Raw genomic sequence first — 55506 nt, forward strand, 5'->3', positions numbered from 1 at the left:
CACCCCCACCGGAACCACCCCCACGCACGACCGCGTCCGAGAGGACCGCATCGACAAGTCCGGCACCGTCACACTGCGCCTGCCCGGCCGACTCCGGCACATCGGCATCGGCCGAACCCACGCCGGAACCCACGTCAAACTCCTGATCCGAGACCTCAGCGTAACCATCATCAACGCCGCCACCGGCGAACTGCTCCGTGAGCTGACCATCGACACCACCCGCGACTACCAACCCCGCGGAAAAACACAATAGCCCGAACCCACAATCCGTGGGTTCGGGCTATTCCGATGTCCTGAGACATCACAGTGCGGAGACGGTGGGATTTGAACCCACGGAACCCTGTAAAGGGTTCTCCACCTTAGCAGGGTGGTGCACTAGGCCGAACTATGCGACGTCTCCTTGAACGCTCGCCGAAGCAAACGCACGACAGCAATCATAACCGAGCCGCGGCATCCGTTCGACCAGCCTGGGCCCGGGCCGAACGGATGCCGCCGGGTTGTTACTGGTTGTCGAGGGTGCGACCGACGGTACAGGTGCGCTCGTTGGCGGTCTGGCCGGTCGTGGAGTCGGAGAGCACTGCGACCGAGCCGTCGGTGACCGCGGGACCAGGCGTGGCCGCGGGATCGGTCACGACCGGCGCTGGAGCGCTCGGGTCGACGGGAGCGTTCGGGTCGATCGTGGCGCCCTTGCCGGTCGAACCGGTGAGCTGGATCGGCTTGTCCGCGGCGACCGCGGTGAACAGGTCGTCGAAGTCGGGCTGGATCGGCTTGACCCCGCCCTGCGTGCTGCCGGTCGGCACCTGCACGAAGACCACCTTCTCGAGCGGGATGTCCTTCAACGCCAACGCGATCGACACCATGGTGTCCGGGCTGTTCAGGCTGGTCGACAGCGTCATGTTGGAGGTGGCTGCCTTCGCCAGCGAGTACAGCTTGAGCGGGTCGGAGAGCGTGTCTGCACTTTTGACCGTGCGCACCAGCGAGGAGAGGAAGAGCTGCTGGTTGCTGATCCGGGTGAGGTCGCTGCCATCGCCGACGCCGTGTCGGGTGCGCAGGAACTGCAGCGCGTCGACGCCCTGGAGGGTGTGCATGCCGGCCTTCAGGAACGTTCCGGTGTACTCGTCTTCGATCGGTTGCGCGACGCACACCTCGACGCCGCCGACGGCGGTCGACATGGCCATCACGCCGCTGAACTGGACTTCGGCGGCAAACGGGATCGCGAGGCCGGTGAGCTTCTCCACCGTCAGCACGGTGCACGCCATCCCGCCGTAAGTGAGCGTGGTGTTGATCTTCTGGCTGCTCATCGCGTCGAAGGTGCCGCCCTTCGGGTCCGGGCACTCCGGGATCGACACGAACATGTCGCGCGGGAAACTGATCACCGACGCGTTGCTGTGGTCCTGCGAGATGTGCAGCAGCATCGTCACGTCGTTGAGGTCGCCGGTCTCGTCCTCGCCGCCGAACGCCGGGTCCTGGCCCTTGCGGCTGTCGCTTCCGACCAGGAGCAAGTTGACCCCGCCGTCGATGGCGCCGATCTTCGGGACCGGGCCAGCGGTTTCGTTTTCGAGGTGCACGCTGGGCTGCACGCTCGCTGCCACGTCGAACGTGGCGATCGCGGCGACCGACACGCTGCTGACCAGCACGACGGCAAGCATAGCGGCGACGACCTTGGCTACCAGGGCGAACGGATTGGATCGCTTGAGCCGGCCGTGCCGGGCAATTGTGCTGATCTTCTTCGATCTGGTTCGCAGTCGTAGCTGGTCGCTCACTCAGGTCCCTTCGTGTCGTGGTGCCGTGCACTCCAGTGCGGAGGGCGTGGGATTCGAACCCACGAGACATTTCTGCCCACCAGTTTTCAAGACTGGCTCCATCGGCCGCTCGGACAGCCCTCCCGGTTCGCGAACGAACAACGCCCGATTCTAACCGATGGCAGGGCTTCTAGGCTGACAGGTCATCCTGAAGAGCGGCTGGACGCCCGTCCGTCGGCTCGAACAACGCCGCTCACGCGTTCTCTCTGCGTGACTCCCTGAACTGGCACACGAGGTCTCGTGCGTAGTCGTTTCCATTCGGAGTGCGCATGACGGTATGGATGTGGAACCGCGCCGGGGTGGTGTTGCTGAGGAAGACGCCCGTGTGGTGGTCAAGCTCGAGCACCACGACCGGGCTCTGAAGCCGGTAGTAGAAGACGTCACCCGGTCCCCACCCCCCGATCCAGGAGAACCAGGTGTCGTCGTAATGGTCGGAGATCTCACGCCGCCGCGCGGCGGCAGGTCCGCTGGGCAGGTAGCCGGTGAAGTCGGCCACGATGGCGTCGACCAACGGCCGGGACTCCGGACCGAGTTCCGACACCCGGACTCCCTCATACGGGATCACCCGATTGTCCTGAAACGCTCCGGCCAGGTGTCGCTCGTCGCCGGGGTGGAATCGCCCTTCCGGCATGTCGGGGTCGACCATCTCCGCGTAGATGAGTGCACGCTCCTGCATTGGGCGGGAGAGGGAATTCATCAGTTGCCGGCCGTGCTCGATGCGATCATCGAATGCCGTGGTTCCGACGAAAGGTCCTTCATCGATGCAATTCGGCTCCGCGCCGAAGAAGACCGGGGTCATCACCAGCTGCGTTCCGACGACGACGCAGTTGATGGCCGCATGATGGCCGAAAATCTGCCACCCCCACGGACTCACTTCTGACGGCTCGCCGTAGATCGCGAAGTTGTAGCTGAACTCATTCATGATGCCGGAAAGGCCGATTACGTCGCCGAGGAACCCGTTGATGCGCATGAGGTCCCGGATCAGCGTGAATCCGTCGTCGCTCAGACTCGCTTCAATAACCGAGAAGATGCGGTCGCGAGTCTCCTGGTCAAGGGCTTCAAGCCTCAGGCCGGTGTCGTACTGCATGAACTCAGGATTGGCCCACGACTGCCATTCGACGGCATCGATCGCATAGCGGATGCGCTCGGCCTGCTCGGGCGTCAAGTTCGCCAACAGGGTGTCGGCTGCATCCACCATGGCGGCCGTCGGGGCCTCCTCTCCCGGGCGCGCGTCACCAAGCGCGAAGAGTCCAGGGATCCTGGTGCCGTCACTGGTCACCCCGGAGAACGGCTGGGGGTGCAACTTCTTCCAGCCGTCGATGAGGCCGCCGGTGAAGGGATCCTTCGTGGCCGCTTCCCGGTACTGGTAGGCGTCGAGGCCCTTCACCGAGTTGATGCGCTCATCGTCGGCAGGAAAGAGGTACTGACGGAATTCCTGTACTGACATCGTTGTCGCTCCTTGGCATACAAGCGGGCCGGTCACCCGCTGGTCAATTTCCGTTGTCGTGTTCTCGCACAGCTCGTGCCACTGCATCGCTGTCACCGTCGATGATCCCCTGCACGAGTGCTTCGTGAACGAGGTAACGGTGCTTCAAGTAATCGATCCGGTTCTCTTCGGTCGAGTCGAACTCCGCTGAAGAGGGCGTGATGTAGCCCAGGGTGCCCGTGTACACGGCCTTCGCCATCGCGTTCGGTGAGATCTCGGCGATTCGCTCATGAAGCGCCCAGTTGGAGTGCATGAAGGCGTCGTGATCCTTTGCGCGCCGGAGCTTCGTCAGCGCTTTCCTGAGCGCGGAGACGTCTGCGGCGTTCCGGTGCAGAGCTGCATCATTGCTGATCAGGCCCTCGAGCGCTTCCCTCACGGCAATGGCGTCAAGGACCAGCGACGGCGAGTCGCGCACGGTCAGGAGGGTGTGGCGCAAGCGGATCACCGGGTTGGACTCGGCGATGAAGATGCCGCCCCCGCGTCCGGGACGAATCTCGACCGCCCCCCGTTCCCGGAGCAAGCGCACTGCCTCGCTCACTGTGGCGCGTGCGAATCCCGTCGACTCCCTCAGCTCGTCCAGGGTGCCGATATAACTGCCGGGGTCGAGATCGTTCGCGTTGATCGCAGCCTCCAGATTGACCGCGAGGGCCTCAGCCCGGGTCCGGGTTGCCCCGGCCAGGGGCTGGACGGCGCGTCCGACAAGACTCTCCATGATTTGTGACACGAGATCATTAGAGCACAAAACATGCGAATGTTTACGATCTAATCCACCCCGAGGGGTTGACAGCCGGCTGCCCCGCCCTGCAGCATGTGAAACATGCGAACCTTTCGATGGTTTGTACATCACCGAGAGGACACCAAGCGTGAAGATAGTGGGAATTCGCCTGCCGGGCCAGGCTCGCATCCGCGTCGCCAGGCTGGAGGGAACCCGGGTCACCGTGCTCACGGATGTCGCCGGGTTCTGGCGTGATCCCCGCGGATGGACCGCGAGCGGTTCGGATGCCGGTGGCGAGAGCTTCGACCTGGCCGAGGTGGAACTCGCCCCGGCCGTCTTGCCGTCGGCCCGCGTCATCTGCGTAGGCCTCAACTACCAGGCCCATGCGGCAGAGGGATCGTTCCGTGACGATGACCTGCCGCCGTATCCGACGCTGTTCGCGCGATGGACCGCGTCACTGTCTGCCAGCGGCGATCCGGCGCCAGTCCCGAGCAATGAAGACGGCCTGGACTGGGAGGGAGAAGTTGCCGCCTTCATCGGCACCACGCTCACGGACGCTGACAGCGACACGGCCCGAGAAGCAGTCATCGGCTATGCGGCATTCAACGACCTGACTGCACGGAGAGCCCAAAAGCTGACGTCACAGTGGATCCTCGGCAAGAACGGCGACAACACGGGACCACTCGGCCCCCTCGTCACGGTCGACGAGGCCGGCGACCTGAGGGACGGGCTGCGTGTTCAGACCCGGGTCAACGGAACGCTCGTGCAAGACGGAAACACGCGAGACATGATCTACGAGCTGGGCGACGTACTCTCCTTCATCTCCCGCACCTTCACCCTCAACGCCGGCGACGTGATTTGCACCGGCACGCCAGCAGGAGTGGGGTACGCACGCACACCCCCGTGGCTCTTGCACCCGGGTGACACCGTTGAAGTCGAGGTGGAGCGCGTCGGGATCGTCACGACCCCGATCGTGGACAACGACTATCGCCACGGATCGTACACAGCGGCTGTACTGGCAAGCGAAGCGGCCCCGGCGAGCCGAGTGGCGCGATGAGCGGCCCCCTGGCGGGCATCGCCGTCCTGGACCTGAGCCGGGCTTTGGCCGGCCCGTTCTGCACCGCGCTCCTGGCCGACATGGGTGCGACGATCATCAAAGTCGAGTCCGCGAAGGGAGGCGACGTCACTCGTGCCTGGCCGCCATTCGAGGGCAGTCACAGTCTCTACTTCGACTCCATCAACCGGGGCAAGTCATCGATCGCGATCGACTTCTACACCGAACAAGGCCGGGCGCTCCTGCACAAGCTCGCCCTGTCAGCGGATGTCGTCGTGGAGAACTTTCGAACCGGCGTGATGGCCACGCTGGGCCTGGACCCGGCGGAACTCCGGGCCCGGAAGCCGTCACTGGTGATCGCCTCGGTGAGCGGTTTCGGGGCGACCGGCCCGCTGTCGCAGTCCGCCGGCCTTGACCAGGTCGCCCAGGGGATGTCCGGCCTCATCTCCATCACCGGTGCGGATCCCGAGAACACGTACCGATTCGGGATACCCATCATCGACTCCATGTCCGGGGCGTTCTGCGCGTTCGGTATTGCCAGCGCTCTCGCACAGCGGGAGCGAACCGGGGAGGGTGCCGAGATCTCCACCTCGCTTCTCGAGTCGGCGCTGGCCATCACGTCGTTCCAGGGCCAGCGGTACCTCAGCACGGGCGAGGTTCCCGGACCGCACGGAAACGATCATCCATCGCTCACCCCCTACGGAGCCTTTGAGGCGGCCGACCACCCCATCACCATCGCGGTGGGAAGCGACAAGCAGTGGAAGGAGTTGTGTGCGCTACTGGGAGCGCCGAGCCTCGCCGCCGACCCAGAATTCACCACGGGGCGACAGCGCAGCGCTCACCGCGAACGGGTCAAGGCCGCGATCGAAGACCGACTCCGGTTGCGTCCTGGAGCGGAATGGATCGAAGCGCTGCGGGACGCCGGCATTCCCTGCGGACCGATCTATACCTTCGACCAGGTCTTCGAAGACGCCCAGGTGAAGGCCCTCAACATGGTGCAGCACCTGAACCGCGCCGACGGCTCGAAGCTCCCGCTCATCCGCGGTCCGTTGTCGGTGAACAAAGTCCCCACTCCGATCTCTGCCCCGCCGCCCGCGCTCGGCGCCCAGAGCAGAGCGGTGCTGAGCGGGCTGGATTTCAGTGACGACGAGATCAACGACCTGTTGGACCACGGGATCGTGGTCGAGCCTCAAGCCGTCGCGGTCGGTGCGGTGTCATGAGCAACGCCGCACCGGGGATGACCAGAGCGGTCACCACGCCTGCGCCCATCCGGCAGCTGAGCGTCGACGTCGATGATTCAGTCGCCACAATTCGAATAGACAACGAATCCCAGCGAAACTGCCTCACCGCTGAGATGTGGGCGCAGTTTCCGCAGATTGTTGAGCGCCTGGAGTCGGACCCGCGTGTCTTGGTCGTCGTCGTGCGGGGTGCGGGTGAGAACTTCTCGGCGGGCGCCGACATCGCCAATCTCATGGAGATCCTGGCTGATCCCGCGACCGGTCTCCACGATGGCGGGCTGACCACCAGGGCCGAACAGGCCCTTGCCGGACTATCCAAGCCACTGGTCGCCGTCATCGACGGGTACTGCGTCGGGGCGGCCTGGCAGGTCGCCGCCGCGTGCGACATCCGGATCGCCTCTGACCGCGCCGTATTCGGTATCACGCCGGCCAGGATCGGCATCGTGTACCCGCTCTCGGCCATCAGCCGTCTTGTGGCGCTGGTCGGCCCTGCAGTCGCCAAGGACCTCCTGTTGACCGGAGACTTCGTGTCCGGTCAGGAGGCGCAGTCCCTCGGGTTGGTCACTCGACTCGCACCCGTTGAACGCCTGGACGCAGACGTGCGACGGCTCACGAAGACGCTGCGCTCGCGCTCCCAACTGTCGATCCACGCAATGAAGAACATCGTCGATGTCATCTCGACCGGCGGTGCCGGACTGGCCGAGCGCAATCGCGTCTGGCAGGCCGCCATGGCAGCCAGCGAAGACCCGCTCATTGGAATCCAGGCGTTCCTGCGGAAAGATACTCCGCAGTTCACCTGGTCCCCCGATCCGCGCGAACCACTCGTCAACGTCGGGGCGCACCCACCCTCTGGCTTGTAACCGCCGACCCGTCCCTGGCTGGTGCAACCGCCCCCGTCCGCCTTACTGGTCGGCGAGGGTGCGGCCCACGGTGCAGGTGCGCTCCGCCGCGGTCTGACCGGAGATGCTCGCGGGGAGTTGAACGGATGCCGACGGCGTGGTCCCGGCCGGCGGAGTGGCGGCATCCGTCTGGCCCGCAGTGGGGGCCGCGGGAGGAGCCGCAGTGTCCGTGGGCGCCGGCGGCGCGTTCGGGTCGGCGGCGCTCCCCTGGCCGAGCTGGCCGCCCAGGGTCACCGGGGTGTCGGCGGCGAGCGCCGCGAACAGGGTGTCGGCGTCATCGGTGATCGGTTCGACGCCGTCGTCCGCTTCGACGACCGGGTATTGCAGGAACACCACCTTGTCGAGGTCGATGTTCCGCAGCGTGGCCGCGATCGACACCATGGTGTCGAGGCTCTGCAACCGGGTGGAGAGCACCATGTTGCTCGCCGCGGCCTTGGCGAGGCTGTAGAGCTTGAGCGGGTCGGTCAGGGTGCCGTCGCTCTTGACCACACGCACCAGCGACGACAGGAACACCTGCTGGTTGCTGATGCGGGCCAGGTCGCTGCCGGTTCGGAGGCCGTGCCGAGTGCGCAGGAACTTGAGCGCGTCGGCGCCCTGCAGCACGTGTTCACCGGCGGTGAGGGTGAGGCCGGTGTATTCGTCTTCGATCGGTTCGGCGACGCACACCGGTACGCCGCCGACGGCGTTCGACATTTCCACCACGCCGTTGAACTCGATCTCCGCGGCGAACGGGATGGTCAGCCCGGTCAGCTGCTCGACCGTCGCGACCGCGCAGCCCAACCCGCCGTAGGCCAGCGCGGCGTTCAGCTTGTCGGTGAAGCCGCCACCGGTGCCCGGCGAGCTACCGTCTGCCGCGGCCGGGCACTCGGGAATGTCAACGAAGAGGTCGCGGGGGAAGCTCACCACCGTGGCCGAACTGTGGTCCTGGGCGATGTGCATCAGGATCGTCACGTCACCGAGGTGCTCCCCGCGATCGCCGTATTGCGGGTCGCCCTCGCCGCTGTCGCTGCCGACCAGGAGCAGGTTCACACCGCCGTCGATGGCGCCGATGTTCGGTGCGATGGGTGGCGCCCCAGAGGCGTCGGCCGGGAGGGACACCCCGGGCTTCAGTGTCGAGGCGACATCCCAGATCGCGATCCCGACCACGGCCAGGGCGCTGACCAGCACGACGCTGAGCACCACGCCGAGCACCCCGAGGACGCGCCGGGCCGCGCTGTAGACACGCAACCGGCCGTGCCGCGCGAGCGGCGCCGACGGCCCGGGACGGCGCGGCATCCGCTGATCAGGTGGAGGTGTGGCCATGGGCCGACACTACAGCGTGGCTAATACCTGTGCGAGGCCGTCTTCGTGTACGGTTCCGGTGAGTTCGCTGGCAACGTCGATCACGTCGGAGGGGGATTGGCCCATCGCGACGCCGCGCCCGCGCTCTGCGGCCCAGCCCAGCAGGTCGATGTCGTTCCGGCCGTCCCCAACAGCCATCACCCGGTCCCGCGGGATGCCGAGTTCGATGCGAACCCGTTCCATCGCTGTGGCCTTGTTCACGCCGTCGGGAGCGATGTCCAGCCAGGCGGTCCAGCCGATCGCGTAGCTGACGCGGTGCAGCCCCATCTTCTCGACGACGGCGAGGAAGTCCTCCATGTCGTGGTCGGGCGAGATCACCACGACGCGGGTGGCCGGGTGGTTCAGCAACTCGTCGAATTCGACGTGTTCGCTGTCGAGGCCGATCGTGGCGTCCGGGAACGCCTCGGTGTAGCGGTAGAAGCCGTGCTCGTCTTCGACGGCGAAGCGGGCATTGCCGAGGTGCGCATGGATGGAGCGGAGCACCTCCGTCGGGTCGAATGACTCCACCCACTCGCGCCGGTAGCCGCTCGGAGCCTCCGGGTCACGGTGCATGGTGATCGCACCGTTGGAGCAGACCAGGAAGCGCGGCGTGATGCCGAGGTGGTCGAGCACGGGGATGGTCGCCGAAGCGGAGCGGCCGGTGGCGAGCATCACCAGGTGACCGGCTGCGTCGAGGCGACGCACCTGCTCGATCACGGCGTCGCTGATGGTCCCGTCGTCGTGGAGCGTGGTGCCGTCGATGTCCAGGGCGACGAGCCACGGGGCCCCGGTGACCGAGCTTGTCGAGATCCCGGGTGCGGTCTCGACAAGCTCGACCACCGAGACAGGGTCGACCACGGGTTCTGATTCACTCATGCGATCGGCTCGAGCAACTCGAGGCCGCCGAGCCAGGGCCTCAGGGCTTCAGGAACCACGACTGATCCGTCGGCCTGCTGGTGCGTCTCCAGCATGGCGACGATCCAGCGGGTGGTCGCGAGCGTGCCGTTGAGGGTGGCCACCGGCGCGGTCTTGCCGGTTTCGGTGCGATAGCGGATGTCGAGCCGCCGCGCCTGGTAGGTGGTGCAGTTGCTGGTGCTCGTGAGCTCGCGGTACGCGCCCTGGGTGGGCACCCAGGCCTCGATGTCGAACTTGCGGGCGGCACTCGAGCCGAGGTCTCCGGCCGCCACGTCGATCACCCGGTAACTGAGGCCGAGGGCCTGCAGCATGTCCTCCTGCAGGGCGACCAGGCGGGCGTGCTCGGCCTCCGCGTTCTCCGGAAGCACGTAGGTGAACATCTCCAGTTTGTTGAACTGGTGCACCCGGATGATGCCGCGGGTGTCCTTCCCGCCCGAGCCGGCTTCCCGGCGGTAACAGGTGGACCAGCCGGCGTAGCGGAGCGGGGCATCCGTCAGGTCGAGGATCTCGTCCTTGTGGTAGCCGGCGAGGGCGACCTCGCTGGTGCCGGTGAGGTAGAGGTCGTCGGCGGGCACGTAGTAGATCTCGTCGGCGTGCTCGCCGAGGAAGCCGGTGCCGTCCATGATCTCGGGCCGCACCAGGGTGGGGGTGATCATCGGGGTGAAGCCCGCAGCCAATGCCCGGTCGAGCGCCATGTTCATCAGCGCGATCTCGAGCCGGGCACCGATTCCCTTGAGGAAGTAGAACCGGGCGCCGGAGACCTTGGCCCCGCGTGCCATGTCGATGGCGCCGAGCAGCTCGCCGAGTTCGAGGTGGTCGCGGGGCTCGAAGTCGAACCGCGGGACGTCGCCGTGGGTGCGGAGGGTGGTGAAGTTGTCCTCACCGCCGGCCGGGACTCCGTCGATGATCGGGTTGGCGATGGTGCGCACCACGCTGGTGAAGCGTTCCTCGGCGGCGGCGGAGGCGGCGCTGGCCTCCTTCACGCGCGCAGCCAGGCTCTGGGCCTCTGCGACCAGGGCCTTCTTCTCCTCCTTGGGGGCGGCAGCAACAGTCTTGCCGAACAGGTTCTGCTCTGCCCGGAGCGCCTCGAACGCATTGATCGTCGCGCGGCGCTCCCGATCCGCGCTCAACGCGTCGTCGACGGCTTCCACGGAGGCGCCACGCGCCTCCTGGGATCGCTTGATGAGGCCAGGATTCTCGCGCAGTAGTACCGGATCAATCACTGCGCCAGTCTACAAGCGCGGCGTGCCTTGCTAGCCTTGGCCACGTGACAGCCCCCGGCCTTCCAGACCACGCCCGGCACGCGGCCGTCGTCTACAACCCGATCAAGGTCGACCTCGCAAGGCTCCGCCGGAGTGTGGACGCCGCCGCCCGTTCCGCCGGCTGGGGCGAGACGCTCTGGTTTCCGACCACCACGACGGATGCCGGCCAGCACGTGACCCAGCGGGCGCTCCGGCAGGGCGCATCCGTTGTCATCGCGGCCGGCGGCGACGGTACGGTGCGCGCCGTCGCCGAGTCGCTGCGGGACTCCGAAGTGGCCCTGGCGATCGTGCCGAGGGGCACCGGCAACCTGCTGGCGCGCAACATGCAGCTGCCGCTCGGCAACATCGACGAGTCGGCGCGGATCGCGTTCGCCGGCGTCGACCGCGCGATCGACGTGGGGGTGATCTCGGTCACCACGCTCGACGGCGCCACCGACGACCACGTGTTCCTGGTGATGGCCGGGGTGGGACTCGACGCCGAGATGATCGCCAACACCCAGCCGGACCTGAAGAAACAGGTGGGCTGGCTCGCCTACGTCGACGCCGGGGTGCGGCTGATCCCTAAGGCGGCGCCGTTCCGGATCCGGTACAGCCTGGGCGGGAGCCCGGAGCGGAACGCCCACGTGAACACCGTGCTGATCGCCAACTGCGGGCTCCTGCCCGGCAACATGCAGTTCCTGCCCGACGCGGAGATCGACGACGGCATCCTCGACATCGCCGTGCTGCAGCCCAAGGGCATGGTGGGCTGGCTGAAGATCTGGCGACGGGTGAGCTGGGAGAACGGCGTGCTTCGCCGATCGGCCGTCGGCCGGCGGATGATCCGGTTCACCGAGTCAGACAACGAACGCCAGATGACCACCCTGCGGAGCCCGGACATCCGGATCGCCCTCGAGGGGTCGCAGGAGTTCGAACTCGACGGCGATGAGATGGGCAAGGTGAAGTCGGTCTTCGTGCGCGCTGACGCGCGGTCGCTCATCGTGCGGGTGCCCGCCGGCTCGTCGGTGTAGCAGCCTGCTTCTCGGTGTGCGGATCTGCCGCGCGCCAGTGCGCGGCCTCCCAGAAGACCAGCGCGACGATTGTCGCAATCCCGACGGTGACCATCGGTGGGATGAGAACCCAGAGCAGTTGTCGCAACAACATCTCAAGGGGCATCTCGCCGCCGGAGTAGCTGTAGTCCGTACTGCTGGCAGTCGCCTGCCAGGCCAAGCCGAGCCCGCCGAGGATCAAGCCGACGCCGACGACCCAGAGTGCGCGGAGGTACGGGTTCCGACGCGGCCAGGCTGCCACGGTCTGATCGGGTGCGGCCGGGCTGCCGGTGTTGCTCGCCGGAGTGGCCGCGATTGGGACGGATGCTGGTGGGGCCCCTGCGTTCTCGACATGCCTCGGCTGGACCGCTGGATCGAATCCACGCTGGAAGAGCGGGTCATGGCGCGGGTCGAATCGCGGCCCGGTCGCATCCGTCATGACTTCTCCCCGTCTACTCTCCGTCTACTCTCCGTCACTCGTGCCGGGCCTGTCGCGTGTGCCCAGGATCCCGCGCAGCCAGTCGCGCGCCTCGATGAAGATACCGTCGTCGTACCGGCGGGTGAACTGGATCGGCCGCTTGTCGGCCCGGGGGTACGACCCGAGGAACATGACGTTCGGGCTGAACCGGCGGAGGCCGAGCAGGGCGTCGGCGACCCGTTCGTCGAAGATGTGGCCGTCGGCGTCGATCACGAACCGGTACCGGCCGAGTTCATCGCCGATCGGCCGCGACTGGATCAGGCTGAGGTTCACCCCACGGGTGGCGAACTGCTCGAGCAGGTCGAGGAGGGCACCGGAGCGGTCCTCGGGCAATTCGACGATGAGGCTGGTCTTGTCAGCGCCGGTCTGGGCCGGGAGCGTGGTCGTCTTGCTGACCAGCACGAACCGGGTCACGGCGTTCGGATTGTCGCCGATGTCCTCCGCGAGCACCACCAGGTCGTGGTGCTTCTCGATGCCCGGCGGGGCCACCGCGGCGTCAGCCTGGCCGTTCTCGAGCAGCGACGCCGCGGCGGTGACGTTGCTCGACGACGGGATGTAGCCGTGGTGGGGAATGGCCGTATCGAGCCAGGCCCTGGACTGCGCGTAGGCGACCGGATGCGCGTTCACGACGGTGACGTCCGCCAGTGTCGTGCCGGGCCGCGCGACCAGGACGAACCTGACCGGCACCAGGTACTCACCGATGATGCGGAGGTCCGGCACGCTGGCCAACGCGTCCTGGGTGGCGGAGACTCCGCCGTCGACGGAGTTCTCGATGGCGATCATGGCGGCGACACTGCGGCCGCTGACCACATCGGCCAGCGCCTCGCCGACGTTGTTGACGGCGCGCCACGGCTTACCCGCGGCCTCCGGCACCTGGGCGAGGGCTGCTTCGGTGAAGGTGCCGGCCGGCCCCAGGAAGCTGTAGGTGTCGTGGTGGCTCGAGGGGGCAGGCATGGTTCACAGCTTAAGCCCAGCATGCGCCGGGGCATCCGTTCGCGCTGACCTTTTTGCCACGCGCGGATGGCAGGCCATGCGCGCGTGGCGGAAACCTCAGCGCGAACGAGAAGCGTGACCGAAAATGGTTGCAGTGCCAGACTGGGCACATGAATGAGCGAGCGGGCACACCAGCCCAGGAATCCGACCTGATCGACGTCGATGCGCTGGTTGCCGCGTACTACGACCTGAAACCGGATGCCGCGGTGCCGGAACAGCGCGTCGTGTTCGGCACGTCCGGCCACCGCGGCAGTTCGCTGAACACCGCGTTCAACCAGGACCACATCAGCGCCACCACCCAGGCGATCGTGGAGTACCGGGCAGCGCAGGGCATCACCGGGCCGCTCTTCATCGGCGCAGACACCCATGCGCTCAGCGCACCGGCCTACACCACGGCGTTGGAAGTCCTGGTCGCCAACGGGGTGCGCGTGCTCGTCGACGAGTTCGACGACTATGTGCCCACACCCGCGCTCTCCCACGCGATCATCGCCTACAACCGCGCCGGCAACGACGACCAGGCCGACGGGATCGTGGTCACTCCGAGCCACAACCCGCCGATGGACGGCGGTTTCAAGTACAACCCGCCGCACGGCGGCCCGGCCGACAGCGACGCCACCGGCTGGATCGCGAACCGGGCGAACGAGATCATCGCCGACGGCATGCGCGACGTGCGGATGAGCGAGCCGAGCGCGGTGGAGACCTACGACTTCCGCGGCAATTATGTGAACGACCTCGAGAACATCATCGACATGCCCGCGATCAAGGCGAGCGGCATCCGCATCGGCGCCGACCCGCTCGGTGGGGCCAGCGTCGGCTACTGGGGCGCGATCGCCGAACGCTACGGGCTGAACCTCACCGTGACCAACCCGCACGTCGACCCGACCTGGCGGTTCATGACCGTGGACTGGGACGGCAAGATCCGGATGGATCCGTCGAGTCCGTCAGCGATGGCATCCGTCGTGGCCCGTAAGGACGACTTCGACATCCTCACCGGCAACGATGCGGATGCGGACCGTCACGGCATCGTCACCCCCGACAACGGGTTGATGAACCCGAACCACTTCCTCGCGGTCGCGATCGAGTACCTGTACAGCCACCGCGAGGGCTGGCGAGCGGATGCCGCCGTCGGCAAGACCCTGGTGTCGTCGACGATGGTCGACCGGGTCGCCGGGTTCCTCGGCCGGGAACTGTGGGAGGTGCCGGTCGGCTTCAAGTGGTTCGTGCCCGGGCTGATCGACGGCTCGGTTGCCTTCGGCGGCGAAGAGAGCGCCGGGGCAAGCTTCGTACGCTTCGACGGAACCGTGTGGACCACCGACAAGGACGGGATCCTGCTGGCGCTGCTGGCGTCCGAGATCCTCGCGGTCACCGGGAAGACGCCGAGCCAGCGGTACGCGGAGCTCACCGAACACTTCGGCGCCCCGGCGTACGCCCGGGTCGACGCTGCGGCGACGCCGGCGCAGAAGGCGGCGCTCGGCAAGCTCGATGGTGAGGCCATCACCGCCTCCGAGCTGGGCGGGGACAAGATCATCGCGAAGCTCAGCCACGCGCCCGGCAACGGGGCAGCCATCGGCGGGGTGAAGGTGGTCACCGATTTCGCCTGGTTCGCGGCGCGGCCGAGTGGCACCGAAGACGTCTACAAGATTTACGCCGAATCGTTCAAGGGCGCCGAGCACCTCGCCCAGGTGCAGGCCGAGGCGAAGGCGATCGTCGACGCAGCCATCGCCTAGCCCCCTCCCCCGCGAGCCTGCACTTGTTGGGGTTATGCGAGCGTTTTAGACCCAACAAGTGCGGGTTCGCGGAGCCGCGGCGGGGGAGCTAGGGGATGCTCCAGTAGTAGGCGGTAGCGCCGGGGTGGTTGACGGTGATCGCCCAGTCGACGGAACGGTAGTCGGTGTCGTCGGTGTGGCCGCCGTAGTAGATCTGGATGCCACCGTCGACATGATCGATGCGGGTGACGACGGCGGTGTGATCGCGGTCGCCGGAATTGTCCCAGTCGAACTGCGCGATGTCGCCGAGCTTCACCTGGTCACGCTGCTGGTCGGTGAGCGCGCTCGCCCGCCCGGAATCCTCGAGGTAGTCGCGGAACGCGGTCGAACTCACCCACGGCTTGGAGAACGTGAAGCTGGACCCGGTGCCGTCGCTCCACCAGTCGTCGTCCATCTTCCAACCGCGCTCGATCAGCGACTGGCTGGCGAAGTTCACACAGTCGTTGTCCCCCACCTGGCCGTACTCGTCGAGGTTGTAGTCAGACCAGTGCGCCAGCACGTACGCCAGCTGCTTCTGCACTTTGGGGTCGACCGCGATTGGAGCATTGGTGTCAGCCGGGGTCGGGCGCGGTTGCTGGGCGGAGGCCGGCGCAGGGGCTGCGGCCGCGTCACTGGACGGCGTCTCGGCGACTGCCTCCTCCGACGCGCTCGACTGCCGCCCGCTGACGATGCCGGCGACCGTCACCCCGACGATCAGGGCAAGAACAACGATGAGCGCGCCGAGCCGCGTGCGTCGGGTGAAAGCCACTACTTCCTCAATTCATACGTCGTGCCGGTGTGCGGCCGGGAACCGGCACCTCGTCCAGTGCACCATGGAGTTGAGTCCGGCAACACTTGGAAGTGACTGTGAATGCCTAGTGGATGCTCCAATACGAGACCGTCCCGCCGGTGTTGGCGAGCGATTCGTCGACGGACTTGTAATCGGTGTTCGCGGTGTGTCCGGCGTAGTAGACCGTCACGCCGCTCGCCGTCTTGTCGACGCGGCTCACGATCCCGGTGTGGTCGCGGTCGCCGGAGCCGTCCCAGTCGAACTGCACGACATCGCCGACCTTGACCAGGCTGCGCTGGTCGTCGGTGAGCGCCGTGGCCCGCTCCGGGTGCGCCGCCAAGTATGCGGCGAAGGCGGTGGAGCTGTTCCAGGCCGGAGTCGACTGCCGGGTCGCCGTGTCGAAGGACCACTCGCCGTCCATCGCCCAGCCGCGGGCGATGAGCGATTGGCTGGTGAAGTTGACGCAGTCGTTGCCGCTGATCACTCCATACACATCGGAGTTGTAGTCGCTCCAGTGCGCGAGGGCATAGTCCAGCTGCGCGGTGACTCGCGGGTCCCGCACATAGTTGAATTTCAAAACAGCGGATGCCGCGGCCGCCGTGTTCTGGCCTGCTTTCGGCTTAACAGGCTTGCCGGTCTCAGCGGGAGCCGGGTCGCCGACTCCTGCCGGGTCGGTGGCGGCGGGAAGGCTGGTGGTGGTGCCGACTTCCGCGGTCGACGCTCCGGCCGGCGCAGGATCGACGCCTGCCTCGGCGGTTTCGGCGACGGGGACCGGTTCGCCGCTCAGGTCGAACAGCTGCACGTCAACGGAGCCCTCGACGAAGTCGGTGGCCGGCGGCGTGGTGATCGTGACCGTGTCGGGCGACACGGCGACCACGGTGCCCGGGTTGCCGCCGAACGTGACGGATGCGACGGTGCCGAGATCCGCGCCGGTGACGGTCACGGTGGTGCCCCCGGTGACCGGCCCTGCTGAGGCGCCGTCGGCGGCGATGATGCTGCTGCGCACGACGGGCTCCGGCTGCGCGGTCGCGGTGGCGGCGGGGCGGGACGAGGAGGTGGGGGTGGGGGTGGGAGCCGTCGCTCCGACGGCTCCTCCACCGGTGGCCAGCCCGACCGAGAGCGCAACGACGGTGCATGCTGCTGCGGCGGTTCCGGCGAACAGGAAGTGGCGGTTGTTCTGGGGTTTCTCTACGCGGTGACGGGGCTGGCTTCGGGTTTCTCGGGTGATGGCTGGGCGCACAAAATCGTTTCTCACTAGGCGAAGGGGACCCCACAGCCAAACACGCCGGCATGGCAAAGGGCTGTGCGGGGCCTCCACGTTCTATGCAAAGGCATGCTATCGAGCGGCCGGTCCCACCCCGATCGACGCTGACATGCCTCGGCGCGCCCGGACGCCGGTGACCAGGATCGGGATGAGCACCAGCGCCGCCAGGGCGTTGACCGCTGCGAATCCACCCCAGCCGAGCACCACGCCCGAGAGGGCAGCCGAAGCCGCGGCCCCCAGGTTCATCGCCGCGTCGGTCGCGCCCTGCAGCGGCACTCGCACTCTCTGCTCCACTGACCTGGTGAGCAGGGCCGAGCCGCCGATCATCCCGGCCGACCATCCGAGCCCGAGGAGCCCCAGGGCCAGGGGAATGCCGATCATGTCGTCAGGGGCGAGGGAGGCCCCGAGCCCGACCGCGGCGCCGAGCACGACCACCCCGAGCAGGATCACCCGTCCAGGACCGAGACGGTCTGCAAGCCAGCCCATCACCGGGCTGGCTCCATACATCCCGAAGATGTGCACGCTCAGGACGACTCCAATCAGTGCGAGCGACAGCCCATGATCGTGCATGTGCACGGGGGTGATCACCATGACGCCGACCATGACGGTCTGGGAACACACGATCGCCACGATCGCGAAAACTGCGATGGGCGAACGGATGGCCAGTCGGAGCGCGGGGAGCACGCCGATGGACTCGACGTGGGCAGCCTCGCCGGCGAGCTGTCCGGCCGGCGGGGTGCGAAGGAGGACCGCCGCGGAGAGGCTCGACAGCGCGAATGCGACACCGGAGAACAGGAAGGGACCGGCGAGGGGCTCCATGCCGAAATCGGCGCCCAGGTCGCTGCCGGCCTGGGCCAGGTTGGGACCCGCGACCGAACCGAGCGTGGTCGCCCAGAGCACGATCGACATCGAGCGAGCCTCGAACCCCTTCGCCGCCACCTCGGTGGCGGCGAATCGCGACTGCAATCCGGCCGCGGTGGCGGCGCCGAAGGCTCCCAACCCGAGGAACAGGACCACGATGGAACCGGTCGCCGCCGCAGCCAGTATGAGCAGCGTGCCGACCAACGCCAGGCAGTACCCCGCGGCGAGCGCCCAATGCCGTCCGGCGCGGGTCGCCAGCCGGGCCAGCGGGATGGCGACCAGGCCGGCGCCCAGCACACTGCATGTCTGGGCGAGCCCGGCGAGCGCCACGGTGCCGGTGAGTTTTTCGGCAAGCAGGCCCCCGACCGCGATGCCGGAGGCGACCCCTACTCCCGCGAGCAGTTGGTTGACGATCAGCAGGGCAAGCGGCGCCCACCCGGCGCGCCGGATTCCCAACCGGCCGTCACCGCCGGCATCCGTCGCCCTCACTGGTCGCGCCACGTCAGTCGCCGACGAGGATCAGTCGTAACCGGGAGCGGCTGGAAGCCCGAAGAATTCCTCCAGCGTGGTCACCCCGGTGTTGTGCATCTGGGTGGCCAGGTCGACCCCGATGTAGCGGAAGTGCCACGGCTCATATTCGTAGCCGGTCACGGCGACCTTGTCGGCCGGGTAGCGGAGCAGGAAGCCGAAGCGCCAGGCATTCGCGGCCAGCCATTGGCCTTGGGCAGTCGTGCCGAAACACGCGGCGAGTGAGCAATTCGACGGCAGCGCGCTGATGTCCATGGCCAGGCCGGTCTGGTGTTCGCTGGTGCCTGGCCGGGCGGTGCTGCTGTCGGCGAACGCCTGCCCGTTCGACGCGACGTCCTGGTTGTAGACGTCGACCTGGGTGTCGTAGCTTCGGTACGCGCTCTGGGACTGCATCCGAAGAGCCGTCTCCGATTCGAAGGCGGCAAACATGGCGACCACGGCCTCGGCGGCCTCCCGACGCATGAACGGCTCCCAGACGTGGGCCACCGGAACGGCCACCAGGTCGCCCGGAACGTAGTCGACGGGATGCAGCGGGCGCTTCTTGTCGACGACCACCCAGATGCTGGAGGGGTCGTCAATGGACCGGGCCGACTTGTTGAACACCGGAACGGTGACCGGATCGGGCGTTTCGGTCGGAGTCGGGCGGGCACCGGAACCCGACGTGATCACCGGCTGCAGCGCGGACGGGTCGCCGGTCGCCGGCGCGGGCCGCGAGCGGGCAGAAGCGTGGCCGGTACCGACACCGACGGCCAGCGCCCCGACCGCGAGGGCAAGGAGCGCACCGACGATGAGGAGGGCTCGTCCGCGCCGGACCGGCTGCGAATTCCCGCCGGACGGAGGAAGAGGGGACACGATTCCGAGCTTAGACCGGCGAGCTGAATTTTTGCGGGAGCCCCGCTCCCGATCCCGCCCGCGCTGTACGTCGAGGAGCGCCGGTTAACCGAGCTCCGCCACGACTTCCCGGGCGATGAATTCGAGGTGGTCGAGGTCGGCGAGGTCTAAGACCTGCAGGTAGACGCACTCGACGCCATCCGCTTCCAGTGCGCCGAGCCGGTCGATGATCTCGGATGCCGTTCCGGCCAGTCCGTGCTCTCGCAGTTCCGCGGGTTCACGTCCGACCGCTGCCGACCTGCGGGCGAACTCGGCCTGGTCGGCCCCGGCCACGACAATCAGCGCCGTGGAGTAGGCCAGCTCACGGGGGTCGCGCCCGATCGCCTCGCAGGCGTCGCGCACTCCGGCGAACTTCCGCGCCACATCCGCGAGTTCGGGGAACGGCAGGTTGAACTCGGTGGCGAACCGCGCGGCCAGGGCGGGAGTGCGCGTGGCGCCGCCACCGCCGACGATCACCGGCACCCGGGCTTGCAGCGGCTTGGGCAGGGCCGGCGAGTCGACGAGGGTGTAGTGCCGGCCACTGAAGCTGTAGGGAACACCGATGGGTGAGTTCCAGAGGCCGGTGATCACCTCCAGTTGTTCCTCGAGCAGGCCGAACCGGTGCCGGGGGAACGGGATGCCGTAGGCCGAGTGTTCCTCCTCGAACCAGCCCGTGCCGAGGCCCAGTTCCACGCGGCCGCCCGACATCTGGTCGACCTGGGCGACCTGGATCGCGAGTATTCCCGGCGGGCGATAGGTGACCGACGAGACCAAGGTGCCCAGGCGGATGCGCTCGGTCTCGCGAGCGAGGCCGGCCAGCGTCGTCCAGGCGTCGGTCGGCCCGGGAAGGCCGGAGCCGCCGCCCATGGCGAGATAGTGGTCGGAGCGGAAGAACCCGTCGAAGCCGAGCCGCTCGGCGGCGTGGGCGACCGCCAGGATGTCGTCGTAGCTGGCGCCCTGCTGCGGCTCGGTGAAGATCCGGAATCTCATGCGAACTCCACGTCGGGTAGGGCCGAGAAGCGCTCGCGCATCACGGCGAGGGCCTCAGGGTTCTGGTCGACCAGCACGAACCGGCGGCCGAGCGAAGCGGCGACGGCACCCGTGGTCCCGCTGCCGGCAAAGAAATCGAGCACCCAGTCACCCTCGCGGGACGATGCCTGGATGATCCGGCGCAGAATGCCGACCGGCTTCTGGGTGGGGTACCCGGTCTTCTCCTTACCCGTCGGGGAGACGATGGTGTGCCACCAGACATCCGTCGGCAGCTTGCCGCGTGCCACCTTCTCGGCCGTGACCAGTCCGGGCGCCATGTAGGGTTCCCGGTCGACCGTGGTCGAGTCGAAATAGTACGCGGCCGGATTCTTCACGTAGACCAGGATGGTGTCGTGCTTGGTCGGCCAGCGATTCTTCGACTTCGCGCCGTAGTCGTATGCCCAGATCAGTTCGTTGAGGAAACACTCCCGGCCGAACAGGGCGTCGAGCAGCACCTTGGCATAGTGCGCCTCGCGGTAGTCGAGGTGAAGGTAGAGCGTCCCATCGTCGCCGAGCAGCCGCCAGGCCTCGATCAGCCTCGGTTCGAGGAAGGACCAGTAGTCCTCGAACCGGTCGTCGTAGCCGAGGAGGTCGCCCTTGATCCGTTCGTAGCGCTGGCCCTTGAAGCCGGTGATGGTGCCGGCCGCATGCGACCCGTCGGCGCTGGCCGATCGCACCGCGGTGGTGGTGTGCCGCTGCTGGGAACGACCGGTGTTGAACGGCGGGTCGAGGTAGATCAGCGTGAACGAGCCGTCGGGCAGCAGGGGGAGCACGTCGAGGTTGTCGGCGTGGACCACGCGGCTGGGAGAGGTCTGTGACCACGCGGTTGGCATACCCTCATTCTGTCAGTCGGCATAGTCTGGCCGCATGACACCTGAACCGACGACGATTGATTCCACGCGCACCCAGGTCAGGCACGAACCGGCCCTCGCCCGCTACACGCTCTGGCTGGACGGCGAGAATGTCGGGCTCGCGGACTACGTGGCGACCGGCCGGCAGGTGCGTTTCAACCACACCGAGGTCGACCCTGCGCACCGCCACGAGGGCCTGGCGAGTGTCCTGATCGAACAGGCGCTCGACGACGTGCGCACCCGCACCGACCTTCCGGTCGTCGCGGAGTGCCCGTATGTCGCTGCCTGGATCGATGACCACGCCGAGTATCAGGACCTTTTGACCCGCGGGGTGTAGCGATCAGTCGGGGTCGTGACCGGCGTCGCGAGCGTTGAGCCGGATGGTCACGTGCCCGTCATAGATTCCGTTGTCGCCCTCCCCGGCCACCGGCGCGGGGGCCGGCACGACGGTCTGGCGTTCCTGCTCCAGGATGGCCTCGTGCCGACAGCGTTCAGGGAACGCGGGCGGTCCACTCCGGCCGGCTGAACTTGCCTTCCACCAGCTCGGCCGCCGCCGCATATTCCGTTTCGGTGATATCTCCGGGGGTCGCGCCGTAGAGCGACGTGAAGGTCTCCTTCATCCGCTCGATGATCTCGGCACGACTGAGCCCGGTCTGCGTGCGAAGCGGGTCGACCCGCTTGGCGGCACTGGCGATGCCCTTGTCGCTCAGTTTCTCCCGGCCGATGCGCAGCACCTGGGTCATCACGTCACCATCCATGTCGTAACTCATCGTGACATGGTGCAGCACCCCGCCATTGCCGAATCGTTTCTGGGCGGCGCCGCCGATCTTGCCGGTGGGGCTGGTGATGTCGTTCAATGGCTTGTACGACGCGTCAATGCCGAGTGAACGGAGGGCCTCGATCACCCATTCGTCCAGGAAGGCGTAGGAGTCGGCGAAACTCATCCCCTGCACCAGTTCGGCAGGAACGTAGAGCGAGTAGGTGATGACGGCGCCCTTCTCCATCATCATCGCGCCGCCGCCGGAGATCCGTCGAACAACGTCGTACCCGAAGCGGGCGGCTCCCTCGGGGTCCACTTCGTTCCTCAGCGACTGGAAACTGCCGATCACAACGGCCGATTCGTCCCATTCCCAGATCCGCAGCGTCGGTTGCCGGAGGCCTTCGCCGACCTCGGCGGCGAGCACCTCGTCGAGGGCGAGGTGCATGGCCGGCGTGACGGCCTTGGCGTGCACCAGCGACCACTCGTAGTCCCGCCATCCGCTGGCCTTGGCCAGGGAGCGGCGGATCGCGATGGCGACCGAGTCGGGCGTGAAGCCGAGCAGGGTCGCGCCGGCCGGCAGCGCGCCGGCCACTGCCGCGGAATAGGCGGCCGCATCACAGTCGGCGGGCAGGCCGTTGACGGCGGCGTTGATGGCTTCGAGCGCATCGTCCGGCTCCAGGAAGAAATCACCGGCGAGCCGGAAATCCGTGATCCTGTTGTCGACGACGCCCAGGTCGACCACGACCAGCTTGCCGCCTGGAACCTTGTATTCACCGTGCATGGGTCAACCCTAACCGGCGGCGGGCAGGTGCTGGTCAAGCCAGCCGACGAGGTCGTCCATCACCTCCACCCGATTGGTTTCGTTGAAGACCTCGTGCCGGGCGTCCGGGTAGACGATCAAGCGGATGTCGCGAAGACCGGACCTGTGGACGTATGCCGTTGCGAGCATGAGCGCGCTGCGCTCACCGCCGACGGTGTCGTCGCTGCCCACCTGGATCAGGAGCGGCAGATCACCGGGCAGGTTCCGGGCCGGCCGGCCGAACAACCGGGCCGCCTCGCGGACGCCGAACAATTTCGCCAGCGGTGTGGTGGTGCAGAGCGGGTCGGCGATGAAGGCCGCGGCAACCGCCGGATCCCGGCTGAGCCACTCCGCCCCAGTGGTTCCGAGATGCTTGTGCTTGCGGTTGAGGTCACCGCTGTCAAGGTATCCCGGCCACAGGTAGGCGGTACCGGTGAGCACGACGCCGTCGTAGTCCGCTGCATGACGGTTGATCAGCATCTGCGCCATGAATGAGCCCCAGCTGTGTCCCACCAACGCCAAGGGCAGCCCGGGGTGTTCCCGGCGGATGATCCCGGTCAGCTGGTAGACGCCGGCCACCGCCGCCCGCAGGCCGCCCGGCCCGAGCCGGCCGATCTGGCTGAGGTCGTTATGGTACTGGTCCAGCCCGGTCTGGCCGTGGCCGCGATGATCATCCGCGTAGACCATGTAACCGGCCGCGTTCAGGGCCGAGGCCAGTTCGCCGTATCGGCGGGCATGCTCCCCGACGCCGTGCACGAGTTGGACGACGCCACGCGCATCGTCCACCGGCCAGACGTAGTAGGTGATGGTGACGCCGTAGTCATCCGTGTAGGTGGGCACGGCCCCATTCTCCACCGTTCCTGCCCCGAACAGCGGGATCCCGCAACCGCTGGAATACCCGGCAACCGATATTTAGCAAAGCTAATTTGCTATGCTAAGTACTTATGGCATCCGTCTCCCTGTCCCCACAGCCATCCGCACCGGCGCAGGCACCGCCGTCGAACGCACACCGGACCATCGCAGAGACCAGCCACGAGTTCCGGCTGGCCAATGGCCGCCTGTCCCGGCGGCTGCGCCAGGAGGGGTCCGGCAGCGAGGTGACCGGCGGCCAGTTCTCCGCGCTCGGGTCGCTCGACAGCCATGGAACCCTCACCCTCGGCGAGCTGAGCGAACTCGAACGCGTCACTCCCCCTTCGATGAACCGCACCGTCAATGCCCTGGTACGGGCCGGGCTGGTCAGCCGGCAGGCGGCCTCCGACGACCGCCGAAAGATCGGCCTGGCCCTCACCGAGGCCGGAAGCGCGCTGGTCAGGGAGACCCGGAAACGCCGGGACGCCTGGATCGCCCAGCGTTTTCTCACGCTCAGCCCCGGCCAGCGCCAGACGCTGGTCGATGCCACCGCGATCATGAAGGAGCTTGCCGACAGTTGAGTGCCATGTTCCGGGCGCTCTCCAGCGTCAATTACCGCATCTGGTTCGCCGGTGCCCTGGTGTCCAACATCGGCACCTGGATGCAGCGCACCGCGCAGGACTGGATCGTGCTCACCGAACTGACCGACCACAATGCCACCGCGGTCGGCGTGGTGATGGCCCTCCAGTTCGGCCCGCAGCTGCTGCTCATGCCGTGGTCGGGCCTGATCGCCGACCGGTTCGACCGTCGTAAACTGCTCATCCTCACCCAATCACTGATGGGCGTGCTCGCCCTTGGCCTGGGCATCATCACGGTGACCGGCGTCGTCGAACTCTGGCACGTCTACCTGTTCGCGCTGGGCCTCGGCGTCGTCGGCGCGATCGACGCACCGGCGCGGCAGACCTTCGTGTCAGACCTGGTCGGCGAGGAGAAACTGTCGAACGCCGTCGCGTTGAACTCCGCCTCCTTCAATGGCGCACGCATGATCGGACCCGCGGTCGCCGGCGTGCTGACCGTGCTCGTCGGGGCCGGCTGGGTGTTCATGATCAACACGGGCACCTTCGCCGTGACGGTCTTCGCGATGACCCTGCTTCGGGTCAGCCAACTGAAGAAACAGCCCAGGGCCTCCCGCGAGCGCGGACAACTGGTCGCCGGCTTCCGCTACGTGCGCCGCCGGCCCGACATCATCGTGGTGCTGATCGTCGTGTTCCTGGTCGGTACCTTCGGCTTCAATTTCCCCATCTTCACCTCGACCATGGCGACCATCGAGTTCCACAAGGGCGCCGGCGAATTCGGTCTGCTCAGTTCCATCATGGCCATCGGCTCAGTGGTGGGAGCCCTGCTGTCGGCCAGGCGCAGCCAGCCGAGGCTGCGGTTGATCATCGTCGGAGCCGCGGCCTTCGGGATCACCTGCGCCGCAGCCGCGCTGATGCCCAGCTACGTGAGCTTCGCCGTCACGCTCACCTTCGTCGGGCTCTCCTCGCTCACCCTGATGACCACCGCCAACGCCTATGTGCAGACCACCACGGAGCCGGCCATGCGCGGCCGGGTGATGGCGCTCTACATGGCGATCTTCGCCGGAGGAACCCCGCTCGGCGCACCGTTCGTCGGCTGGGTGGCCGACCAGTTCGGTCCCCGCTGGGCCGTCGGGGTCGCCGCACTGTCCGGGCTGCTCGCCGCCGCGGTGCTGCTGTTCTGGCTGGTCAAGTACCGGGGCCTCCGGGTACGGTACCGGCTCCGGAGTTCACCACGGATGCTGGTGCGTCACGCCGGCGACGGACGCGAGGCATCCGCTCGGCCTGACCGCGAGACCGCGACCCGGGAGATAGCGGTCGTCGAGGCGACCACGCCACGCTGATCCCACCTCGCCAGGCGCACGGGATGGGCGGGGTGGCGTTACCGCACTCCGCTCATCAGGCGCAGCACGGGCCGGGCGAACACGGCCAGCAACACCCCGATCAGGATGGCGATGCCGCCCAGAACCCCGAAGTACAGGCTCTCCGGCGCTGTCTCGTACCACTTCGCCAGTTGCCCGGAGACGGCCGTGCCGAGGGCGACGGAGAGGAAGAAGAGTGCCACCATCTGCGTCTTGAACAGCTCGGGCGCGAGCTTGGTCGACACCGACAAGCCAACCGGGGACAGCAGCAGTTCGGCGATCGTGAACACCAGCAGGATGCCGATCATGCCCAGGAGCGGCGTGGAGTTCTTCCCGCCGCCGACGAAGGGCAGGAACAAGAGGAACGCGACCCCCATCACCGCGGTGCCGACGGCGAACTTGACCGGCGTGGACGGCTGCTTCGCGCCCCATTTCGTCCAGATCGCCGCGAACACGCCGGAGAGCAGGATGATGAAGACCGGGTTGATCGATTGCACCCACGACACCGGCATCTCCCAGCCGAACAGGTTGCGGTCGAGGCGCTCGTCAGAGTAGATCGTCACCACCGTGAACTGCTGCTGGTAGAGCGACCAGAAGGCGGCGCTGGCGATGAACAGCGGGATGAACGCGTACACGCGGTTGCGCTCATCACCGGTGATGTGCCGGTTGCTGAGGATGACGAAGAAATACGCGATGGCCGCCACAATGGTCGCCCCGATCACGATGACGGCCAGGTTTGACGCGGTGATCACGCGAAGCAGCACCAGCACGATCACCACCACGACGGCGGCAACGGCGATCACGATGTATAACGTCCAACGCGAGCGCGGGAGCGGATCCGGCACGTGCCGCGCGATGTCCGGCAGCCGCTTACGGCCGAACGAGTACTGCACGAGCCCGATCGCCATGCCGACGGCGGCCAGGCCGAAACCGAAATGGAAACCGATGGTGGACTGCAGCAGACCGGTCAGGATCGGGCCGAAGAACGCGCCCAGGTTGATGCCCAGGTAGAACAGGGAGAACCCGGCGTCGCGGCGAGGGTCTTCCGGCCGGTACAGCGTGCCGACAACGGATGTCGCGTTGGCCTTCAGCCCGCCGCTTCCGAACGCGACCAGGATCAGGCCGGTCGCCACCCCGGCGACCCCCGGGATGAGTGCCAGTGCGATGTGGCCGAGCATGATCACGGTGGCGCTGTAGAACAGCACCCGCTCCGATCCGAGCAGCCGGTCGGCCACCCAGGCGCCGAGGATGGTGGAGAGGTAGACGCCGCCACCGTAGGCGCCGACGACGCCGGCGGCGGTGGCCTGCGGAATGCCGAGACCCCCGCGCTCCGCCGAGTAGTAGAGGTAGATGAGCAGGATGCCCTGCATCCCGTAAAACGAGAACCGCTCCCACATCTCCACGCCGAAGATGTTGGCGAGTGATCGAGGTTGTCCGAAGAAACTGTGGTCTTCGCGCGGCGCAGTGGCTTCAGCAACCTTGCTCATGGTTCGACGATACTCTCGTGGCCCGCCCCCGAGGTAGGTGCTGGCGCGCCCGGCTGATCGGCCTCGAGCGCGAGGTGCTCCCGGAGCCCGCCTGGCGCTCCCGCGCCTCGGCGCCGCTGCGGATCCGGTTCCCGACGTGGATAGGCTCGAGCCATGACTTCATCGCAACTGACCGTGAGTGTGCCTGGCAAGACCCTGCTGCGGGCACTCGGTGCCGTACCGGACCGGGTCGACCTGATCGAGTGGGACCTCACCTCGCCGGCGCCGCGCGATAACATCGACATCGTCGTGCCGCCGTACATGGGCGCTGCTGACACCCTCCACATGCTCGCCGGTGTGAGCACCAGGCTGGTGCAGAGCCAGTCGATCGGCTACGACGGCGTCGACCGGCTGCTGCCACCCGGGCACGTCTACGCCAACGCGGCATCCGTCCACGAGGCGTCGACAGCCGAACTCACCCTGGGGCTGATCCTCGCCTCCCAGCGCGGCATCCCGGACTTCGTACGGGCGGCCATCGACGGGCGTTGGGCTCCCGCCCGCCATGCCAGCCTCGCCGACCGCACTGTGCTGCTGATCGGCCACGGTGGTGTCGGAAAGGCCATCGAAGCCCGGCTGCGTCCGTTCGAGACGACCGTCGTGCGCGTCGCCCAGACCGCCCGATCCGACCAGGACGGCCAGGTCCACGCCATCAGCGAGCTGCACGAGCTCCTCCCGACGGCCGACATCGTCGTCATCGCCGTGCCCCTGACCGATGAGACCACCCTGCTGGTCGACGACGCGTTCCTGTCCCGCATGGCGGACGGCGCCCTGCTGGTCAACATCGCCCGCGGCCAGGTCGCCGACACCGACGCGCTCCTGGCCCACGCGTCTTCCGGTCGGCTCCGCCTCGCCCTCGACGTGACCGACCCCGAACCGCTGCCGGCCGGGCATCCGATGTTCGCACTGCCGAATGTGCTGGTCAGCCCACACGTCGGCGGCGCAACGAGCGCCATGGTACCCCGGATGGCCCTGCTCCTGCGCGAGCAGATCGAACGGATGCTGAGGGGAGACGAACCGCTGAACGTCGTCATCACCAGCTGAACCGCGACTGGTCCGCCACTTCGGTCAGACCGCACAGGTCGGCGCGCCGGTGCCGGACTCAGGCCAGGTGCTCTGCGAACGCGCGCAGCGACAGGGCGTCGTCTTCCCAGGCGCCCCCTTCGTGGCCGTTGTACGGCCAGACCGTGATCGCCTTCTCCCCGGCGTAGTTGTTGTACGCCGCGAACACCGTCGATGGCGGACACGTCGGGTCCATCAGCGCGGCCGTGATCGTCAGGGGCGCCGTGGCTCGCTTGGCGAAGTTGACACCGTCGAAGTACGACAGGGTTTCGTGCACCCGGGCAACCGAGTGCCGGTTGGTCGCCAGGTAGATGCCGATCTCGCGATACGGCATGTTGTCGGTGATGACGGATGCCCGGGGAAAGTCGCAGAGGAACGGCACCCGGGCCACCACGGCTGCCAGGTCGTCCACCAGGCCGGCGACGGCCAGCGCGATCCCCCCGCCCTGGCTGGTACCGACGATGCCGATGCGGGCAGAGTCGACGATCGCGAGGCTCCGCGCGGCTTCGACCGCACGCACGGCATCCGTGAACACCCGGCGGTAGTAGTAGGTCTCCCGCGCGCCAATCCCCCTGGTCATGAAGCCGGGCGCCTGCGGGCCGCTGCCGGCGTCGTCGGGCGTGTCGGCGGTGTTTCCGCCCCAGCCCTGGCCGCGGGTGTCCATCTCGAGGTGCGCGTATCCCGCGGATGCCCAGAGCAGGTTCCCGAAGGCCTGGCCCCGACCGCCTCCGTAGCCGTGGTACTGCACGATCGTCGGAAGCGGCCCGGACGCGCCCGCCGGGGTGCGGAGCCAGGCCTTGACGGGCTGGCCGTCGAATCCCGCGAACGTGACGTCGTAGACGTCGAGCGTGGTCACGGGCGTGTCGACGAGTGTTGCCGTCACGGCCGGGTCGTGCCGCTTCGATGCGGCGAGGGTGCCGGCCCAAAAGCTGTCGAAGTCGTCCGGGTCGGCCTGCAGGCTGCGATAGGCGCGGAGGTCTGCCTCCGGGAGATCGGTGAACATGAATCACAGCCTAGGGCGCGAACGTCCCAGGCTGTGATGCGGGTGCGACGAGGGTGGCGACTAGGCGCGGCTTCGAACCGACCGGCGGAAATGGTGCACGACGGTCACCGCACCCTCGTCAGGGGGCGCAGTCGCCCGAGCCGGTGCGGAGACGTCCATGCCGTGAGCAGTGAAGGCGATGCAGTCGTCGATCGCGGCCGAGAGCAGCAGGTACAACCGGTTGTCCTGGTCGTTCACGCACGCCGAGGCGATTCCGTCCACCGCTGCCGCGATGATGGAGTGGCTGTGGCGCGGCGGGATGACCGCCGGCTCCCGGCGCAGGTGCGCCGAGATGAAGGTGCGCGCCCAGCGAGCGGCAGCCGGTGCCGCGTCGAAGGCGGCCCTCATCTGCGCGTCGACGTCGATGCCGGCAGAGCCGCCCATCCGCTCGAGTGCGTTGAGGCACACCAAGGCACCGACCGCGAGGGACCGTTGCCGGTCTTCTGCGGCGATCGGCAGTGCCGCCGCGGTCGCCCGGAGCGCGAGGATCACGTCGAGACGGGGGTCGTCGCTGGTGAGGCCGATCACCGACGGGATCAGGGGAGCGAGCCTGCCCCGTGCTTCGTCGCTCGTGCAGTCATTGACCATCCGCGCCAGGTGAGCGAGGCCCGCATGCGTGCAGGCGGGGTGATCACTCCAGGCTTCGCCGGCGAGATACGAGGCGAATTCCATGAAGCACGCGCCCTTGCGCGGGGAACGGTGTTTGCCCTGCGAGAGAATCGGAAGTATGTCTGTTTGACCCGGCGACCCGCGCATGAGGGCCTCCCCTCAGTTCATCCTGTGTCTGCGTACCTCTACTGTGCGCCTGATTCGCGCACAATTCAACGGTCAGATTCACGGATCTCCGCCGCCTCGCGCCTCGCGGCACGCGTCGCATCGCGCTGTGCGGCAGTTCCGCCAGTGTGCGGTAGGCGCGCCTGCCGCATATTGGCGCAACTACCGCGCTTCGTTGCGCGGGCTGCGATCGGGTTACTTCGCAGCGAGCTCGTCCAGCACAGCGGCAAGCTGTTCCACTGCCCACTCCAAATCCTCGTCAGACACGACGAGGGGCGGGGCGAGTCGGATCGTGGAGCCGTGCGTGTCTTTGGCCAGCACCCCGCGTTCCAAGAGCGCCTCGCACACCTCGCGGCCCGACGCCAGTTCCGGATCGATGTCGATTCCGGCCCAGAGTCCCGCGCCGCGCACGGCTACCACGCCGCGCCCGACCAGGGCGGTCAGCTGGTCGTGGAGATGAGCGCCCAGTGTGCGCGCTCGCTCCTGGTATTCCCCGGTGGCGAGCATCGCCACGACAGCGCGTCCGACCGCGGCGGCCAGCGGATTTCCGCCGAACGTCGAGCCGTGCTGGCCGGGCTGCAGGACGCCGAGCACATCGCGGTTGCCGACGACCGCGGAGACCGGAACGATGCCGCCGCCCAGCGCCTTGCCGAGGAGATAGAGATCGGGAACGACGCCGACGAGGTCGCAGGCGAACGTGGCGCCGGTGCGGCCCAGCCCGGATTGGATCTCGTCGGCGATGAACAGCACGCCGAGCCGGGTGGTGATCTCCCGGACCGCCGGGAGGTAGCCGGCCGGCGGAACGATGATGCCGGCCTCACCCTGGATCGGTTCGATCAGGACGGCGACGGTGTTCTCGTCGATGGCGGACTCGAGGGCTGCCGCGTCACCGAACGGAACGATGCGGAAACCCGGCGTGTACGGACCGAAGTCGGCGCGGGCATCCGCGTCGTCGCTGAAGCTGATCAGCGTGGTGGTCCGGCCGTGGAAGTTGCCGGCGGCGACGATGATGTTGGCCTGGCCGGCGGCGACGCCCTTGACCCGGTAACCCCAGGCCCTCGCGACCTTGATGCCGGACTCGACCGCTTCGGCGCCGGTGTTCATGGGCAGCACCATGTCCTTGCCGGCCAGTTCGGCCAGCGCGGTGACGAACGGTCCGAGCTTGTCGTTGTGGAACGCCCGGCTGGTGAGGGTGATCCGTCCCACCTGCGCGCGCGCGGCCTCCACCAACACCGGGTTGGAGTGGCCGAAGTTGACAGCCGAGTACGCGGCCAGGCAGTCGAGATAGCGCCGGCCGTCCACATCCGTCACCCAGGCGCCGTCGCCGGAGGCGACGACAACGGGCAGCGGGTTGTAGTTGTGGGCCGCATGCTCGTTCTCGAGCGCGATGGCGTCGGCCTGGGCGGCGGATGAGCCGGCCAGCGCGTGCTCGACCGATTCGGTGGGCAGTGCTTCAGTCGTCATCGGCGCAGCTCCAGGGTGCAGCACTTGACGCCGCCACCGCCGAGCAGCAGCTCGGAGAGGTCGACGCCGATGGGGTTGTAGCCGCGCTCGCGCAACTGCCGCTCGAAGTCCTTGGCGCGGGAGGCGATGACGACGTTGTATCCGTCAGAATACGAATTGAGGCCGAGGATCGCGGCGTCCTCCTCGGTGGCGATGATGGCGTCGGGGTAGCGCTCGCGCAGGATGGCGAGGCTCGGCTCGTCGAAAGCGCTCGGCAGGTAGGCGATGTTGGTCTCGTCAAGCTTGGCGATGGCGGTGTCGAGGTGGTAGAAACTCGGGTTGACCAGGCCCAGCGTCACCACTTCCCGACCGAAGATGGTCCCCAGCTCGTCATGGCTGTTCGAATCGCTCCGGAAGCCGGTTCCGGCCAGGATGGTGTCACCGACGAGCAGGAAGTCACCCTCCCCCTCGTTGATCTCGGCCGGCACCCGGACATCGAACCCGTTCTCGCGGAACCAGTCCATGTACGCCGGGCCCTCTGGCTGGCGCTGGGGGTAGGTGAAGCTCGCGCCATACGCGATGTTGTCGATCACGAAGCCGCCGTTGGCCGCGTAGACCATGTCGGGAAGGCCGTCGATGGGGTCGATCAGCTGCACGTCGTAACCCAGGCCGATGTAGACGTCGTAGAGCGCCTGCCACTGCGTGACCGCGAGCGACGTGTCGGTGGGCAGTGCCGGGTCCATCCACGGGTTGATCCGGTACACCACAGTGAAATACTCCGGCTTGCACATCAGCACGGTCCGTTTCACGGGTGTACGGGCAGGCGTCACCGCGACTGCTTCTTCGACGTCGGTCGGCATGTGGTCTCCTTCATCAGCGCCTCAGCCGCAGGCTGGGCAATCAACGGGCGGCGGACCAGGTCACTCACGAGAGCCCGAGCGCAATCGCGCGCGGGACGCCTCCCCCAGTCTCACACACAATGATTGGATGTTTCTCACTGATTTGCGCAACGAAAAGGCGCGAAATCGGGCGTCCGCGCACGAAATCAGCGACGCACCCCCGGCGCGGCCGGGACGCGGTCCGCACCCCGCGGTGCACGCGCCACCGAAGCCCGTCGCTGTCGGCACGACTTTCATGACGCAGCTATCTGGTGATTTCCACCATCGGGCGATGGAATGCTGCGCAATACATGGAGACAGCGCAACGATTTCGCCTAGACTCGCGGAATGGACAACCTCGACCGCGCCATCCTCGATCTGCTTCGCCAGAACGCCCGCGCGGGCTACGGCGATATCGGCTCGGTGGTCGGCCTCTCGGCATCCGCTGTGAAACGCCGGGTGGACCGCCTGGTGGCCGACGGGGTCATCCGTGGGTTCACCATCCAGGTCGATCCGGCCGTCGACGGCATGAGCACGGAAGCCTACGTGGAGTTGTTCTGCCGGGGCACTGTCGCGCCAGAGGAGTTGCTGCGCATCCTGTCGGGGGTGCCAGAGGTGATCGACGCCGGCACTGTCACCGGCAGCGCCGACGCGATGGTCCACATCCGGGCCCGGGACATTTCGGGGCTCGAGGCGGCGCTGGAGAAGGTGCGGCTTGCGCCCAACGTCGATCACACCCGAAGCGCGATCGTGCTGTCCCGCCTCATCCACCGGGCGGCCGAATAACGGCTGGCGCTCAGGCCGACGGCGCCAACTCGCTGTACTCCGCGGTCACGAGGATCGGCATGTGGTCGGAGTCGCCGCTGGGCAGGGTTTCGACGCGGGTGATGTCCAGCCCGGCTGAGGTCGCGAAGTCGAAGTGCCCGCGGAAGAACTTGTACCGGGTGTAGGTGCGCTGGTCGCTGAGCGTGAGGTCATACCCGGACTCACGCACATGGGTGCCGAGCTTCTGGGTGAAGAACGGATAGTTGTAGTCACCGACCATCAGGATCGGGATGCCGTCGCCGAGGCTCCGCAGTTCAGCGTGGGCGGCGTTGATCTGGTTGCGGCGCAGGGAGTTCAGCGCCGTGAGGGGAGCAGCGTGGAAACTCGCGATCACCGCCTCGCGGTCGGTTTCACGATCGATCAGCCGGGTCCCGATGAGCCGCTCGTGCGCCGGGGAGAGTACACGGTCGTGCAGGGACTTCTTCAGGCTGAACGTCTTCGTCGCAACCGCGGTGAAGCGGTCTTTGCGGTAGTAGACCGCCAGGCCGAGCCGATTGCGCTTGGTGGAATCGGCCAGGTGCAGGTTCGCCACGTTCGCCGGAAGGTCCTCGGTGTCGCATTCCTGCAGGCACAACACATCGATATCGAAGTTCTCAGCAAGCTCGACGAGTTCGCCGCTCGCATGGTTCTTGCGCAGGTTGTAACTGATGACTTGGATCAGGAGGAGCTCCCGCGGTTGTCGACGGTCAGGTGCCACAAGTCTAAGCTTCCTGCCGGCGTCGCCGGCGCGGCGGTCAGGCGATCGCACTCGGCTTCCGCTCGACGGGCGCCAGCAGGTGGATCAGGGTCACGGCGACGACGGAGCCGGCGCAGAGGATGCCCGCCAGCACCACGATCTGGAACCGTCCGGCTTCCAGCGGCGAGGCGCCGCCGAAGATCGCCCCGACGAAGGCGCCCGGCAGGGTGACCAGACCGGTGGTGCGGGTCTGGTCGGTGGACGGGATCATGGCGAAAGCGACGGAGCGCCTCGCGAGGTCGCGGGTGGACTGGCGGGGAGTCGCGCCCAGGGCCAGCCAGCCTTCGACCTCGTCCCAGTGGTCGGTGACCGCCTCCCCGAACCGACGGCCCGCGATGGTCGCGATCGACATCGCGTTCCCGACGATGATCCCGCCGATCGCGAGGACATACCGCGGCGAGAATTCGATCGCCCCTGAGACGAAGACGATGGCCAGCGTCACAATGGTTCCGAGTGTCATCGCGGCGGCGGCCCAGCCGAAGTGCCGCGGGCTGGGTCCGATCCGGCGGCCGACCACGCCGATGGCGGCGACCAGCATGACCCCGAGCCCGAGTCCCACCCACACCGGGCTGGTGATGATGCCGCTGAGCACCAGGCTGATCGCCGCGAGCTGGAGCGCGCCCCGCAACACCGCTGCCGCCGGGGCGAACGGATGCCTGGTGCGGTATCCGCGGAGGACCATTGCGGTGACCACGGACAGCAGGAGCACGCCGACCAGTGTGGGCACCATGGCCACCAGCTGCCGTTCGAGGTCCGGCGACCAACTCATGTGTTGAGATTAGCGCTCCGTGTGGGGCCCGGGCCGCCGCCGACCCGGATGTCATTCCTCAGCGGCGGTGCTCCCGAGGCCCGGATCCTCCCGGGTGCGTCCGACGGGTTCCGGCTTCGGGCCGCGCGAGTGCAGGACGTCGCCGATGAAGAAGTCGTAGAGCAGCACTCCGATCACGCCACCGATCAGGGGCCCGACGATCGGCACCCAGAAGTACCAGCTGAAGGACCCATCCACGGTGCCGGGGAGGGCCACGTCACCCCAGCCGGCCATCCACGCGAACAGTCGGGGCCCGAAGTCACGGGCGGGGTTGATCGCGTAACCGGCGTTCGCCCCATAGGACATGCCGATCGCCGCGACGGCGAAGCCGACGATGAGCGGCCCGAGGTTCGCCTTCACCGCGGTGTTGCGGAGGTCGATGATCGCCACAATGAACATCAGCAGGAAGGCCGTGCCCACGATCTGGTCGATCAGGGGACCGACCATGTTGCCGTTGAAGTACGGCGCAGGGAAGGTGGCAAAGATGGAGAACGTGGCCAATCCGCCGGCCTGGTCCCTGCCGGTCTTCGACGCCTTGTTGAAGGCGTCGATCGCGTCGTGGTACACGAGGTAGACCAGCGCCGCGGCGACGAATGCGCCCACCACCTGGGCGACGATGTACGGCAGCACCTTGTTCCAGGCGAACTTGCGCCGGAACGCGAATGCGAGGGTGACTGCGGGGTTGAGGTGGGCGCCACTGACGCCGCCCGCCACGTACACGGCGAGCGCGACGGCGAGTGCCCAGCCCCAGGTGATCAACAGCCAGTCGCCGGCCGCATTGAAGATCGTCGTGTCCGTCGCCGTGCGACCTGATCCCGGGAGTGCGGCGACCGCCATCGCCACCACGCCGTCACCGAAGGCGATCAACACGAACGTGCCCAGGAACTCTGCCAACACCTCCCCCCAGGTACCGCCGAGCCGTTTGAGTCCGCTACCGTTCCGGAGTGCGTTCCGAAGTGGAGTGATGTCGCTCATGAGAGACCCTCCTAATCAGCATTGCCTACATGGCACACGACCGTACGCCGCCGGTGGGCAATGCACAATGGGTGCAGTCGTGCACTATTTTCGTGGTGAGTGAGGTCACATGGCCGGGTTCGGGCTCACCATCGAATCGTCGTCGACGATTCCGCCGTTCGAGCAATTGCGGGTGCAGGTGATCGACGCCGTGCGCGCCGGGTCGCTGGCGGCGGGAGCCAGGCTGCCGACCGTGCGCGCACTCGCCGGCCAACTCGGGCTCGCCGTGAACACCGTGGCTCGCGCCTACCGGGAACTGGAAGGCGACGGGGTGATCGAGACTCGCGGCAGGCTCGGCTCATTCATCGCCGCGTCCGGCGACATCACCCACCAGCAAGCGCAATCAGCCGCGATCACGTACGCAGACCGCATCCGTCAACTGGGTGTGTCGGCGGACGAGGCGCTCGGCCTCGCCCGGGATGCGCTCTACCGCTGACCCCACTCAGCGGTAGGCGGCGGCCAGCCGGGCGAAGCCCTCGTCGAGTGAAACGGATGGCGCCCACTGCAGGTCGGCGCGGGTCTGCCGCTGGTCGAACCAGTGCGCGGTGGAGAGCTGCTCGGCGAGGAAACGGGTCATCGGCGGCTCGTCAGCCCCCGGGCGGAGGCGCCACATCGCTTCGATGGCCGACCCGGCGGCGCGCGCCAGGCCGGCGGGAACGCTCCATGCCGGTGCCGGCACCCCGGCCGCCGCGCAGATTCCCGCCAGCAGTTCCGCAACCGGGCGCGGCTCGCCATTGCTGACCACGTAGGCACGGCCGTGCACCGCGTCGACGCGGCCGACGGCAGCAGCGATCGCGGATGCCGCGTTGTCGATGTAGGTGGTGTCGATCAGCGCGGCGCCGTGCCCGAGCAGCGGCAGCCGGCCCGCGCGGGCCCGGTCGACGATGCGCGCCACCAGCTGGGTGTCACCGGGACCCCAGACCAGGTGGGGGCGGACGGCCACGACACGCAAGCCCGACGAGTCGGCCGCCAGGGCGAGGAGCTCGGCCTGCGCCTTGGTGCGGGCGTAGTCACCCCGTGCACGACGTGGATCGGCGGGAGCTGCGCCGACGCCGACGATCGAGGCACCCGCGTGCGCGACCGACGGCGATGAGACGTAAACCAGACGGCTGACGCCGGCATCCACCGCGGACTGGACGACGGTGCGGGTGCCGCCGACGTTGACGGCGACGAAGTCGGCCGGGTCGCCCGCCAGGGAGACTCTGGCGGCCAGGTGGACGATCGCATCCATTTCGTCGGCGGCAGACGCAACAGCAGCCGGGTCTGTCACCGAGCCGAGGACATCCTCGACCCCGGCGATCCCGGAGGGCCGGCGCTGGAAGGTGCGCACCTGGTTGCCGGCTTCGAGCACCGCTGAGGCGACAGCGCGGCCGAGGAGCCCGCTGGCGCCGGTGACGAGCACCTTCACGGCCGTCGCATCCGTTCGCCGGAGAGGATTCCTCCGGCCCACGCCGCGAGCCGGGTGCGGTCGATCTTGGAGTTGTGACGGATGTCGGTGGGCAGCTTCGGCACGACCAGGACGGCGGCGAGCGGCACCGGCGCTGCGGCACGCACCGCGGCAGCCAGCGCAGCTGACGCCAGCCGGACGCGCCGCGCGGATGGGTCGGTCTCGACGACGGCGACCGGCTGCTGGACGCCGGCCGGACCCACGCCCACGACGGCGGCACGGCCGATGCCGGCGACGGACTCGATGCGCTGTTCGGGGCCGACCGGTGTGATCACGCCGCCCGCGGTGGCGATCACGTGCGGAAGCCGGCCTTCGACCCAGAGCCGTCCGGCGGTATCAAGGTGCCCGACGTCACCGGTGCGGTGCCAGTGTTCCCCGGCCGGAACACCGATGGTGGCGGCCCGGTTGGTGAGCCAGAGCCGGTCGTAGTGGCTCTTCACGTGCGGGGCCGAGACAACGATCTCGCCGGTGACACCGGGGGTCGCGCTCGGTTCGCCCACCGCGGCCCCGGTGGCGTCGAGCGCGCTGATCCGCACCCGAGTGGTGGTGGCGGGCACCCCAACGCACACCCCGGCGGCGCCGGCGGGCCCGGGTTCCCCCTGGGCAGCCCGGATGCCGTCGAGCGAGATATCGGTCATCAGCAATCCCTCGGTCATCCCGTAGGGCGTGTGCGCTGTCGCGTTCGGCATCAACCGCGCCGCTTCGGTGAGCAGGCGTTCGGAGACGGGGGCGCCGGCCGAGAGGAAGGTGCGCACCGTGTCCAGGGCGCGTTGCTCGTCGGCGGTGAGGGCGCCGGCGGTTGCGACGACGTTGGCGAGGGCTGCGGGGGAGAGGAAGACGACGGTCGAGGGGGTGTCAACGTCGGCGCCCGCACCGGGCTCCCCGGTGGGCCCCGGGTCGGCGTCCGCGGGCCGCGCAGCGGCCGAGATGGCGGCGGCGACGGACGCCGCGGTCAGCGTCTTGGGACTGGTCACATCCATTTCCGGGGTCACCGAGCGGGCGCCGAGTGCGGGGCCGAGCAGCGCGAAGGGGGCGAATCCGGCAACCAGTCCGGTGCCGACGCCAACGCCGTACTGCGCGGCGAGGGCGTCGCGCACCGCGGACAACTGCGCATGCGTGTATACAACGCCCTTGGCCGGTCCAGTCGATCCCGAGGTGAACAAGACCGCGGCTGTATCGCCGGGCAAAGGTTCGTCGGGGAGGATCTCATGGGCTGGGTTTTCGTCGACCCCCCCGCCGCGGCCGAGGCTCGCGAGTTCGGCCAGCGTGTAGGACACGTCGAGGGCACGGGCGACCGGCGCCGGGAAGCGGGTGGTCGAGATCTTCTCGCCCGGCCAGCCGAGCGCGCGGGCGGCGGCCAGGCCGGGTGCGGCGCCGATGACGAATTTCGGCCGGGCGCCACGGACGGCGCGGGTCAGGCCACGGAGCCCGAGCCCCGCGTCCGCCACCACCACGACTGCGCCGATGCGGATGCAGGCGTAGAGCGCGGCGGTGAGGTCGGCGCCGGGGGGCACGAGAAGGGAGACCCGGTCGCCCGCTTTCACGCCGATCGCGTCGAGTCCGGCCGCGATCTCCCGCACCCGCCGCGAAAGCAACTGCCAGCTGACCACGCGCGGGACGCCGCCGCCGGAGGGGACCATCTCGATCAGCGCGGTCTCCGAGTGATCGCGCAACTCGTCGAGGTAGTGCCAGAGGGTGAGCCGGGGTATGTCGCCCGTCGTGGAGGTCTCGGCAGGCTCGACCACCGGGGCAGGATCGACCACCGGGGCAGGCGCGACTACCGGGGCAGGCTCGACCACCGGGGCAGGCTCGACCGCCGGGAGGCGGTCCCCCAGCCAGGACAGGGCGGCCGACGCGTAATCGACCTCCTCCGCGATGAGGTGTCCGGCGCCTTCGAAGCGGTGGATGTCGGCCTGCGGCAGCCGCGCGGCGAGGTCGTCGAGATAGCGGTCGCTGAAGATCGGGTCGCGGGGGCCCCACAGCATCAGCGCCGGCACCGTGAGGGCCGCCACGCCCGCGGCGATCCGGTCGAGTTCGGCCGCACTCTGGTGGGCGGCGTCGACCGGGATGTCGGCGACGAACGCGCCGATTCCCCCGCGACGGGCCGCCGTGCGGTACGGCGCGCGGTAGGCGTTCTTGATCCCGGCCGGCAACGACGGATGCCCCAGCGCCAGCGTCGTCTCCAGGAACCCGGGCGTCAGGACAGTTGCAGCCCCGAGCACAGCCGGCGTGAGTGCGACCCGCAATGGCGCCGGGATCGGGCGGTCTTCCGGCTGGTGCACGGCGGTATTGAGCAGCATGAGGCCGGCCAGGCGCTCCGGGTGGTCGACGGCCCATCCCATCGACACGACTCCGCCCCAGTCGTGACCGAAGGTGACGACTGGGCCGTCGAGTCCGAGGGCGTCGGTGAGGTCGCCGAGGTCCCGCACCCGCCGGGCCAGGGTGCGGGCCCGGCCGGTGCGCTCGGAGTACCCCATCTCGAGCTGGTCGACGGCGACAACGCGCCAGGCGCCGGCGGAAGCGGCCGGGGCACCCGTCGCTGCCGCGAGTGCGGCATCCGTCGCTGTGGTCAGCAGCCGCCGCCAGAGATACGACCAGGTCGGGTTGCCGTGCACGCAGAGCACGGTACCGACCGGGCGCACGCCGAGCCGGTCGAGCTCGGGGCCGTTGTCGAGCACATGCCAGCGATGCACGCCGGTCCCGCTTTCCGGCACGTCGACCAGCCGGGAGAACGCGGGGTCGAGTCCGGGAAGCCCGGACGGGGGGAGCCGGGCGGGCGCGGGTGTCGCTCCGACCTGCGGAAGGCGGCCTGTCACCAGGCGATTTCCATCATGGCGGTGTTCAGGCCGGAGCCGACGCCCATCAGCAGCACCCGGTCGCCGGGGCGGAGGTCCGGTGCTTCCTGCGCGAGGGTGATCGGAATGGAGGCGGGGCCGACGTTGCCGAATTTCGGGTAGGTGAGCGGCACCCGGGCGCGGTTCAAGCCGGTCGCCTTGAGAATGGCGTTGGTGTGCACATCGGAGACCTGGTGCAGGATGTAGCGGTCCATGCTGGACCAGTTCCAGTCACGCCTGGCCTCGGTCCAGGCCGAGACGACGAGTTCCATGCCACCCTTGAGCAGCGCCTTGGCGTCCGTGAACATGCCGTCGACGCTGCCAACGCAGAGGGCGTTGAACTCGGTGGCCGCGCGGGTGACCCCGCCGAGCATCCGGTGGGCGGACGGATGCGCATCCGCTCGCCCGAGCACTGCCGCGGCCGCCCCGGAGCCCAGCGTCAGGCTGGCGAACTCACTCATGAAGTCCTTGCGGCCGATCTCGCCGTTACTCAGGCGGTCGATCGTGTTGACCTGGATGTCATCGGCGTCTTCGCCGTCGATGACCACCGCGTACTCGATCTGGCCGGAGTCGATCAGCTGGGCAGCCAGGGTCATGCCGTTCACGAAGCCCAGGCAGGCGTTCGCGATGTCGAAATTAGTGGCCGACGACGGCAGCCCGAGGCCGTGGTGGATCCGCACCGCCACCGACGGTTCGAGGTGCTTGCGGGTGACGGAGGTGTTGATCAGGAGCCCGACCTGGCGGGGGTCGACGCCGGCCTGTTGCAGGGCGCGCTTTCCCGCCGAAACGGCGGCGTCGTCAAATTTCTGGCCGTCGTCCCAGTTACGGCGCTCGTGCACACCGGCGACCCGCTGCAGCAGCCCGTGGGGCAGGCGGAGTCGTTTGAGCACCGGCGCCAGGCGCAGGTCGATCTCCTCTGAGGTGGTAATTCGCGGCGCGATCGTGCTCGCGACTGACAGCAGAGCAACGTTCTGGTGCCTCGTCGTGGCGTTTCCGTTCACCGGATCTCCTGTCGAATTGTGCAGGACGCTGGAGATGTCCTGAGCCAATTATCCCCCGGTACCGGCTGGGCGTTGGCCGAACGGTGTCCCGCGGTGATGTCAGAGGCTCGATTTACGCTGTCCGCACGTGCCAGAACATTCAATCTCTCTTTCTGGAGGACAGCATGAAAGTGCTCGTTGCAACACGTCAGACCCAGGGTGATCGCGTCGGTGATTTCTCGGACACGATCGAAGGCGAACTGGTCTTCGACGCCGGCCCGTGCGAGCAGGCAGTCCGCGAGCAATCCTGGGAGTGCATCTGTTCCATGGGGTTCGTCGGTCTCGCCTCGGGGGAACTCACCACGACCGCGGTGGTCGCGAATCTCCCCGTGGCGCCCAGGGAGTTCGAGCGCCTGTTCCGTGACAGCCTGGCCCCCGAGGGCATCTGCGCGGACTGTGCGAAGGACATGGCCCAGGCCGCGCGTGCATTCGCGTTGCGCTGGCCCCTCGGCACCGTGATCGAACGGAACCGGTTCGATGTTCGTCCGCGCAAACGACCCTGATCAGGCGACCGGCCCGACTCGCCGGGAACCGCGCTAGATGACCCCCTCGGAGAGCGCGCTGGGGTTGCCGAAGCGGTGGGCGGTGATCGAGATGGCCTGCTCGTGCAGGAACGGAAGCAGCTCGACCGTGCCGGCTTGGGTGACCGGGTGCGAGTACACGGCGATGTCCGGGCTTCCACCGAGCGCGGTCGCCAGCGCGGATGCCGCGGCCGCTGCCCCGGCGAGCCGGTCGCCACCGATGAGCCGTACCCGGCTGGTGGCGATGTCGCCGGTTGCCGCACGCTTCAGCCACTCGGCGTCGCTCTCGACCGTGACCGGGACCTCACGGCCTCCCAGCACGTTGAGCACGGCGGTCGGCACCGGCACCGCGCTGGAGACGACGAACCGCGACTTGGACAGCAGCCCGGCGGCGATCACCCGGAGCAGGTCGGACAGCGTGCCGTCCTCGGCCAGCCGGATCGTGACCGGAAGCGGCAGGTAGCGGAACACGTTGCGCTCGAGGCCGACCATGGAGACGTCGGCGACCGCGTTGAATTCCTCGCGCCAGGCCAGTGCGTCGCTGAGCGCTGAACGCCGCAGCACGTCGAATTCGGCGTACTCGAGCGACCCCTGCGAGGCTTCGATCAGGTCGGTGACCCGCTGCTCGAGCCCCCGGAGGTGCAGGGTGGAGCTGTTTCGGCCGGGGTCGGTGACCCAGCTGCCGAGCCCGAACAGGTAATTCGGGCCGCCGGCCTTGGTGCCGGCGCCGACGGAGGAGCGCTTCCAGCCGCCGAACGGCTGGCGCTGCACGATCGCCCCGGTGATTCCGCGGTTCACGTACAGGTTGCCGGCTTCGACGGTGTCGATCCACTCGGCCAGTTCGTCGGCATCGAGAGAGTGCAACCCGGCGGTCAGGCCGTAGTCGACGGCGTTCTGGAAGCGGATGGCCTCCTCCAGGTTCCTGGCGTGCATCACACCGAGCACCGGCCCGAAGAATTCGGTGAGGTGGAAGTAGGAGCCGGGGGCGACACCGGTGCGGATGCCGGGTGACCACAGCTTGCCGGAGTCGTCGAGCTGCTTCGGCTCGACGAGCCACTCCTCTTCGGCGCCCAGGGTGGTCAGGGCGTGCAGGAGTTTGCCGTCGGCCGGTTCGATGATCGGCCCCATCTGGCTCTGCGGGTCTGACGGGTAGCCGACGTGAAGGGAGGTGGCGGCATCCGTCAACTGGTTGATGAACCGCTCGGACTTCGCGACCGATCCGACCAGGATCACCAGGCTCGCGGCCGAGCATTTCTGCCCGGCGTGGCCGAACGCGCTCTTGATCACGTCGGCGGCGGCCAAGTCCAGGTCGGCGCTCGGTGTGACGATGATGGCGTTCTTGCCGCTGGTCTCGGCCAGGAGCGGCAGGTCCTGCCGGAACGAGCGGAACAGCTGCGCCGTCTCGTAGGCACCGGTCAGGATGACCCGGTCGACCGACGGATGTGACACCAGCCGGGTGCCGAGGTCTCGGTCGGCGAAGTCGACCATGGCGAGCAGCTCACGCGGCACTCCGGCCTCCCAGAGCGCCTCGACCATCACGGCGCCGGTGCGCTGGGCCAGCTTGGCCGGCTTGATGATCACGCCGGCACCCGCGGCGAGCGCGGCGAGCACGCCGCCGGCCGGGATCGCGACGGGGAAGTTCCACGGCGGCGTCACCACCACGAGCTTCGGCGGCACGAAGATGGCACCTTGCACCGCGTCGAGGTCCTTGGCGCGTTCGGCGTAGTAGTGGGCGAAGTCGATCGCCTCGCTGACCTCGGGGTCGGCTTCGGCGATGGTCTTTCCGGTTTCAGCGGCCATGACCTCAATCAGGCGGTCGCGGTTGGCCGCGAGCGCCAGGCCGGCGCGGTGCAGTACGGCGGCGCGTTCGGCACCGGTCTTCTGGCCCCACTCGGTTCCGGTGCCCACGACGGTACCGATGACCTGGTCGAGCACGGCCGGGTCGTCGATCCGGGCTGCGGCGACCGTGTCGATGCCGAGCCGGGAGCCCTCGACGCGGGCGAGAATGCGGCGTCCCCAGGCCCGGTTGGCTGGCAGGGCCGGGTCGGTGTCCGGTTCGTTATGGAAGCCCGAGTGGGCGTCTCCGGTGGTCGAGCCTGTCGAGCGTTGTCCTGAGCTTGTCGAAGGGACCGACCCGCGGGTGAGGCCTAGTACCGCTGCGGTGAGGTTCGGGTCGGTGCCGTCCTCTGGAACGGATGCCGGGGCATCCGTCGCGGACCAGGTTGCGGGCACGGTCCCGGTCGCAACGGCACGGTCCTGGGTGCGGTTCGGCGCGGGCGCGGCGGTGCCGGCATCGGCCTCCAGTGCGGCGAGGGATGCGAGGAAGCGCTGCTTCTCGCGCTCGAACAGGGCCGGCGAGCTGGTGAGCTCGAACACGGCCGACATGAAGTTCTCCTGGCTGGCGTTCTCCTCGAGGCGGCGGATCAGGTAGCTGATGGCCACGTCGAACTCCGCCGGGTTGACCACCGGCGTGTAGAGCAGGAGGCGCCCGACGTCCTTCTTTACGGCCTCGGCCTGGCTGGTCGCCATGCCGAGGAGCATTTCGAACTCGACCCGATCGTCGACTCCACGCTGCTTGGACAGAAGATGCGCGTAGGCCACGTCGAACAGGTTGTGGCCGGCCACGCCGATCTTCACGGCATCCGTGTTCTCGGGGGTGAATGCCCAGTCGAGCACCCGCTTGTAGTTCGTGTCGGAGTCCTGCTTGGTCGAGTAGGTGGCAAGCGGCCAGTCGTGGATCGCCGAGTCGACGTGTTCCATCGCGAGGTTCGCCCCCTTGACCACGCGCACCTTGATCGGGGCTCCGCCGGCGGCGCGGCGGTTCTGTGACCAGTGGGTGAGTCCCTGCAGCGCGCCGAGGGCGTCGGGCAGGTAGGCCTGCAGCACGATGCCGGCTTCGAGCTTCTCGAGCCCCTGCTGCTCGAGGATCCGCTCGAACACTGCGATGGTGAGGTCGAGGTCGCGGTATTCCTCCATGTCGAGGTTGATGAACTTCGGCGTCGGCGAGCTGGCCGCGAAACGGTAAAGCGGGGTGAGCCGTTCGACCACGCGTTCGACTGCTTCGTCGAATGACCACATCGAAAGCTGGCTGGCGATGGAGGAAACCTTGATCGAGACGTAGTCGACATCGGCGCGTTCGAGCAGCCGGCGGGTCCCCTCGAGGCGACGCAGGGCTTCCTTCTCCCCCAGTACCGCCTCGCCCAGGAGGTTGATGTTGAGGCGGTTGCCCGATTCGCGCAGGTGCGCGATGGCCGGCCCGAGCTTCTCCGGGGTGGCGTCCACCACGAGGTGGCCGACCATCTGCCGCAGGACCTTGCGGGCGGCAGGGATCACGACCCAGGGCACGACCGGGCCCAGGATCCCGCCGGCGCCGATCGCCGCGCGCATGTATGGCGGGAGGAAGGCCGGGGCCTTCTTCGCGACGCGCTGCAGGTTGTAGCCGGCGACCATGACGTCCTCGGGGCGCATGACGCCGTCGACGAAGCCGACGGTGAAGTCGAGCCCGTTCGGGTCCTTGAGCACACCGGCGAGGCGTTCGGCCGAAGCGTCGGCGGGAATGGTGGCGCTCTCCGCGAGCCATTTCTGCACGAGCGCGATGACCTCAGCACTGAGGTCTTTCGGGCCACGCCGAACGGCGGATGTTGACGAGGTGTTGGTCATGCTCACGAGGGTAGTCTTCCGTTTGCTGGGGGTGCCGGGTCAGCACATTTGTTCTCAGTGTGCGGCTCGGTTTCGTTTAGCAAAAGCGAATCTTTCTGAACGATATTCATTAGAATTAGTGACGATTTGATTCGAACCGGAAGGCGAGCGGATGCTGGACGTCAGGCGGCTTCGGCTGTTGCGGGAGCTGAAGATCCGCGGAACCCTGGCCGGCGTCGCGGACGCCTTGGCGTACAGCCCCTCCGCCGTGTCGCAGCAACTCGCGCTCCTCGAAAAGGAGGTGGGCGTCGAACTGTTGCAGAAGGTCGGTCGCCGGGTGCAACTCACGGCCCAGGCGGAGATCCTCGTCGAGCACACCAGTCACCTGCTCGACCGGCTCGAGGTCGCCGAAGCCGAGGTCACCGCCTCCCTCACCACGGTGTCCGGCACGGTTCGGGTGGCCGTATTCCAGTCCGCCGCCCACGCCGTGATCCCGCAGGCGCTCACCATCCTGGGCGAGGAATTCCCGGAACTGCGGGTCGAGGTCACGGAGCGCGAGCCAGAGGCTGGATTGTTCGAGGTGGCGGCCCGTGACTTCGACCTTGTGATCGCCGAGCAGTACCCCGGCCACACCCGGGCCCACCTGCCTGGGCTCGACCGGGTGAACCTCGCAACGGATGCGCTGCGCCTGGCCGTACCGCCGGCATCCGCCGCCCTCGACGCCGTCGCCCGCGGCGCCGTCGACCTCGGCGGCGCCACCGCCTCCCTCGCGGGGCTGGCCAGCGGCCTCGAGTCGCTCGCCGACACGGCCGGCCTGCCGTGGGTGATGGAACCGGAGGGCACCGCCTCTCGGCAGTGGGCGACCCAGCTGTGCCGTTCGGCCGGCTTCGAGCCCGACGTACGGTTCCAGACCGCGGATCTGGTGGCCCACATCCGGTTGATCCAGTCCGGGAATGCTGTCGGAATCCTGCCGGACCTGGTGTGGTCCGGAGAGCAGCCGACCGTGCGGCTCCTCGACCTGGCCGGGGAGCCGCACCGCACGATCTTCAGTGCGGCGAGGCTCGCGAGCGCCGGCCGGCCGGGCGTTGTGGCCGTGCGCGATGCTCTGAGCCGCGCTGTGGCGCAGGTGGCGTCCGCGGACTGAGGGAGCGGAATACCCCTCAACGCGCCAGCTCCATGACCGGCTGGACGGCGGCGCGCCAGTTGCTTGGTCGGCTGGAAGAGCGGATGAATCCAGCCTGCGAATCGGGACGAGTTATCCACAAACTCTTTTCGAGAGAGTTATCCACAGATCACTGCACATGTTCGTAACTGTGTGTGAGAAAAGCGCAGACTGGGTGGTATGAACCGGCGCACGACGGAGACAGTGGACCAGGCCGAGGCGCTCCTCGCCTCTGTCCTGGCGGACACGCCATCCGCGTTGCTCAGCGACGACGACGCCATCGCGCGGCTCGGGGCCGTGGAGCGCCTCGGCCGGCTTGTGGACGCAGCGCGAGTCGAAAGCGCCTCGGACATCGCCGAACGATCGAGCCGGCTGCTCGGCCGGGACTCCCTGGCCTGGAAACGGGGCTGCCGCACCAGCCAGGACCTCATCACCCGGGTCACGCTGATCTCCAGCCGCGAGGCGAACCGTCGGGTGCGACTCGGTGAAGTCGCCGGTCCGCGCCGCGCGGGCACGGCGATACTTCCGCCCCTCTACCCCGCGGTGGCGGAGGCTTTCTCGACCGGCGCGGTGGGCGTCGACACGGCAGAGGCGATTACGGCGACCCTGCGGGCCATGTCCACCCGCGTTGCTCCGGATGGCGTCCACACCGTCGAACGCGCACTGGTCGCCACGGCCACCGGGAGCGTGACCGAGGAGACCCGAGGACTCCCGGGAGAAGGAATGACCCACCCGGCGGATTCGATCCGGATCCAGGCCGCGGTGTGGCAGGCCCGCTTCGACCCCGACGGCGCAGCACCGGGCGAGGGGGAACTCGAAGCGCGCAGCAACATCGGATTCGGCCGCTTCACCAAGGGACTCTTTCCGCTCCGTGGCGGCGTCACCCCCGAGTTCAAAGGAGTAATGGACGGGGTATTCAACACCTTCCTCAGCGCACACTCAAGCACGGCACACTCAAGCACGGCACACTCAAGCACGGCACACTCAAGTACGGCACCCTCGAACAGCCCGAACGCAATGACCCCGCCCGCATTCCCCAGCGCGGAAGAGCAGGCCCGTATCGACGCCGGAGAGGTCATTCCAGGCGCCGACACATTCGACCCCGCTGCCGCCGACACGCGCACCGGAGGCGAGAAGCGCGCCGACATTCTCCGGATGGTCCTGGATCGCGCCGCTCGGGACCCCCGCTCCCCCAGCATGGGCGGGGCAGCCCCCACCGTCACCGTCCACGTCAACGCCGTCGACCTCGCGGACAACACCGGTGTCGGCTGGGTCGACGGGGTGGAAGCGCCCGCCTCACTCAGATCGGTCCGACAACTGATCTGTGCCGGCGGAATGCAGAAGATCATCTTCGGCGAGAACGGCGAGGTTCTCCACCTCGGCGGCAAGGAACGTTTCTTCACCGCCGGGCAACGAAAGGCCATCGCCGCCCGCGACGGCGGCTGCATCATCCCGGGATGCACGGTTCCCGCCGCGTGGAGCGAGGTGCACCACGTCATCCCCTGGCAGAACCATGGCCCGACTGACATCGACAATGGCGTGCTGCTCTGCTGGTACCACCACCACAGCATTGAGACGTCCGGCTGGCAAATCAGGATGATCCGCGGTCGACCACAGATCAAGGCACCAGCCTGGCTGGATCCGGCCGGAATCTGGCGGCCCGCCAACTACCACCGGGCCAGGCAGACGAAGCGGACACTCTCCGCCGCGTGAGTCCTCGGCTCGGAAGGTCGGCCGCACAGGCACCCCGGCGATCACCGCCGCACGGGTGGTGGTCGCCCGGTTCCACCCCATCCATGGTCCATGGATAGGCTCGGACCATGATCGAACCCACCCACGATGTCGTGATTGTCGGCGGCGGGCACAACGGCCTCACCGCCGCCGCCTACCTGGCCCTCGCCGGCAAGAGCGTCATCCTCCTCGAACGCGACGACCACCTCGGCGGGGCCGCCATCTCGGCGGATGCCTTCAGCGGCGTCGAGGCCCGACTCTCGCGTTACTCCTATCTGGTCAGCCTGCTGCCGAAGCGAATCACCGACGAGCTCGGCCTCGACATCCAGCTCGCCCGACGCCGGTACTCCTCGTACACGCCGGACCCGGCAGACATCACGGGCGGCCTGCTGGTCGACCACGGTGACGCCGGAGCAACCCGTGAGTCCTTCACCCGCATCGGCGCCGCCGATGACTTCGAGGCGTGGAACGCGTTCTACCGCGACACCACCCATGTCGGCCAGGCCGTCTTCCCGACCATGTGCGAACCGCTGCCCACCCGCTCCGAGGCACGCCGCCTGGTCGGCGACGAGCGGGTCTGGAGTCAGTTCTTCGAGGCACCGCTTGGCACCGCGATCATCGACCGGTTCGCCAATGACCTGGTGCGCGGCGTGGTCGCCACCGACGGCCTGATCGGCACGTTCACGTCAACGGATGCCGCTGACCTGGCCGCGAACCGCTGCTTCCTGTACCACGTCATCGGCAACGAGACCGGGGACTGGGACGTGCCGATCGGCGGCATGGGTGCCGTCTCCGGCGAACTCGAGAAGGCCGCCCGCGGCGCGGGCGCCGCCCTGGTCACCGGAGCCGACGTGACCGCCGTTTCGCCGAGCGGTGAGGTTCGCTACCGCGGAGGTGGCGAACCGGGCGACGCCGAACAGGTCGTGCGCGGCCGGCATGTGCTGGTGAATGTGGCGCCGTGGGTGCTCGAGAACCTGCTGGCTGCGGGCCGGGCAGACCACACCGAGTCGGGTGAGGCATCCGTCTCCCACGCCCACGCCAAGCCGGAAGGCGCGCAGGTCAAGGTGAACCTGTTGTTGAAGCGACTGCCCCGGCTCCGTGATGAGTCGGTGTCGCCCGAGGCGGCGTTCGGCGGCACCTTCCACATCAACGAGACCTACAGCCAGCTGGAGGACGCCTACCGGGAGGCGGTGGACGGCAAGATCCCCGGCCTGTTGCCGTGCGAGATCTACTGCCATTCCCTGACCGACCCGAGCATCCTGTCGCCAGCCCTGGTCGCATCCGGTGCGCAGACCCTCACCGTCTTCGGGCTGCATGCGCCGAGCCGAGCCCTCACCGAAGAGAACAACGATGAGACCCGCGCCCGCCTTCAAGCCGCTGTCCTCGCCTCCCTCAACTCGGTGCTGGCCGAACCGATCGAAGACGTGCTGATGACCGATGCCGACGGTCGGCCCTGCATCGAGACCAAGACAAACCTGGACCTCGAGCATGCCCTCAATATGCCCGGCGGAAACATCTTCCACGGGCCGCTGTCGTGGCCGTTCCTGGAGGACGATGCCCCCCGGAACACACCGGCCGAACGCTGGGGAGTCGCCACCGAGCACGAGCGGATCCTCATCTGCGGTGCCGGGGCGAGGCGTGGTGGTGCAGTCAGCGGAATCGGCGGGCACAACGCGGCGATGGCCGTGCTCGAAGCCGACTGAATCGCGCCCCGGGACCTTCCGCACCCCCGCATCCCCCTCGCCGAGAACGCACTTGTTGGGCTTATACCCTCGGAATAAGCCCAACAAGTGCAGGTTCGCGGAAGGAAAAAAGGGGGAAAGCGCGGGCGGCGAGGGCTACGCGACGGCGGGGACGCGTGCGGCGCCGAGCGCCTCGGCAAGCGGCGTGGTCGGGCGTCCGATGAGACGGGCCAGGTCGCCGGGGGTGTGGGCGAGCAGTCCGTCGCGGATGTTGCCGTCGAGCGCCACGATGAACCCCGCGGTGCCCGTGGGCAGGCCGGCGGCGATGAGCTCGGCCTCGTGCTCCTCGGGGGTCACCGACCGGTAGACAACAGGTGTCCCAAGGACCTCTGACGCGGCCTCGGCCAGCTCGGCGAAGTCCCAGGCGTGGTCGCCGGTGAGTTCGTAGACCGCGCCGTCATGTCCATCGCCGATCACCACTGCGGCCGCCGCCTCCGCGAAGTCGGCGCGGCTGGCACTGGCCACCCGTGCGTCCCCGACGCTCGCGACGATCTCGCCGGTCGTGGCGGCCTGGTACAGGGCGCCCAGGTAGTTCTCGGAATACCACCCGTTGCGGAGGAACGTGAAGGCCAGACCCGACTCGCGGATCAGGTTCTCCGTGGCGATGTGCTCCGGCGCGAGGACCAGTGTGGTCGAGTCGGCGTGCGGAGCACTCGTGTACACAATGCGCCGGATGCCGGCGGCCCGGGCTGCGTCCACCGCCGCCTGGTGCTGGCCGATGCGGCTGCCGACCTCACTGCCGGAAACGAGGACCAGGGTGTCGGCGGCGGCGAACGCGGCGGCGAGGCTGGCTTCGTCGGAATAGTCGACGCGTGCGACGCGGACTCCGCGCTCGGAGAGGTCATCGAGCTTGTCGAGCCGGCGACCGCCGGCCACGATCCGCTCCGCTGCGACTCCGCGTGCCAGCAACGACTCGACGATGAGGCGGCCCAGGTGTCCGGTGGCTCCGGTAACTACAACTGTCATGCTGTTCCTTCCGATCGGTGTGTCTTTATGCCAACGCAAGGAGTCCGGAAAGCTTCCCTGCGGTGAAGTATTCGGCGGCAACACTCGGCAGAACCTCCAGCCGGGGCTTCCGCGCAACATAATGGAGCCGTGACCCACATCCGTCCGTACCGCCCCTCGGACCGCGACGCGGTCTACCGCATCTGCGTGCTCACCGGCGCCGACGGCGGTGACGCGACCGGCCACTACTTCGACGACGACCTGCTTCCCGACATCTTTGCCGGCCCCTACGTGGACTTCGAGCCCGACCTCGCATTCGTCGTCGACACCGGCGACACCAGCTCCGGCCACGTCGCCGGTTACGTCCTCGCCACCGCCGACACCCGGGCATTCGTCGCCCGTTACCGCGACGAATGGCTGCCCCAGTTCACCGTGAAACATCCGCGGGACACCCCGGGAGACGCGATCGCGCTGGGTTACAACCCCGAACGGATGCTCATTCCCGAGGTCGACGAGTATTCGGCCCACCTGCACATCGACCTGTTGCCCGAGATCCAGGCCCAGGGCTGGGGTCGCGCCTTGATCCGCACGCTGCTGGCCGAACTCGCCGCGCGCGGCGTTCCGAAACTGCACCTCAGCATGTCGCCGGCGAACTTCGCCGCCGCAGCCTTTTACGAGCGACTGGGCTTCCACCGGCTGCGGCCGAACACCCCTGAGCTGCTGGGCATCGAGACGGACGCCGTGGTCTAACCTCGGCGGGCACGCCCCAGCAGGCGCTCAGCTTCAGCACCCACCTCGAGGGTATGGGAGGGCTGCATCCCGCTTCGTTCGTACCAGGCGGCCGAGAGCCCGCACCAGGCGACGCACCAGCCCAACATGCGTTCGCGACCGAGCCCCGCAGCTTCCGTGATCACCGCCAGTTGGCGCTCGAGGCGACCAGGCCGGGTGGCCAGTTCCCCGGTCGGGTTGCAGAGGATGTTGGCGAAGTCGAAAGCCCGGTCGCCGATGAGGCCCTTGGGATCGATGGCGAGCCAACGGTCCCCGCTGCCAGGCCCGCCAGGCGCACCGCCCGACCCTTCGCCCGCCGCTGGGCCCGGCGCGCCCCCGAAATCAAGCACGTTGCCGTGATGGAGATCGCCGTGCAGCACGCCCACCGCACCCTGCCCGTCGAGCAGGGTGCGGGCCAGGGCGGCGGCCCTGGCGTAGAAACCTCCGGCTGAGTCGCCGGCCTCTGCGGCGTGCTGGAACAACTCGCCGAACCAGTCGTCCAGGCGAGGCAGGGCCGCCGGTGGGTCCGTACGCCGCTCGGCGCCCACGGCGTGCAGGCGCATCGCTGTCGCGCAGAGGATACGGGTCGCTTCGTCGTCACGTCCGGTGTCGGCCATCGACTCCAGGCTGCGGCCGCCCGTTGCCCGTTCCAGCAGCACCGTTGTGTCGTCATGCCGCAGCACGGGCGCCGCGGCCCCTGCCCCGCTCCACCACGTCATCAGCCCGTTGCCGACCTGCTCTTCCTCCGCGGTTGCTATTTTGAGCATGGCCGGCCGACCACCGGAACGCACCGGTGCCAGCACGCTGCTCGCGGTGGTGAATGGAACACCGTCCGGCTCGAGCGCCCACCGGGCGCAGTACGCGGCGACTTCCGGGTGCCCGGTCAGGGACTCCCCGATGCTCACGGTCCGATTCTGTCCACCCCGCCAGTATGCCCCGGAGACCGACTCGCGTGCCCGCCTCTGGCAAGCCGGAGCAAGAAGGCCTAGCCTCAGGAGTGAGATCGTGTTTCTCTCCAGGAGGTCGCAATGTCAGCCAAGCCAACCGGTCGTCTCGCCCATCGCCCGGACGGGCTCTACCTGATGCTGAATCGGCTGTTCGCGGCGCCCATCGAAGATGTCTGGGCCAGTCTCACCCGTCCCGCCGAGTTGCAGAAGTGGATCGGCACCTACACCGGCTCCCCCGCCACCGGCGCGGTGAAGTTTCTGATGTCGGCCGAGGACGACGCCGCGTGGGAGTACGTCAGCATCCTCGAATGCCAGCCACCGCACCGGTTCGCAGGCGATTTCGGCGAGGGCGACGACGAGTGGCGCGCGATGTTCCACCTGGTCGAAGGGGACGGCATGACCACGCTGACGTTCGGCCAACGGCTGCATTCGGCCGCGGAAGCCTCCACCGTGGGGCCGGGATGGGACTACTACCTCGACCGGCTCATCGCGGCGCGCGCCGGCGCACCGCTGCCGCAGTGGGAGCACTATTACCCGGCACACGCGCAGTTCTACAAGGACCTCGTCGTTCCGAGCAAGTCCGCCTGACCGGCGCTCCAGCGTGTGAGCGCGAGCGGATGCCGCGGCTCAGTTCCAGTGGCTCGGCGCGGCAGCCCGGGTGGCGGGGAGGGCAACATTCTCGCTCCAGGCGAGCAGCCAGTCCGGTACCGGCTCCGCCGGGGGCGACCCCACCGCCCGGGTGAGCTCATCGATCGAGACGACTCCGCCACTGCGCTTGAGAAATCGACCACGAATGTAACCGTGGGCGTACACCTCGGGCCGGCCATCGGCATCCGGTCGCACGAACCGCTGCTCCACATAGACGGCCTTCTCGTCGAAGCCGAGGATGCGGGACTCGATGGTGAATCTCTGCCAGAGCTGCAGGGACTTGCGGAAACTGATGGTCTCGGAGACGACGACCGGATACCAGCCGTTCTGCTGGAAGATCTTCCAGACGCCGTTGCGCTTCAGCATGTCGAACCGGGCGACGTCCATGATCGACAGGTAGACGCCGTTGTTCATGTGCCGCAGGATGTCCTGGTCGGTGGGCAGGGTGATGAACCGGGTGCGCGCGACGTCGTAATGCCCGAGGCTCGGTCCGAACCGGGAGATCAGGGTGTGGAGAAGGGTCCGCCAGAACATATGCACCCTGCGATGCTAGCGACCGCGCGCGGCGGCCTCGCATCCGTAGTCGCTACCCCACAGTCATCCGCCGCGGCGGACCGCCTGCCTTGCCGGGTCTCGACAAGCTGTCGAGATCAGGCGGGGACCTCGCGCTGGTCGTGTCCGTTGTACACGGAGAGCGGACGGATCAGCGCGTTCGAGGCGAGCTGCTCCATGATGTGCGCGCTCCAGCCGACGACACGACTGGCAACGAAGATCGGCGTGAAGGTCTCGGTGTCGAACCCCATCACGTGGTACGTCGGGCCGGCCGGGTAGTCGAGGTTCGGTTTGATGTTCTTGCGCTCGGCCATCCCCGCTTCGAGTCGTTCGTACATCTCGAGCAGGTCCGGCCGGTTGAAGTGCTCGAGCATCTTCTCCATCGCGGCGCGCATGGTCGGCACCCGGGAGTCGCCGTTCTTGTAGACCCGGTGGCCGAAGCCCATGATCTTCTTCTTCTGCGCCAGCGCGTCGTCGAGCCACGCCTCGACCTTGTCCGGCGTGCCGATCTGGCCGAAGGTGCGCATGACCGCCTCGTTGGCCCCGCCGTGCAGTTCGCCCTTGAGCGCGCCGATCGCACCGGTGACGCCGGAGTACAGGTCGGAGAGGGTGGAGACGATCACCCGGGCGGTGAACGTGGAGGCGTTGAAGGAATGCTCTGCGTACAGGATGAGGGAGACCCGGAACGCGTCCACGACCTCCTCGTCCGGCACCTCGCCGAAGGTCATGTAGAGGAAGTTCTCGGCGTAGCCGAGGTCGTCGCGGGGCTCGACAAGCGGCAACTCGTGGCGGCGGCGCTGGTCGTAGGCGACGATCGACGGCAGCTGCGCGAACAGGTGCTTCGCCTTGCGGAGGTTCTCGGCCGGGTCGTTGTCCTCGGCGTCGGGGTCGTTCGCGCCGATGATGCTGACCGCTGTGCGGCAGACGTCCATCGGATGCGTCGTGATGGGCAGGTCGTCGATCGCGCGCCGCACGTTGTCAGCGAGTGCACGCTGCCCGCGTTCCTGCTGCTCGAACGCGTCGAGCTCCTCCTTGGTCGGCAATTCGCCGTTCCAGAGCAGCAACGCGACCTCTTCGAAGCTGCAGAGGGCCGCGAGCTCCTGCACCGGGTAGCCGCGGTACAGCAGCGAATTGGTGTCCGAGTTGACCTTGGAGATCGCGGTGTAGTCGACCGGCACACCGGCCAACCCCTTGTAGATCTCCTTCGTTGCGGTTTCAGGCACTGTGGTTTCAGGCATTGTCGCTCCCCTAACGCTGGATGTGGAAGTTGAAGACGTTGGTGTCGAAGTGGTTGTAGGACTCGTAGTCGAGCAGTTCGTAGAGGTCGGCTCGGTGCTGCATGTCACCGAGGGCGGGTTCGAGGGTGCCGTGTTCGGTGAGGGTGTCCAGGCCCCGGACGACCGCCTCGAACTCGGCGAGGGTGCCCATCGCCTCGGGGAAGATCGCGTCGGCGCCGGCGTCGACGAGTTTCTTGGCCCGGTCGATCGCCGCGTCCAGGCCATCGACGGCACGGATGTCGGTGCGCGCCATGATCAGGAAGTTCGGGTCCCGGCGGGCATCGACGGCGGCCCGGATCCGTTTGAGCGCGGTGTCCTCGTCGACGACCTGTTTGCCGTCGAGGTGTCCGCAGCGTTTCGGGTTGACCTGGTCCTCGATGTGGGTGCCGGCCAGTCCCGCGTCCTCCAGGGTCTGGATGGTGCGGGCCACGTTCATCGGCTCACCGAACCCGGTGTCCGCGTCCACGATCGCGGGGAGGTCCGTCATCCGGGCGATCTGCTGCGCCCGCCCGGCGACCTCGGTGAGGGTGGTCAGCCCGATATCGGGCAGCCCGAGATCGGCGGAGAGGACCGCGCCGGAGATGTAGACCCCGTCGAAACCCTTCGCCTGGATCAGCTTCGCCGACAGCGGGTTGAACGCGCCGGGGAACCGCTGGATCTCACCGGAAGCCAGGCCCGC

The 55506-nt window shown here is 68.0% G+C and carries 50 protein-coding genes, 2 tRNA genes and 1 pseudogene; 18 read left to right on the plus strand and 35 right to left on the minus strand.

The window, feature by feature from the left end:
* Nucleotides 1-253: pseudogene (locus AB4Y94_RS16635) on the plus strand (IS481 family transposase); the annotation flags it as partial.
* 56 nt (nt 254-309) lie between these two features.
* On the opposite strand, the gene AB4Y94_RS16640 reads toward AB4Y94_RS16635, so the two are convergent.
* The 5 genes from AB4Y94_RS16640 to AB4Y94_RS16660 form a co-directional block, all read right to left on the minus strand.
* Nucleotides 310-400, minus strand: a tRNA-Ser gene (locus tag AB4Y94_RS16640).
* A 100-nt stretch (nt 401-500) separates the two neighbouring features.
* The gene (locus tag AB4Y94_RS16645) at nt 501-1763 is read right to left on the minus strand and encodes an LCP family protein (RefSeq protein ID WP_441729120.1); all 1263 of its coding nucleotides are present in this window, start codon (nt 1761-1763) and stop codon (nt 501-503) included.
* Between the two features lie 38 nt (nt 1764-1801).
* A tRNA-Ser gene (locus AB4Y94_RS16650) sits at nt 1802-1886 on the minus strand.
* A 109-nt stretch (nt 1887-1995) separates the two neighbouring features.
* Complete coding sequence (locus tag AB4Y94_RS16655; protein WP_441729121.1) at nt 1996-3249, minus strand: DUF3500 domain-containing protein; 1254 nt, start codon at nt 3247-3249, stop codon at nt 1996-1998.
* A 43-nt stretch (nt 3250-3292) separates the two neighbouring features.
* Nucleotides 3293-4012 carry a FadR/GntR family transcriptional regulator gene (locus tag AB4Y94_RS16660; RefSeq protein WP_441729122.1) on the minus strand — a complete coding sequence of 240 codons (720 nt, stop codon included), beginning with the start codon at nt 4010-4012 and terminating at the stop codon, nt 3293-3295.
* 139 nt (nt 4013-4151) lie between these two features.
* On the opposite strand from AB4Y94_RS16660, the gene AB4Y94_RS16665 reads away from it, so the two are divergent.
* The 3 genes from AB4Y94_RS16665 to AB4Y94_RS16675 are packed head-to-tail and all read left to right on the plus strand — an operon-like array spanning nt 4152 to nt 7155.
* On the plus strand, nt 4152-5060 hold the full coding sequence (locus AB4Y94_RS16665; protein ID WP_441729123.1) for a fumarylacetoacetate hydrolase family protein: 909 nt from the start codon (nt 4152-4154) through the stop codon (nt 5058-5060).
* Nucleotides 5057-6277: a CaiB/BaiF CoA transferase family protein gene (locus tag AB4Y94_RS16670; protein ID WP_441729124.1), complete on the plus strand. Its 1221-nt coding sequence runs from the start codon at nt 5057-5059 to the stop codon at nt 6275-6277. The genes AB4Y94_RS16665 and AB4Y94_RS16670 overlap by 4 nt, the downstream gene beginning before the upstream one ends.
* On the plus strand, nt 6274-7155 hold the full coding sequence (locus AB4Y94_RS16675; RefSeq protein WP_441729126.1) for an enoyl-CoA hydratase/isomerase family protein: 882 nt from the start codon (nt 6274-6276) through the stop codon (nt 7153-7155). Before AB4Y94_RS16670 ends, AB4Y94_RS16675 begins: the two co-directional genes overlap by 4 nt.
* Before the next feature lie 42 nt (nt 7156-7197).
* Here the strand turns inward: AB4Y94_RS16675 and AB4Y94_RS16680 are convergent, their stop codons facing one another.
* The 3 genes from AB4Y94_RS16680 to serS are packed head-to-tail and all read right to left on the minus strand — an operon-like array spanning nt 7198 to nt 10652.
* Complete coding sequence (locus AB4Y94_RS16680; protein ID WP_441729128.1) at nt 7198-8496, minus strand: LCP family protein; 1299 nt, start codon at nt 8494-8496, stop codon at nt 7198-7200.
* 9 nt (nt 8497-8505) lie between these two features.
* Nucleotides 8506-9390, minus strand: a complete 885-nt coding sequence (locus AB4Y94_RS16685; RefSeq protein WP_441729130.1) for an HAD family hydrolase — start codon at nt 9388-9390, stop codon at nt 8506-8508.
* On the minus strand, nt 9387-10652 hold the full coding sequence (gene serS / locus AB4Y94_RS16690) for a serine--tRNA ligase (protein WP_441729131.1): 1266 nt from the start codon (nt 10650-10652) through the stop codon (nt 9387-9389). Before serS ends, AB4Y94_RS16685 begins: the two co-directional genes overlap by 4 nt.
* A gap of 44 nt (nt 10653-10696) precedes the next feature.
* Between serS and AB4Y94_RS16695 the strand changes: the two genes are divergently transcribed.
* Complete coding sequence (locus AB4Y94_RS16695; protein WP_441729132.1) at nt 10697-11698, plus strand: diacylglycerol/lipid kinase family protein; 1002 nt, start codon at nt 10697-10699, stop codon at nt 11696-11698.
* Here the strand turns inward: AB4Y94_RS16695 and AB4Y94_RS16700 are convergent.
* Together AB4Y94_RS16700 and pheA are read right to left on the minus strand one after the other, a co-directional pair.
* Nucleotides 11664-12155 carry a hypothetical protein gene (locus tag AB4Y94_RS16700; RefSeq protein ID WP_441729133.1) on the minus strand — a complete coding sequence of 164 codons (492 nt, stop codon included), beginning with the start codon at nt 12153-12155 and terminating at the stop codon, nt 11664-11666. The genes AB4Y94_RS16695 and AB4Y94_RS16700 overlap by 35 nt on opposite strands.
* A 24-nt stretch (nt 12156-12179) precedes the next feature.
* Nucleotides 12180-13148 (minus strand): prephenate dehydratase, encoded by a 969-nt coding sequence (gene pheA / locus AB4Y94_RS16705; RefSeq protein WP_441729134.1) that lies wholly within the window; start codon nt 13146-13148, stop codon nt 12180-12182.
* 149 nt (nt 13149-13297) lie between these two features.
* Here pheA and pgm point away from each other — a divergent pair, with 149 nt between their 5' ends.
* Nucleotides 13298-14914 (plus strand): phosphoglucomutase (alpha-D-glucose-1,6-bisphosphate-dependent), encoded by a 1617-nt coding sequence (pgm, locus tag AB4Y94_RS16710; protein WP_441729135.1) that lies wholly within the window; start codon nt 13298-13300, stop codon nt 14912-14914.
* An 88-nt stretch (nt 14915-15002) separates the two neighbouring features.
* On the opposite strand, the gene AB4Y94_RS16715 is transcribed toward pgm, so the two are convergent.
* The 6 genes from AB4Y94_RS16715 to AB4Y94_RS16740 form a co-directional block, all read right to left on the minus strand.
* A complete protein-coding gene (locus tag AB4Y94_RS16715; protein WP_441729136.1) occupies nt 15003-15701 on the minus strand; it encodes an amidase domain-containing protein in 699 nt (232 codons plus the stop codon).
* A gap of 106 nt (nt 15702-15807) precedes the next feature.
* On the minus strand, nt 15808-16977 hold the full coding sequence (locus tag AB4Y94_RS16720) for an amidase domain-containing protein (protein WP_441729137.1): 1170 nt from the start codon (nt 16975-16977) through the stop codon (nt 15808-15810).
* Between the two features lie 81 nt (nt 16978-17058).
* Nucleotides 17059-18348 (minus strand): MFS transporter, encoded by a 1290-nt coding sequence (locus tag AB4Y94_RS16725; RefSeq protein ID WP_441729138.1) that lies wholly within the window; start codon nt 18346-18348, stop codon nt 17059-17061.
* A gap of 18 nt (nt 18349-18366) precedes the next feature.
* Nucleotides 18367-19227, minus strand: a complete 861-nt coding sequence (locus AB4Y94_RS16730; protein ID WP_441729140.1) for a M15 family metallopeptidase — start codon at nt 19225-19227, stop codon at nt 18367-18369.
* Nucleotides 19228-19311: 84 nt separating this feature from the next.
* Nucleotides 19312-20235: an LLM class F420-dependent oxidoreductase gene (locus tag AB4Y94_RS16735; RefSeq protein WP_441729141.1), complete on the minus strand. Its 924-nt coding sequence runs from the start codon at nt 20233-20235 to the stop codon at nt 19312-19314.
* Nucleotides 20232-21107, minus strand: coding sequence for a DNA-methyltransferase (locus tag AB4Y94_RS16740; RefSeq protein WP_441729142.1), 876 nt, complete (start codon nt 21105-21107; stop codon nt 20232-20234). Before AB4Y94_RS16740 ends, AB4Y94_RS16735 begins: the two co-directional genes overlap by 4 nt.
* Nucleotides 21108-21141: 34 nt before the next feature.
* Between AB4Y94_RS16740 and AB4Y94_RS16745 the strand changes: the two genes are divergently transcribed.
* On the plus strand, nt 21142-21462 hold the full coding sequence (locus AB4Y94_RS16745) for a GNAT family N-acetyltransferase (protein WP_441729143.1): 321 nt from the start codon (nt 21142-21144) through the stop codon (nt 21460-21462).
* A 154-nt stretch (nt 21463-21616) separates the two neighbouring features.
* Here AB4Y94_RS16745 and AB4Y94_RS16750 read toward each other — a convergent pair whose 3' ends face one another.
* Together AB4Y94_RS16750 and AB4Y94_RS16755 are read right to left on the minus strand one after the other, a co-directional pair.
* Nucleotides 21617-22666, minus strand: a complete 1050-nt coding sequence (locus AB4Y94_RS16750; RefSeq protein ID WP_441729144.1) for a lipoate--protein ligase family protein — start codon at nt 22664-22666, stop codon at nt 21617-21619.
* Between the two features lie 9 nt (nt 22667-22675).
* Entirely contained in the window at nt 22676-23524 is an 849-nt protein-coding gene (locus AB4Y94_RS16755; RefSeq protein ID WP_441729145.1) for an alpha/beta fold hydrolase, read from the minus strand.
* Nucleotides 23525-23628: 104 nt separating this feature from the next.
* Here AB4Y94_RS16755 and AB4Y94_RS16760 point away from each other — a divergent pair, with 104 nt between their 5' ends.
* Together AB4Y94_RS16760 and AB4Y94_RS16765 are read left to right on the plus strand one after the other, a co-directional pair.
* Nucleotides 23629-24114 (plus strand): MarR family winged helix-turn-helix transcriptional regulator, encoded by a 486-nt coding sequence (locus AB4Y94_RS16760; protein WP_441729146.1) that lies wholly within the window; start codon nt 23629-23631, stop codon nt 24112-24114.
* Nucleotides 24115-24119: 5 nt separating this feature from the next.
* Nucleotides 24120-25451: an MFS transporter gene (locus AB4Y94_RS16765; RefSeq protein WP_441729174.1), complete on the plus strand. Its 1332-nt coding sequence runs from the start codon at nt 24120-24122 to the stop codon at nt 25449-25451.
* A gap of 38 nt (nt 25452-25489) precedes the next feature.
* Here the strand turns inward: AB4Y94_RS16765 and AB4Y94_RS16770 are convergent, their stop codons facing one another.
* Nucleotides 25490-26956, minus strand: a complete 1467-nt coding sequence (locus AB4Y94_RS16770; RefSeq protein ID WP_441729147.1) for a peptide MFS transporter — start codon at nt 26954-26956, stop codon at nt 25490-25492.
* Nucleotides 26957-27109: 153 nt separating this feature from the next.
* Between AB4Y94_RS16770 and AB4Y94_RS16775 the strand changes: the two genes are divergently transcribed.
* Nucleotides 27110-28036 (plus strand): 2-hydroxyacid dehydrogenase, encoded by a 927-nt coding sequence (locus AB4Y94_RS16775; RefSeq protein ID WP_441729148.1) that lies wholly within the window; start codon nt 27110-27112, stop codon nt 28034-28036.
* A 58-nt stretch (nt 28037-28094) separates the two neighbouring features.
* Here the strand turns inward: AB4Y94_RS16775 and AB4Y94_RS16780 are convergent, their stop codons facing one another.
* From AB4Y94_RS16780 to ddaH, 4 genes are all read right to left on the minus strand, one after another.
* On the minus strand, nt 28095-29057 hold the full coding sequence (locus AB4Y94_RS16780) for an acetylxylan esterase (protein WP_441729150.1): 963 nt from the start codon (nt 29055-29057) through the stop codon (nt 28095-28097).
* A 60-nt stretch (nt 29058-29117) separates the two neighbouring features.
* A complete protein-coding gene (locus AB4Y94_RS16785) occupies nt 29118-29768 on the minus strand; it encodes a hypothetical protein (protein ID WP_441729151.1) in 651 nt (216 codons plus the stop codon).
* A gap of 297 nt (nt 29769-30065) precedes the next feature.
* Nucleotides 30066-31334, minus strand: a complete 1269-nt coding sequence (rocD, locus tag AB4Y94_RS16790; RefSeq protein ID WP_441729152.1) for an ornithine--oxo-acid transaminase — start codon at nt 31332-31334, stop codon at nt 30066-30068.
* The gene (gene ddaH / locus AB4Y94_RS16795; RefSeq protein ID WP_441729153.1) at nt 31331-32173 is read right to left on the minus strand and encodes a dimethylargininase; all 843 of its coding nucleotides are present in this window, start codon (nt 32171-32173) and stop codon (nt 31331-31333) included. The genes rocD and ddaH overlap by 4 nt, the downstream gene beginning before the upstream one ends.
* A 366-nt stretch (nt 32174-32539) precedes the next feature.
* Between ddaH and AB4Y94_RS16800 the strand changes: the two genes are divergently transcribed.
* Nucleotides 32540-32977 carry an Lrp/AsnC family transcriptional regulator gene (locus AB4Y94_RS16800; RefSeq protein WP_441729155.1) on the plus strand — a complete coding sequence of 146 codons (438 nt, stop codon included), beginning with the start codon at nt 32540-32542 and terminating at the stop codon, nt 32975-32977.
* 10 nt (nt 32978-32987) lie between these two features.
* On the opposite strand, the gene AB4Y94_RS16805 is transcribed toward AB4Y94_RS16800, so the two are convergent.
* From AB4Y94_RS16805 to AB4Y94_RS16815, 3 genes are all read right to left on the minus strand, one after another.
* Complete coding sequence (locus tag AB4Y94_RS16805; RefSeq protein WP_441729175.1) at nt 32988-33674, minus strand: endonuclease/exonuclease/phosphatase family protein; 687 nt, start codon at nt 33672-33674, stop codon at nt 32988-32990.
* Between the two features lie 76 nt (nt 33675-33750).
* Nucleotides 33751-34521 carry an ABC transporter permease gene (locus AB4Y94_RS16810; protein ID WP_441729156.1) on the minus strand — a complete coding sequence of 257 codons (771 nt, stop codon included), beginning with the start codon at nt 34519-34521 and terminating at the stop codon, nt 33751-33753.
* A gap of 51 nt (nt 34522-34572) precedes the next feature.
* Entirely contained in the window at nt 34573-35535 is a 963-nt protein-coding gene (locus tag AB4Y94_RS16815; RefSeq protein ID WP_441729157.1) for an MIP/aquaporin family protein, read from the minus strand.
* Nucleotides 35536-35644: 109 nt separating this feature from the next.
* Here AB4Y94_RS16815 and AB4Y94_RS16820 point away from each other — a divergent pair, with 109 nt between their 5' ends.
* Nucleotides 35645-36010: a GntR family transcriptional regulator gene (locus tag AB4Y94_RS16820; protein WP_441729158.1), complete on the plus strand. Its 366-nt coding sequence runs from the start codon at nt 35645-35647 to the stop codon at nt 36008-36010.
* Nucleotides 36011-36016: 6 nt separating this feature from the next.
* On the opposite strand, the gene AB4Y94_RS16825 is transcribed toward AB4Y94_RS16820, so the two are convergent.
* Genes AB4Y94_RS16825 through AB4Y94_RS16835 form a run of 3 tightly spaced genes read right to left on the minus strand, consistent with a single transcriptional unit; the run spans nt 36017 to nt 40856 of the window.
* Nucleotides 36017-36982, minus strand: coding sequence for an NAD-dependent epimerase/dehydratase family protein (locus AB4Y94_RS16825; protein WP_441729159.1), 966 nt, complete (start codon nt 36980-36982; stop codon nt 36017-36019).
* Nucleotides 36979-39837: an alpha/beta fold hydrolase gene (locus AB4Y94_RS16830; protein WP_441729160.1), complete on the minus strand. Its 2859-nt coding sequence runs from the start codon at nt 39835-39837 to the stop codon at nt 36979-36981. The genes AB4Y94_RS16825 and AB4Y94_RS16830 overlap by 4 nt, the downstream gene beginning before the upstream one ends.
* Complete coding sequence (locus tag AB4Y94_RS16835; RefSeq protein WP_441729161.1) at nt 39834-40856, minus strand: 3-oxoacyl-ACP synthase III; 1023 nt, start codon at nt 40854-40856, stop codon at nt 39834-39836. Before AB4Y94_RS16835 ends, AB4Y94_RS16830 begins: the two co-directional genes overlap by 4 nt.
* A 164-nt stretch (nt 40857-41020) precedes the next feature.
* On the opposite strand from AB4Y94_RS16835, the gene AB4Y94_RS16840 reads away from it, so the two are divergent.
* The gene (locus AB4Y94_RS16840) at nt 41021-41398 is read left to right on the plus strand and encodes a DUF7715 family protein (RefSeq protein WP_441729162.1); all 378 of its coding nucleotides are present in this window, start codon (nt 41021-41023) and stop codon (nt 41396-41398) included.
* A gap of 33 nt (nt 41399-41431) precedes the next feature.
* On the opposite strand, the gene AB4Y94_RS16845 is transcribed toward AB4Y94_RS16840, so the two are convergent.
* Nucleotides 41432-45076, minus strand: coding sequence for a proline dehydrogenase family protein (locus AB4Y94_RS16845; RefSeq protein WP_441729176.1), 3645 nt, complete (start codon nt 45074-45076; stop codon nt 41432-41434).
* Nucleotides 45077-45227: 151 nt separating this feature from the next.
* Here AB4Y94_RS16845 and AB4Y94_RS16850 point away from each other — a divergent pair, with 151 nt between their 5' ends.
* The 3 genes from AB4Y94_RS16850 to AB4Y94_RS16860 all read left to right on the plus strand — a co-directional run bounded on the left by AB4Y94_RS16850 (nt 45228) and on the right by AB4Y94_RS16860 (nt 49651).
* A complete protein-coding gene (locus AB4Y94_RS16850) occupies nt 45228-46199 on the plus strand; it encodes a LysR substrate-binding domain-containing protein (RefSeq protein WP_441729163.1) in 972 nt (323 codons plus the stop codon).
* Nucleotides 46200-46397: 198 nt separating this feature from the next.
* Complete coding sequence (locus AB4Y94_RS16855; RefSeq protein WP_441729164.1) at nt 46398-47930, plus strand: DUF222 domain-containing protein; 1533 nt, start codon at nt 46398-46400, stop codon at nt 47928-47930.
* Between the two features lie 107 nt (nt 47931-48037).
* The gene (locus AB4Y94_RS16860) at nt 48038-49651 is read left to right on the plus strand and encodes a phytoene desaturase family protein (RefSeq protein ID WP_441729165.1); all 1614 of its coding nucleotides are present in this window, start codon (nt 48038-48040) and stop codon (nt 49649-49651) included.
* A gap of 135 nt (nt 49652-49786) precedes the next feature.
* On the opposite strand, the gene AB4Y94_RS16865 is transcribed toward AB4Y94_RS16860, so the two are convergent.
* Complete coding sequence (locus tag AB4Y94_RS16865) at nt 49787-50656, minus strand: NAD(P)H-binding protein (RefSeq protein WP_441729166.1); 870 nt, start codon at nt 50654-50656, stop codon at nt 49787-49789.
* Between the two features lie 129 nt (nt 50657-50785).
* Here AB4Y94_RS16865 and AB4Y94_RS16870 point away from each other — a divergent pair, with 129 nt between their 5' ends.
* A complete protein-coding gene (locus AB4Y94_RS16870; protein WP_441729167.1) occupies nt 50786-51385 on the plus strand; it encodes a GNAT family N-acetyltransferase in 600 nt (199 codons plus the stop codon).
* Here AB4Y94_RS16870 and AB4Y94_RS16875 read toward each other — a convergent pair.
* Complete coding sequence (locus tag AB4Y94_RS16875; protein ID WP_441729168.1) at nt 51382-52308, minus strand: aminoglycoside phosphotransferase family protein; 927 nt, start codon at nt 52306-52308, stop codon at nt 51382-51384. The genes AB4Y94_RS16870 and AB4Y94_RS16875 overlap by 4 nt on opposite strands.
* Nucleotides 52309-52431: 123 nt before the next feature.
* Here AB4Y94_RS16875 and AB4Y94_RS16880 point away from each other — a divergent pair, with 123 nt between their 5' ends.
* Entirely contained in the window at nt 52432-52938 is a 507-nt protein-coding gene (locus AB4Y94_RS16880; protein WP_441729170.1) for an SRPBCC domain-containing protein, read from the plus strand.
* A gap of 39 nt (nt 52939-52977) precedes the next feature.
* Here the strand turns inward: AB4Y94_RS16880 and AB4Y94_RS16885 are convergent, their stop codons facing one another.
* From AB4Y94_RS16885 to AB4Y94_RS16895, 3 genes are all read right to left on the minus strand, one after another.
* Nucleotides 52978-53538 (minus strand): acyl-CoA thioesterase, encoded by a 561-nt coding sequence (locus AB4Y94_RS16885; protein WP_441729171.1) that lies wholly within the window; start codon nt 53536-53538, stop codon nt 52978-52980.
* A gap of 110 nt (nt 53539-53648) precedes the next feature.
* Nucleotides 53649-54788 (minus strand): bifunctional 2-methylcitrate synthase/citrate synthase, encoded by a 1140-nt coding sequence (locus AB4Y94_RS16890; RefSeq protein ID WP_441729173.1) that lies wholly within the window; start codon nt 54786-54788, stop codon nt 53649-53651.
* 10 nt (nt 54789-54798) lie between these two features.
* A complete protein-coding gene (locus AB4Y94_RS16895) occupies nt 54799-55500 on the minus strand; it encodes an isocitrate lyase/PEP mutase family protein (RefSeq protein WP_441729177.1) in 702 nt (233 codons plus the stop codon).
* Nucleotides 55501-55506 lie beyond the last annotated feature (6 nt).

Source organism: Glaciibacter sp. 2TAF33 (assembly GCF_052114945.1).
In the GTDB taxonomy this organism is placed as follows: domain Bacteria; phylum Actinomycetota; class Actinomycetes; order Actinomycetales; family Microbacteriaceae; genus Cryobacterium.

Coding starts and splice junctions, on each gene's coding strand:
- AB4Y94_RS16745 (WP_441729143.1), top strand. CDS start 21,142: ATGACACCTGAACCGACGACGATTGATTCCACGCGCACCCAGGTCAGG.
- AB4Y94_RS16840 (WP_441729162.1), top strand. CDS start 41,021: ATGAAAGTGCTCGTTGCAACACGTCAGACCCAGGGTGATCGCGTCGGT.
- AB4Y94_RS16680 (WP_441729128.1), bottom strand. CDS start 8,496: ATGGCCACACCTCCACCTGATCAGCGGATGCCGCGCCGTCCCGGGCCG.
- AB4Y94_RS16860 (WP_441729165.1), top strand. CDS start 48,038: ATGATCGAACCCACCCACGATGTCGTGATTGTCGGCGGCGGGCACAAC.
- AB4Y94_RS16850 (WP_441729163.1), top strand. CDS start 45,228: ATGCTGGACGTCAGGCGGCTTCGGCTGTTGCGGGAGCTGAAGATCCGC.
- AB4Y94_RS16675 (WP_441729126.1), top strand. CDS start 6,274: ATGAGCAACGCCGCACCGGGGATGACCAGAGCGGTCACCACGCCTGCG.
- AB4Y94_RS16780 (WP_441729150.1), bottom strand. CDS start 29,057: ATGTTCACCGATCTCCCGGAGGCAGACCTCCGCGCCTATCGCAGCCTG.
- AB4Y94_RS16820 (WP_441729158.1), top strand. CDS start 35,645: ATGGCCGGGTTCGGGCTCACCATCGAATCGTCGTCGACGATTCCGCCG.
- AB4Y94_RS16890 (WP_441729173.1), bottom strand. CDS start 54,788: ATGCCTGAAACCACAGTGCCTGAAACCGCAACGAAGGAGATCTACAAG.
- AB4Y94_RS16800 (WP_441729155.1), top strand. CDS start 32,540: ATGGACAACCTCGACCGCGCCATCCTCGATCTGCTTCGCCAGAACGCC.
- AB4Y94_RS16880 (WP_441729170.1), top strand. CDS start 52,432: ATGTCAGCCAAGCCAACCGGTCGTCTCGCCCATCGCCCGGACGGGCTC.
- pheA (WP_441729134.1), bottom strand. CDS start 13,148: ATGCCTGCCCCCTCGAGCCACCACGACACCTACAGCTTCCTGGGGCCG.
- AB4Y94_RS16770 (WP_441729147.1), bottom strand. CDS start 26,956: ATGAGCAAGGTTGCTGAAGCCACTGCGCCGCGCGAAGACCACAGTTTC.
- AB4Y94_RS16815 (WP_441729157.1), bottom strand. CDS start 35,535: ATGAGCGACATCACTCCACTTCGGAACGCACTCCGGAACGGTAGCGGA.
- AB4Y94_RS16855 (WP_441729164.1), top strand. CDS start 46,398: ATGAACCGGCGCACGACGGAGACAGTGGACCAGGCCGAGGCGCTCCTC.
- AB4Y94_RS16740 (WP_441729142.1), bottom strand. CDS start 21,107: ATGCCAACCGCGTGGTCACAGACCTCTCCCAGCCGCGTGGTCCACGCC.
- AB4Y94_RS16685 (WP_441729130.1), bottom strand. CDS start 9,390: ATGAGTGAATCAGAACCCGTGGTCGACCCTGTCTCGGTGGTCGAGCTT.
- pgm (WP_441729135.1), top strand. CDS start 13,298: ATGAATGAGCGAGCGGGCACACCAGCCCAGGAATCCGACCTGATCGAC.
- AB4Y94_RS16785 (WP_441729151.1), bottom strand. CDS start 29,768: ATGGAATTCGCCTCGTATCTCGCCGGCGAAGCCTGGAGTGATCACCCC.
- AB4Y94_RS16750 (WP_441729144.1), bottom strand. CDS start 22,666: ATGCACGGTGAATACAAGGTTCCAGGCGGCAAGCTGGTCGTGGTCGAC.
- ddaH (WP_441729153.1), bottom strand. CDS start 32,173: ATGCCGACCGACGTCGAAGAAGCAGTCGCGGTGACGCCTGCCCGTACA.
- AB4Y94_RS16845 (WP_441729176.1), bottom strand. CDS start 45,076: ATGACCAACACCTCGTCAACATCCGCCGTTCGGCGTGGCCCGAAAGAC.
- AB4Y94_RS16735 (WP_441729141.1), bottom strand. CDS start 20,235: ATGAGATTCCGGATCTTCACCGAGCCGCAGCAGGGCGCCAGCTACGAC.
- AB4Y94_RS16865 (WP_441729166.1), bottom strand. CDS start 50,656: ATGACAGTTGTAGTTACCGGAGCCACCGGACACCTGGGCCGCCTCATC.
- AB4Y94_RS16655 (WP_441729121.1), bottom strand. CDS start 3,249: ATGTCAGTACAGGAATTCCGTCAGTACCTCTTTCCTGCCGACGATGAG.
- AB4Y94_RS16760 (WP_441729146.1), top strand. CDS start 23,629: ATGGCATCCGTCTCCCTGTCCCCACAGCCATCCGCACCGGCGCAGGCA.
- AB4Y94_RS16810 (WP_441729156.1), bottom strand. CDS start 34,521: ATGAGTTGGTCGCCGGACCTCGAACGGCAGCTGGTGGCCATGGTGCCC.
- AB4Y94_RS16765 (WP_441729174.1), top strand. CDS start 24,120: ATGTTCCGGGCGCTCTCCAGCGTCAATTACCGCATCTGGTTCGCCGGT.
- AB4Y94_RS16700 (WP_441729133.1), bottom strand. CDS start 12,155: ATGACGGATGCGACCGGGCCGCGATTCGACCCGCGCCATGACCCGCTC.
- rocD (WP_441729152.1), bottom strand. CDS start 31,334: ATGACGACTGAAGCACTGCCCACCGAATCGGTCGAGCACGCGCTGGCC.
- AB4Y94_RS16670 (WP_441729124.1), top strand. CDS start 5,057: ATGAGCGGCCCCCTGGCGGGCATCGCCGTCCTGGACCTGAGCCGGGCT.
- AB4Y94_RS16775 (WP_441729148.1), top strand. CDS start 27,110: ATGACTTCATCGCAACTGACCGTGAGTGTGCCTGGCAAGACCCTGCTG.